The sequence below is a fragment of the Streptomyces tremellae genome (assembly GCF_039540215.1).
Lineage (GTDB): Bacteria > Actinomycetota > Actinomycetes > Streptomycetales > Streptomycetaceae > Streptomyces > Streptomyces tremellae.
Genome location: NZ_BAABEP010000001.1, coordinates 286,242 through 343,388, shown reverse-complemented (window position 1 = coordinate 343,388; position 57,147 = coordinate 286,242). Strand labels below are relative to the sequence as shown.

General features: G+C 73.1%; 49 protein-coding genes (2 of these 49 running past the window's edge). 33 read left to right on the top strand and 16 right to left on the bottom strand.

Going from position 1 to position 57,147, the window contains the following annotated elements; genetic code table 11:
* The 4 genes from ABEA77_RS01510 to ABEA77_RS01495 all read left to right on the top strand — a co-directional run.
* Positions 1–765 carry the 3' portion of a carbohydrate ABC transporter permease gene (locus ABEA77_RS01510; RefSeq protein WP_345640061.1) on the top strand. The gene continues 198 nt to the left of window position 1, outside the view, so the window shows 765 of its 963 coding nt (coding positions 199–963); its start codon lies beyond the left edge, outside the window; the stop codon is at positions 763–765.
* Positions 766–778: 13 nt separating this feature from the next.
* On the top strand, positions 779–1,738 hold the full coding sequence (locus tag ABEA77_RS01505) for a carbohydrate ABC transporter permease (protein WP_345640059.1): 960 nt from the start codon (positions 779–781) through the stop codon (positions 1,736–1,738).
* Positions 1,739–1,957: 219 nt separating this feature from the next.
* A complete protein-coding gene (locus ABEA77_RS01500; protein ID WP_345640058.1) occupies positions 1,958–3,568 on the top strand; it encodes a glycoside hydrolase family 13 protein in 1,611 nt (536 codons plus the stop codon).
* A gap of 115 nt (positions 3,569–3,683) precedes the next feature.
* On the top strand, positions 3,684–5,456 hold the full coding sequence (locus ABEA77_RS01495; RefSeq protein ID WP_345640056.1) for a glycosyl hydrolase family 28-related protein: 1,773 nt from the start codon (positions 3,684–3,686) through the stop codon (positions 5,454–5,456).
* A gap of 34 nt (positions 5,457–5,490) precedes the next feature.
* Here ABEA77_RS01495 and ABEA77_RS01490 read toward each other — a convergent pair whose 3' ends face one another.
* On the bottom strand, positions 5,491–6,744 hold the full coding sequence (locus ABEA77_RS01490; RefSeq protein WP_345640055.1) for a citrate synthase: 1,254 nt from the start codon (positions 6,742–6,744) through the stop codon (positions 5,491–5,493).
* Positions 6,745–6,841: 97 nt separating this feature from the next.
* Here ABEA77_RS01490 and ABEA77_RS01485 point away from each other — a divergent pair, with 97 nt between their 5' ends.
* Both ABEA77_RS01485 and ABEA77_RS01480 read left to right on the top strand, forming a co-directional pair.
* A complete protein-coding gene (locus tag ABEA77_RS01485) occupies positions 6,842–7,999 on the top strand; it encodes a citrate/2-methylcitrate synthase (RefSeq protein ID WP_345640054.1) in 1,158 nt (385 codons plus the stop codon).
* 159 nt (positions 8,000–8,158) lie between these two features.
* Positions 8,159–9,232, top strand: coding sequence for a CobW family GTP-binding protein (locus ABEA77_RS01480; protein WP_425588183.1), 1,074 nt, complete (start codon positions 8,159–8,161; stop codon positions 9,230–9,232).
* Between the two features lie 157 nt (positions 9,233–9,389).
* Here ABEA77_RS01480 and ABEA77_RS01475 read toward each other — a convergent pair whose 3' ends face one another.
* Positions 9,390–11,843 (bottom strand): DNA gyrase/topoisomerase IV subunit A, encoded by a 2,454-nt coding sequence (locus ABEA77_RS01475; RefSeq protein ID WP_345640052.1) that lies wholly within the window; start codon positions 11,841–11,843, stop codon positions 9,390–9,392.
* A gap of 372 nt (positions 11,844–12,215) precedes the next feature.
* Between ABEA77_RS01475 and ABEA77_RS01470 the strand changes: the two genes are divergently transcribed.
* A complete protein-coding gene (locus ABEA77_RS01470) occupies positions 12,216–13,577 on the top strand; it encodes a M16 family metallopeptidase (RefSeq protein ID WP_345640051.1) in 1,362 nt (453 codons plus the stop codon).
* Between the two features lie 17 nt (positions 13,578–13,594).
* Entirely contained in the window at positions 13,595–14,956 is a 1,362-nt protein-coding gene (locus ABEA77_RS01465) for a M16 family metallopeptidase (RefSeq protein WP_345640201.1), read from the top strand.
* A gap of 91 nt (positions 14,957–15,047) precedes the next feature.
* On the opposite strand, the gene ABEA77_RS01460 is transcribed toward ABEA77_RS01465, so the two are convergent.
* Positions 15,048–15,329 carry an HPr family phosphocarrier protein gene (locus tag ABEA77_RS01460; RefSeq protein WP_345640049.1) on the bottom strand — a complete coding sequence of 94 codons (282 nt, stop codon included), beginning with the start codon at positions 15,327–15,329 and terminating at the stop codon, positions 15,048–15,050.
* 92 nt (positions 15,330–15,421) lie between these two features.
* Between ABEA77_RS01460 and ABEA77_RS01455 the strand changes: the two genes are divergently transcribed.
* From ABEA77_RS01455 to ABEA77_RS01430, 6 genes are all read left to right on the top strand, one after another.
* Positions 15,422–18,274: a bifunctional acetate--CoA ligase family protein/GNAT family N-acetyltransferase gene (locus ABEA77_RS01455; protein ID WP_345640048.1), complete on the top strand. Its 2,853-nt coding sequence runs from the start codon at positions 15,422–15,424 to the stop codon at positions 18,272–18,274.
* A 69-nt stretch (positions 18,275–18,343) separates the two neighbouring features.
* Positions 18,344–18,940 carry a DUF5998 family protein gene (locus ABEA77_RS01450; protein WP_345640046.1) on the top strand — a complete coding sequence of 199 codons (597 nt, stop codon included), beginning with the start codon at positions 18,344–18,346 and terminating at the stop codon, positions 18,938–18,940.
* Positions 18,937–20,151, top strand: a complete 1,215-nt coding sequence (locus ABEA77_RS01445) for an alkaline phosphatase family protein (protein ID WP_345640044.1) — start codon at positions 18,937–18,939, stop codon at positions 20,149–20,151. The genes ABEA77_RS01450 and ABEA77_RS01445 overlap by 4 nt, the downstream gene beginning before the upstream one ends.
* 81 nt (positions 20,152–20,232) lie before the next feature.
* The gene (locus ABEA77_RS01440; protein ID WP_345640043.1) at positions 20,233–20,883 is read left to right on the top strand and encodes a thymidine kinase; all 651 of its coding nucleotides are present in this window, start codon (positions 20,233–20,235) and stop codon (positions 20,881–20,883) included.
* A 155-nt stretch (positions 20,884–21,038) separates the two neighbouring features.
* Complete coding sequence (locus tag ABEA77_RS01435; protein ID WP_345640042.1) at positions 21,039–21,608, top strand: NADPH-dependent FMN reductase; 570 nt, start codon at positions 21,039–21,041, stop codon at positions 21,606–21,608.
* Between the two features lie 39 nt (positions 21,609–21,647).
* Positions 21,648–22,484: a sulfurtransferase gene (locus ABEA77_RS01430; protein WP_345640040.1), complete on the top strand. Its 837-nt coding sequence runs from the start codon at positions 21,648–21,650 to the stop codon at positions 22,482–22,484.
* Between the two features lie 251 nt (positions 22,485–22,735).
* On the opposite strand, the gene sepH is transcribed toward ABEA77_RS01430, so the two are convergent.
* Positions 22,736–23,842: a septation protein SepH gene (gene sepH / locus ABEA77_RS01425; RefSeq protein ID WP_345640039.1), complete on the bottom strand. Its 1,107-nt coding sequence runs from the start codon at positions 23,840–23,842 to the stop codon at positions 22,736–22,738.
* A gap of 457 nt (positions 23,843–24,299) precedes the next feature.
* On the opposite strand from sepH, the gene ABEA77_RS01420 reads away from it, so the two are divergent.
* Complete coding sequence (locus ABEA77_RS01420) at positions 24,300–25,184, top strand: hypothetical protein (protein WP_345640037.1); 885 nt, start codon at positions 24,300–24,302, stop codon at positions 25,182–25,184.
* 113 nt (positions 25,185–25,297) lie between these two features.
* Here the strand turns inward: ABEA77_RS01420 and ABEA77_RS01415 are convergent, their stop codons facing one another.
* Positions 25,298–26,647: a D-arabinono-1,4-lactone oxidase gene (locus ABEA77_RS01415; protein ID WP_345640035.1), complete on the bottom strand. Its 1,350-nt coding sequence runs from the start codon at positions 26,645–26,647 to the stop codon at positions 25,298–25,300.
* Positions 26,604–27,920: an MFS transporter gene (locus tag ABEA77_RS01410; RefSeq protein ID WP_345640033.1), complete on the bottom strand. Its 1,317-nt coding sequence runs from the start codon at positions 27,918–27,920 to the stop codon at positions 26,604–26,606. Before ABEA77_RS01410 ends, ABEA77_RS01415 begins: the two co-directional genes overlap by 44 nt.
* A 142-nt stretch (positions 27,921–28,062) precedes the next feature.
* Between ABEA77_RS01410 and ABEA77_RS01405 the strand changes: the two genes are divergently transcribed.
* Together ABEA77_RS01405 and ABEA77_RS01400 are read left to right on the top strand one after the other, a co-directional pair.
* Complete coding sequence (locus ABEA77_RS01405) at positions 28,063–29,190, top strand: ferrochelatase (RefSeq protein ID WP_345640032.1); 1,128 nt, start codon at positions 28,063–28,065, stop codon at positions 29,188–29,190.
* Between the two features lie 11 nt (positions 29,191–29,201).
* Positions 29,202–30,035, top strand: a complete 834-nt coding sequence (locus tag ABEA77_RS01400) for an inositol monophosphatase family protein (RefSeq protein WP_345640031.1) — start codon at positions 29,202–29,204, stop codon at positions 30,033–30,035.
* A 98-nt stretch (positions 30,036–30,133) separates the two neighbouring features.
* Here the strand turns inward: ABEA77_RS01400 and ABEA77_RS01395 are convergent, their stop codons facing one another.
* Positions 30,134–30,307, bottom strand: a complete 174-nt coding sequence (locus ABEA77_RS01395; RefSeq protein ID WP_345640028.1) for a hypothetical protein — start codon at positions 30,305–30,307, stop codon at positions 30,134–30,136.
* 392 nt (positions 30,308–30,699) lie between these two features.
* Here ABEA77_RS01395 and ABEA77_RS01390 point away from each other — a divergent pair, with 392 nt between their 5' ends.
* The 4 genes from ABEA77_RS01390 to ABEA77_RS01375 all read left to right on the top strand — a co-directional run bounded on the left by ABEA77_RS01390 (position 30,700) and on the right by ABEA77_RS01375 (position 34,351).
* The gene (locus tag ABEA77_RS01390) at positions 30,700–31,353 is read left to right on the top strand and encodes a response regulator transcription factor (RefSeq protein WP_345640027.1); all 654 of its coding nucleotides are present in this window, start codon (positions 30,700–30,702) and stop codon (positions 31,351–31,353) included.
* Between the two features lie 5 nt (positions 31,354–31,358).
* Complete coding sequence (locus tag ABEA77_RS01385) at positions 31,359–32,594, top strand: sensor histidine kinase (protein WP_345640025.1); 1,236 nt, start codon at positions 31,359–31,361, stop codon at positions 32,592–32,594.
* A gap of 406 nt (positions 32,595–33,000) precedes the next feature.
* Positions 33,001–33,297, top strand: coding sequence for a DUF4193 domain-containing protein (locus ABEA77_RS01380; RefSeq protein ID WP_030350183.1), 297 nt, complete (start codon positions 33,001–33,003; stop codon positions 33,295–33,297).
* Positions 33,298–33,307: 10 nt separating this feature from the next.
* Entirely contained in the window at positions 33,308–34,351 is a 1,044-nt protein-coding gene (locus tag ABEA77_RS01375; protein ID WP_345640023.1) for a hypothetical protein, read from the top strand.
* Between the two features lie 64 nt (positions 34,352–34,415).
* On the opposite strand, the gene ABEA77_RS01370 is transcribed toward ABEA77_RS01375, so the two are convergent.
* Positions 34,416–34,874, bottom strand: coding sequence for a DUF3093 domain-containing protein (locus ABEA77_RS01370; protein ID WP_345640021.1), 459 nt, complete (start codon positions 34,872–34,874; stop codon positions 34,416–34,418).
* Positions 34,875–34,947: 73 nt separating this feature from the next.
* Here ABEA77_RS01370 and dut point away from each other — a divergent pair, with 73 nt between their 5' ends.
* The 10 genes from dut to ABEA77_RS01320 all read left to right on the top strand — a co-directional run bounded on the left by dut (position 34,948) and on the right by ABEA77_RS01320 (position 45,958).
* On the top strand, positions 34,948–35,460 hold the full coding sequence (gene dut / locus ABEA77_RS01365) for a dUTP diphosphatase (RefSeq protein WP_345640199.1): 513 nt from the start codon (positions 34,948–34,950) through the stop codon (positions 35,458–35,460).
* Between the two features lies 1 nt (position 35,461).
* Positions 35,462–36,268, top strand: coding sequence for a DUF3710 domain-containing protein (locus ABEA77_RS01360; protein WP_345640019.1), 807 nt, complete (start codon positions 35,462–35,464; stop codon positions 36,266–36,268).
* Between the two features lie 309 nt (positions 36,269–36,577).
* Entirely contained in the window at positions 36,578–36,667 is a 90-nt protein-coding gene (kdpF, locus tag ABEA77_RS01355) for a K(+)-transporting ATPase subunit F (RefSeq protein ID WP_345640017.1), read from the top strand.
* Positions 36,668–36,669: 2 nt separating this feature from the next.
* The gene (gene kdpA / locus ABEA77_RS01350; RefSeq protein WP_345640015.1) at positions 36,670–38,394 is read left to right on the top strand and encodes a potassium-transporting ATPase subunit KdpA; all 1,725 of its coding nucleotides are present in this window, start codon (positions 36,670–36,672) and stop codon (positions 38,392–38,394) included.
* A 32-nt stretch (positions 38,395–38,426) separates the two neighbouring features.
* The gene (gene kdpB, locus ABEA77_RS01345) at positions 38,427–40,529 is read left to right on the top strand and encodes a potassium-transporting ATPase subunit KdpB (protein ID WP_345640013.1); all 2,103 of its coding nucleotides are present in this window, start codon (positions 38,427–38,429) and stop codon (positions 40,527–40,529) included.
* A 5-nt stretch (positions 40,530–40,534) separates the two neighbouring features.
* The gene (locus tag ABEA77_RS01340; RefSeq protein ID WP_345640011.1) at positions 40,535–41,236 is read left to right on the top strand and encodes a potassium-transporting ATPase subunit C; all 702 of its coding nucleotides are present in this window, start codon (positions 40,535–40,537) and stop codon (positions 41,234–41,236) included.
* A 200-nt stretch (positions 41,237–41,436) separates the two neighbouring features.
* Positions 41,437–43,980 (top strand): DUF4118 domain-containing protein, encoded by a 2,544-nt coding sequence (locus tag ABEA77_RS01335; protein ID WP_345640009.1) that lies wholly within the window; start codon positions 41,437–41,439, stop codon positions 43,978–43,980.
* A 26-nt stretch (positions 43,981–44,006) separates the two neighbouring features.
* On the top strand, positions 44,007–44,729 hold the full coding sequence (locus ABEA77_RS01330) for a response regulator (RefSeq protein ID WP_345640008.1): 723 nt from the start codon (positions 44,007–44,009) through the stop codon (positions 44,727–44,729).
* 47 nt (positions 44,730–44,776) lie between these two features.
* Positions 44,777–45,163 (top strand): OB-fold nucleic acid binding domain-containing protein, encoded by a 387-nt coding sequence (locus tag ABEA77_RS01325; RefSeq protein WP_329455203.1) that lies wholly within the window; start codon positions 44,777–44,779, stop codon positions 45,161–45,163.
* Between the two features lie 3 nt (positions 45,164–45,166).
* The gene (locus tag ABEA77_RS01320; protein WP_345640004.1) at positions 45,167–45,958 is read left to right on the top strand and encodes a DUF3159 domain-containing protein; all 792 of its coding nucleotides are present in this window, start codon (positions 45,167–45,169) and stop codon (positions 45,956–45,958) included.
* 178 nt (positions 45,959–46,136) lie between these two features.
* On the opposite strand, the gene ABEA77_RS01315 is transcribed toward ABEA77_RS01320, so the two are convergent.
* Positions 46,137–46,805, bottom strand: a complete 669-nt coding sequence (locus ABEA77_RS01315) for a potassium channel family protein (protein WP_345640002.1) — start codon at positions 46,803–46,805, stop codon at positions 46,137–46,139.
* Positions 46,805–47,473, bottom strand: a complete 669-nt coding sequence (locus tag ABEA77_RS01310; RefSeq protein ID WP_345640001.1) for a potassium channel family protein — start codon at positions 47,471–47,473, stop codon at positions 46,805–46,807. Before ABEA77_RS01310 ends, ABEA77_RS01315 begins: the two co-directional genes overlap by 1 nt.
* A gap of 456 nt (positions 47,474–47,929) precedes the next feature.
* On the opposite strand from ABEA77_RS01310, the gene ABEA77_RS01305 reads away from it, so the two are divergent.
* On the top strand, positions 47,930–50,014 hold the full coding sequence (locus tag ABEA77_RS01305; RefSeq protein ID WP_345639999.1) for an APC family permease: 2,085 nt from the start codon (positions 47,930–47,932) through the stop codon (positions 50,012–50,014).
* Positions 50,015–50,245: 231 nt separating this feature from the next.
* Here ABEA77_RS01305 and rpmB read toward each other — a convergent pair whose 3' ends face one another.
* Positions 50,246–50,470, bottom strand: coding sequence for a 50S ribosomal protein L28 (gene rpmB / locus ABEA77_RS01300; protein WP_030902726.1), 225 nt, complete (start codon positions 50,468–50,470; stop codon positions 50,246–50,248).
* Positions 50,471–51,142: 672 nt separating this feature from the next.
* On the opposite strand from rpmB, the gene ABEA77_RS01295 reads away from it, so the two are divergent.
* Positions 51,143–52,477: a class I SAM-dependent RNA methyltransferase gene (locus ABEA77_RS01295; RefSeq protein WP_345639993.1), complete on the top strand. Its 1,335-nt coding sequence runs from the start codon at positions 51,143–51,145 to the stop codon at positions 52,475–52,477.
* Between the two features lie 1,291 nt (positions 52,478–53,768).
* Here ABEA77_RS01295 and ABEA77_RS01290 read toward each other — a convergent pair.
* From ABEA77_RS01290 to ABEA77_RS01270, 5 genes are all read right to left on the bottom strand, one after another.
* The gene (locus ABEA77_RS01290; RefSeq protein WP_345639991.1) at positions 53,769–54,632 is read right to left on the bottom strand and encodes an SCO6745 family protein; all 864 of its coding nucleotides are present in this window, start codon (positions 54,630–54,632) and stop codon (positions 53,769–53,771) included.
* A 40-nt stretch (positions 54,633–54,672) separates the two neighbouring features.
* A complete protein-coding gene (locus tag ABEA77_RS01285; RefSeq protein ID WP_345639989.1) occupies positions 54,673–55,212 on the bottom strand; it encodes an NADPH-dependent FMN reductase in 540 nt (179 codons plus the stop codon).
* Positions 55,209–56,075, bottom strand: a complete 867-nt coding sequence (locus ABEA77_RS01280; RefSeq protein ID WP_345640198.1) for a thioesterase II family protein — start codon at positions 56,073–56,075, stop codon at positions 55,209–55,211. The genes ABEA77_RS01285 and ABEA77_RS01280 overlap by 4 nt, the downstream gene beginning before the upstream one ends.
* Positions 56,076–56,082: 7 nt before the next feature.
* Positions 56,083–56,685, bottom strand: a complete 603-nt coding sequence (locus ABEA77_RS01275) for an NADPH-dependent FMN reductase (RefSeq protein ID WP_345639987.1) — start codon at positions 56,683–56,685, stop codon at positions 56,083–56,085.
* A 79-nt stretch (positions 56,686–56,764) separates the two neighbouring features.
* Positions 56,765–57,147, bottom strand: the 3' end of a protein-coding gene (locus ABEA77_RS01270; RefSeq protein ID WP_345639986.1) for an MFS transporter. The gene runs 1,207 nt beyond the window's last position; the window shows 383 of its 1,590 coding nt (coding positions 1,208–1,590); the start codon falls outside the window, past its right edge; it ends in the stop codon at positions 56,765–56,767.

Here is a 57,147-nt window from a genome sequence, read left to right as displayed (position 1 = left end):
GTCATCTCCTTCCAGCGGTACATCCCCGGCTCCCCGCCGCAGTGGGTCGGCACCCGCAACTTCACCCAGGTCCTGCACGACCCCGAGTTCGCCGCGGCGTGGCGCAACACCTTCTACTTCACGGTGATCGCGCTGCTGGTCGGCTTCCTCGTCCCGTTCGTCACCGCCCTCGTGCTCAACGAACTGCGGCACGCCAGGGCGTTCTTCCGGGTCGTGGTCTACCTGCCGGTGATGATTCCGCCGGTGGTCAGCGCCCTGCTGTGGAAATGGTTCTACGACCCGGGCGCTGGTCTCGCCAACGAGGCGCTGCGCTTCGCGCACCTGCCGACCTCGAACTGGACCAACGGCACCTCCACCGCCCTGGTCTCCCTGGTCCTCGTCTCGACCTGGGCCAACATGGGCGGCACCGTCCTCATCTACCTCGCGGCCCTCCAGGGCATCCCCGGTGAGCTGTACGAGGCGGCCGAGCTGGACGGCGCGTCCATCCTGCAGCGCGTGCGGCACGTGACGATCCCGCAGACCCGCTTCATCATGCTGATGCTCATGCTGCTGCAGATCATCGCGACGATGCAGGTGTTCACCGAGCCGTACGTGATCACCGGCGGCGGGCCGCAGGACGCCACCGTCACGGTGCTGTACCTGATCTACAAGTACGCCTTCCAGTACAACAACTTCGGCGGGGCGTGCGCCCTCAGTGTCATGCTGCTGGTGCTGCTCGGCCTCTTCTCCGCCCTCTACCTGCGGCTCACCCGCACCGACGACTGAGGAGCGCGCCGCCATGACCACCACCATCGCGCCCCCCGAGCCGCTGGCGCCCACGGTCCCCGCGCGCGGGGCGGACCGCCGGGGCAGCGCGGGGCCCGGCGCCCGCACCCTGGTCTCACCGCTGGCCCTCGCCAGCCGGCGGGGCAGGGCTGTCTACTGGAGCGTCTTCGGGCTCGTCCTGCTCCTGTTCGCGCTCGCCTTCCTCTTCCCGGTGTACTGGATGGCCACCGGCGCGCTGAAGTCGCCCGACGAACTCAACCGCAACCCGCCCACACTGGCGCCCAAGCAGTGGCACTTCGGCAACTACGGCGAGGCGTGGAACCTGATGCAGCTGCCCGACCACCTGTGGAACACGGTGGTGCAGGCGGCCGGCGCCTGGGTGCTCCAACTGGTCTTCTGCACCGCGGCCGCGTACGCGCTGTCCAAGCTGAAGCCGGTCTTCGGCAAGGTGATCCTCGGCGCGATCCTCGCCACCCTCATGGTGCCGGCGCAGGCGCTCGTCGTACCGAAGTACCTGACCGTCGCCGACCTGCCGCTCCTGCACACCAGCCTCCTCGACAACCCGGCCGGAATCTGGCTGCCCGCCGTCGCCAACGCCTTCAACCTGTACCTGCTCAAGCGGTTCTTCGACCAGATACCCCGCGACGTGCTGGAGGCGGCCGAGATCGACGGCGCGGGCAAGCTGCGCCAGCTCTGGTCGGTCCTGCTGCCGATGTCCCGGCCCGTGCTCGGCGTCGTGTCGATCTTCGCGCTCGTGGCGGTCTGGCAGGACTTCCTGTGGCCGCTGATGGTGTTCTCCGCGGCCCCCGACCACCAGCCCATCAGCGTGGCGCTCGTCCAGCTCTCCCAGGACGTGCCGCAGACGGACCTGATCGGCGCGATGGTCATCGCCAGCGTGCCGATGGTCGTCATGTTCCTCGTCTTCCAGCGCCACATCATCGCCGGGATCAGCGCGGGCAGCACCAAGGGCTAAGCGGCGCAGGCCGCGTGACACCTCCCGGCCCGTGGCTGCGCGTGCCGCACGGGGACCCGCCGCTGCCGTCCGCCACCCGTGCCCCGGCCCTGCCGTACGACCCGCGCACCGCCGCCCGACGACGTCCCCGCCGCGGCGGTGCGCGGCCCGCGAACCACCGACGCCTCGTCACGGACGGCACCGCCGTGCGGGCGACGCACACGCCCGAAAGGATCACGCATGAAAGGCAGCCCACTGGAGCCCGCCGACCGGAACTGGTGGCGCAGCGCCGCGATCTACCAGGTCTACGTGCGGAGCTTCGCCGACGGTGACGGCGACGGGACGGGCGATCTCGCCGGCGTCCGCGCCAGGCTGCCGTACCTGGTCGAACTGGGCGTCGACGCCCTGTGGTTCACCCCCTGGTACCTGTCGCCGCTGGCCGACGGCGGCTACGACGTCGCCGACTACCGCACCATCGACCCGCAGTTCGGCACACTCGCCGAGGCCGAGAAGCTGATCGCCGAGGCCCGGGAGCTGGGCATCAGGACGATCGTCGACATCGTCCCCAACCACGTCTCCGACCAGCACCCGTGGTTCCGGGCCGCCGTCGCCGCCGGGCCCGGCAGCCCCGAGCGCGAGCTGTTCCACTTCCGCGCCGGCCGTGGCAGGTCGGGTGAGATCCCGCCCAACGACTGGGTCGGCGAGTTCGGCGGCACGCCCTGGACCCGGCTGCCCGACGGCGAGTGGTACCTCCACCTCTTCGCGCCCGAGCAGCCCGATCTCAACTGGGACCACCCGGCCGTGCGCACCGAGCACGAGGACGTGCTGCGCTTCTGGTTCGACCGCGGCGTCGCGGGCGTACGGATCGACTCCGCGGTGCTGCCCGCCAAGGACCCCGCCCTGCCCGACTTCACGCCGGGCACCGACCCGCACCCGTACGTCGACCGGGACGACCTGCACGACATCTACCGCTCCTGGCGCGCCGTCGCCGACCAGTACGACGGCGTCTTCGTCGGCGAAGTGTGGCTGCCCGACACCGAGCGGTTCGTGCGGTACCTGCGCCCCGACGAACTGCACACCGCCTTCAACCTGAGCTTCCTCGCGTGCCCCTGGGACGCGGAGCGGCTGCGCACCTCCATCGACGAGACGCTCGCCGAGCACGCGCCGGTGGGCGCGCCCGCCACCTGGGTGCTGTGCAACCACGACGTGACGCGCACGGTCACCCGCTACGGCCGCGCCGACGACACCGGCTTCGCCTTCGAGCGCAAGCGCTTCGGCACCCCGACCGACCTGGAGCTCGGCACCCGCAGGGCGCGCGCTGCCGCGCTCCTCTCGCTCGCCCTGCCCGGGACGGTCTACCTCTACCAGGGCGAGGAACTCGGCCTGCCGGAGGCGGAGATCCCGCGCGAACTCATCCAGGACCCGATGCACAGCAGGTCGGGCGGGACCGACCCGGGCCGCGACGGCTGCCGCGTGCCGCTGCCGTGGGCGGCGGACGCGCCGTACGCCGGGTTCGGCTCGACGGTCGAGCCGTGGCTGCCGCAGCCCCCGGGCTGGGCGGCCTACGCGGCGGACCTGCAGGCCGCGGACCCGGACTCCATGCTCTCCCTCTACCGCGCCGCGCTCGCACTGCGCCGGGCCAGACCCGGCTTCCGCTCGGCCGGCCTCACCTGGCTCGACGCGGCGCCCGGCGTGCTGGCCTTCGAGCGCGGCGAGGGGCTGCGCTGCGTGGTCAACCTCTCCGCGGCCCCCGTACGGCTGCCCGCGCACGGCGCGGTGCTGCTGGCGAGCGGGCCGCTCACCGAAGGCGGCCGGCTGCCCGTCGACACGGCGGTCTGGCTGAGCGCCTGACGCCGTCCCCCGCACTCCGCGGTCCGCCCGGGTGGCACCGGCTGGTGCCACCCGGGGCCGCGGGCCGGAGGCCGACCGCCTCCGGGTCCTTTCCCCCACGGAAGGTACGTATCCCATGCGTGTGACCGCACGACAGCACCCCCAGCGCAGGTATGTCAGGAACACGTCAGTGGCGGCCGCCACGGCCGTGGCGCTCGCCGCCACCTGCCTGGCACTCGCCGCCCCGGCGGCGACGGCCACCGCCCCCGCCGCTCCCCACGCGGCGGCCGCGGGCGCCACCCTGCCCTTCACCTCTGTCGAGGCGGAGAGCGCCACCACCGACGGCCGGACCATCGGCCCCGACTACACCCAGGGCACCGTCGCCTCCGAGGCGTCGGGCCGCCGGGCCGTCGAGCTCGCGGCGGGCCAGAGCGTCGAGTTCACGCTGCCCCGCGCCGCCAACGCCGTCAACGTCTCCTACAGCGTGCCCGACGGGCAGACCGGCACCCTCGCCGTCTACGCGGGCGGCCAGGACACCGGCAAGAAGATCGCCCTCACCTCGAAGTACTCCTACATCGACACAAGCAGCATCGCAGGCTCGAAGACGCACCACTTCTTCGACGACGCGCGGACGCTGCTCGGCCGCGACCTCGCGGCGGGCGACACGGTCAAGCTGGTCGCGGACTCCGCCGTCACCGTGGACGTCGCCGACTTCGAGCAGGTCGCGCCCGCCGCGGACGCGCCCGCGGGCGCCGTCTCCGTCGCCGACCACGGCGCCGACCCCACCGGGGCCGCCGACTCCACCCAGGCGTTCAGGGACGCGATCGCCGCGGCCGAGGGCGGCACGGTGTGGATACCGCCGGGCGACTACCGGGTGGACGGCCCGCTGCCGGTCGACGACGTCACCCTGCTCGGCGCGGGCGACTGGTACTCGGTGGTGCACAGTTCGCACTTCATCGACCAGGGCTCCCCGGCGACGGGCCGCGTCGGGCTGAAGAACTTCGCCGTCTTCGGCGAGGTCACCGAGCGCAACGACAGCAGCCCGGACAACTTCGTCAACGGCTCGCTCGGCCCCGGATCCACCGTCTCCGGCATGTGGGTGCAGCACGAGAAGGTCGGCCTCTGGCTCACCGGCGACAACGACGGCCTCGTCGTCGAGGGCAACCGGATACTCGACACCACGGCCGACGGCCTCAACCTCAACGGCAGCGCGCACGACGTCCGGGTCAGCGACAACTTCCTGCGCAACCAGGGCGACGACTCGCTCGCCATGTGGTCGCTCAACGCCCCCGACACCGGCAGCACGTTCAGCTCCAACACCATCTCGCAGCCCAACCTCGCCAACGGCATCGCGATCTACGGCGGCACCGACATCACCGTCAAGGACAACCTCGTCCAGGACACCAACGCGCTCGGCAGCGGCATCGCGATCTCCAACCAGAAGTTCGCCGACCCGTTCTTCCCGCTCGCCGGCACCATCACCGTCTCCGGCAACACCCTGGTGCGCACCGGCGCGATCAACCCCAACTGGGGCCACCCCATGGGGGCGTTGAGGGTCGACGCCTACGACAGCGACATCGGCGCCACGGTGGACATCACCGACACCACCTTCACCGACAGCCCCTACAGCGCCTTCGAGTTCGTCTCCGGGGGCGGCACCGGCAAGCAGGTGAAGAACGTCGCCGTGGACGGCGCCACCGTCGACGGCGCGGGCACCGTCGTCGTGCAGGCCGAGACCCCGGGATCGGCCTCCGTCAGCGACGTACGCGCCACCGGCGTCGGCGCGGCCGGCGTCTACAACTGCCCCTTCCCGCAGGGCAGCGGCACGTTCACGCTCAACCAAGGCTCCGGCAACTCCGGCTGGGACACGACGTGGGACGACTGCTCGGCCTGGCCGCAGCCGAAGTAGCGCCCGCGCCGGGCGTCCGCCCCGGCCCGCCGCCTCAGGGCAGCGGCCGGGGCGGACGCGGCCCCGTGTAGTGCCCGCTCGGCCGCATCCGCAGCGGCGGCTCGCCGTACTCCTCAAGCGCGTGCGCGATCCACCCCGCCGTCCTGGCCACCGCGAACACCGTCTCGCCCGCCTCCGGCGCCATCCCCGCGGCCACCGTCAGCGCGCCGAGAGCCAGGTCCACATTGGCGCCCGACGGGTCCTGCCGCGCCGCCACCGCCGCCACCTCGCGCGCCGCCGCCACCGCGGGCGCGGCCTCCGGCACCGCGGCGAGCGCCTCGAACAGGGCCGTCGCGCGCGGGTCCTGGCGCGGATACAGCCGGTGGCCGAGCCCCGGCACGCCCCGCCCGGCCCGCAGATGGTCCGCCACCACGGCCGCCGCGCCGCCCCGGTCGAGCACCTCGGTCAGCATCCGGTGCACAGGACCGCTCGCCGCGCCGTGCAGCGGCCCGTCCATCGCGCCGAGCCCCGCGGAGACCACCGCGTACGGATGGGCGCGGGCGGACGCCGCCACCCGCACGGCCAGCGTGGAGGCCGCGAGGTCGTGGTCGATCAGCAGGGTGAGCGCCGTGTCCAGCGCGCGCAGCGCGGGCGTGTTCGGTGGCCTGGGCGTCAGCCGGGACCACAGCCGGGCCGCCAGCGGCCCGTCCTCGGCGCCGCCGGTCCCCGCCGCCAGGGGCAGCGCGTCCACCAGCGTCGGGATCAGCGAGCGCGCCGTGCCGAGCACCGCCTCCCGCGACAGGTCGAAGCGGAGCGGGTCCGCGGCCGCCGCCGCGACCGCCGCGACCCGCAGCCGGTCCGTGCTCGCGCTGTACGGCGGCAGCGCCCCGACCGCGCGCCGCGCGGCGGCCAGCGGGCCGGCGGGCGCGGGGAGGCGCAGCCCCGCCCGCAGCGTGCCCGTCCAGAGCCACTCCGCGACTTCCTCGTACGGATGGCGGCGGGCCAGTTCCACGGCGTCCACCCCGCGGTACCAGTAGTGGTCAGCCTCGATGAGCGTGATGCCGGTGCTCACCCGCAGGCTCGCGTCCTGGTCGGCGGACGGCTCGCGGCGGCCCCTGCGCACCAGCGCGTCGACCTCCCTCGGGTCGAAGGTGCTGCCCCGGCCCGCCGGGTCGCGGCGGCTGGTGAGCTGGCCGCGGCTGACATAGGCGTACACGGTCTCGGGCTTCACCCCGAGCCGCCGCGCGGCCTCCCGGGTGGTCAGCCGCGCGCCGCCGGCCGCGGGCCCCTCGCCCGTCGTCTCCGTCATGAGATCACCGTACACAGACTCTCGTACGTTGATCGGATCAAGGTTGACGCCGATGCATCAACCATGGACAGTCGAGTCAAGCCGAGGAGGAGAGACCATGCAGGACAGCAGGCCGCAGCCGGCCACCGTCGACGTGCCCCGGGGGCTCGCGGGCGTCGTCGTCACCGAGACCGCGCTCGGGGACGTGCGCGGCGGCGAGGGCTTCTACCACTACCGCCAGTACTCGGCGATCGAGCTGGCGCGCCGCCGCGGCTTCGAGGACGTGTGGCACCTGATGTTCCACGGGGAGCTGCCCGACGCCGAGAGGTCGGCCGCCTTCGCCGCCCGGGTCGCCGCGCTGCGCCGCCTCCCCGACGCGGTGCGCGACGCCCTGCCGGCCATCGCCCGCGCGGGCGGAGGACCGCTCACCGGGCTGCGCACGGCGCTCTCCCTCTACGGCTCCGCCGCCGGCCTGCGCCCCCTGTACGACACCGACCCCGCGCGCCGCGCCGAGGACGCGCTCGCCGCCTGCGCAGCCGTTCCCGCCATCCTGGCCTCGCTGCACCGGCTCGGCCGCGGCCTCGCCCCCGTCGCACCCCGTGAGGACCTCGGCCACGCGGCCGACTACCTGCACATGCTGACCGGCCGTGAGCCGGAGCCCGCGCGCGTACGGGCCGTCGAGCAGTACCTCGTCGCCACGATCGACCACGGCTTCAACCCGTCGACCTTCACCGCCCGGGTCGTCGCCGCCACCGGCGCGGACCTCGCCGCCTGCCTCACCGGGGCGGTCGGCGCGTTCTCCGGGCCGCTGCACGGCGGCGCGCCCGCCCGCGCCCTCGACGCGCTCGACGTGATCGGCTCCGTCGACCGGATCGACCCGTGGATCAGGGAGCGGGTCCTCGCGGGCGAGCGGATCATGGGCTTCGGTCACGCCGTCTACCGCACCGAGGACCCGCGCTCCCGGCTGCTGCGCGACATCGCGCGGCAGCACGGCGGCCCGCTCGCCGACTTCGCCGTCCAGGTGGAGGAGCGCGTGGAGGCGATCCTCGCCGAGCTCAAGCCGGGCCGCGAACTCCACACCAACGTCGAGTTCTACGCGGGCGTCGTGATGGAGCAGTGCAGACTGCCGCGGGCCATGTTCACGCCGACCTTCGCCGTGGCGCGGGTGGTCGGCTGGAGCGCCAACGTCCTGGAGCAGGCCGGCGACACGAAGGTCATCCGCCCGGCGGCCCGCTATGCGGGCCCGCCGCCCCCGCAGCCGGTCCCCGCGCCGTGACGGGCGGCGCCGACGCGGACGGCGGCCGGCCTCCGACTACGATCGGGGCCCGTGACCACGCCTGATCCGCAGCCCGATCCCGCCGAGTCCGATCCCGTCGCGTCCGGAACGGCCGAGCCCGGCCCCGTCGTGTCCGGAACGGCCGCCGGACCCGGCGGCCTGCGGCCCGTGCGGGAAGGGCCCGTGCCGGTCATCCTCCTCACGGGGTTCCTCGGGGCGGGCAAGACCACCGTCCTCAACCACCTGCTCCGGGAGAGCCGCGGCACCAGGATCGGCGTCGTCGTCAACGACTTCGGCGCCATCGAGATCGACGCGATGACCGTCGCGGGCCAGGTCGGCTCCTCCCTGGTCTCCCTCGGCAACGGCTGCCTGTGCTGCGCGGTCGACGCGAGCGAGCTCGACGCCTACCTGGAGCGGCTCACCGACCCCGCGCTCGGCATCGACGTCGTCGTCATCGAGGCGAGCGGCCTCGCCGAGCCCCGCGAACTGGTGCGGATGCTGCTCGCCTCCGACAACCCGCGCGTACGGTACGGCGGCCTCGTCGAGGTGGTGGACGCGGCCGAGTTCGAGGCGGTGCGCGAGCGCCACCCGGGCCTCGGGGGCCAACTCGCCGTCGCGGACCTGGTGGTGCTGAACAAGGCGGACCTGGCGGGGGAGGAGGGACTCGCCGCGGTCCACGCCGCCGTGGCGGAGGCGGCTCCCGGCGTGCCCGCCGTCGCCGTGACCCACGGCCGCCTCGCCCCCGACCTGCTGCTCGACCGCCAGCCGCGGGGCGAGACGTTCGGCCAGCTGTCGTTCGAGGACCTCCTCGCGCCCGAGGACCACGGCGCCCATCTGCACGCCGCCTACGACAGCGCCGAGTTCACCGCGCGGCGGCCGATGGACCCGCGCGGGCTGATGGCGTTCCTCGACGACAGGCCCGAGGGCCTCTACCGCATCAAGGGCTATGTGGACTTCGGCGCCGCGGACCCTGGCAACCGGTACGGCGTGCACGCGGTCGGCCGTTTCCTGCGCTTCACCCCCGAGCCCTGGCCGCCCGGCGCCGAGCGCCTGACCCAGCTCGTCCTGATCGGCATGGGCATCGACAAGGACGCCCTGACCTCGGCCCTCACCGCGTGCGAGACACGGGACGGCGCCCCGGCGCCCACGGAGTCGGCGTCGGGCGCGATCGCGCCCGACGCCGAACCTGCCATGTGGGGCGTCCTGCGCTACGTGGCGACCCCCGAAGCCTGACGGCGCGCCCGGACCGCCCGCGCCCCCGGGGCATGGCCTGAGAGCGCCGCCGCACGCGGGCCGGCAGGCCGCAGGCCCAGCAGCCGCGCGCCACGGCGTCCCCGACACGGCGTCAGGCCGCCCGCCCGGCCCGTGGGGCCGGACGGGCGGCGCCGCCTCAGTGTGCCGGGCCCGCGAGCGCCGCGACCTCGTGGGTCAGCGGCGTGCCCGAGCCGTCGCGGCGCGGGTCGGGCTCGGGCAGGGCGGCGGCGGAGCCGTCCGCCGTCGCGGCCCGCACCGGGCTCGCGCCCGCCCACGCGAGGACCAGCGTGTCCTCGCCCTTCAGGAACCGCTGGCAGCGCACACCGCCCGTGGCGCGGCCCTTGCGCGGGTACTGGTCGAACGGCGTGAGCTTCGCAGTGCGCGCCGAGTCGTCCAGCGTGCCGTGGGAGCCCGCGACCGTGAACACCACCGCGTCCGCGGCCGGGTCGACCGCGGTGAACGAGAGGACCCGCGCCCCCTCGGTCAGCTTGATGCCCGTCATGCCACCGGCCGGCCGCCCCTGCGGCCGCACCTGCGCCGCCGGATACCGCAGCAGCTGGGCGTCGGACGAGATGAAGACCAGGTCCTCCTCGCCGGTGCGCAGCTCGGCCGCGCCGACGATCCGGTCGCCCTCCCTCAGCGTGATGACTTCCAACTCGTCCTTGTTGGACGGGTAGTCGGGCACCACCCGCTTCACCACGCCCTGGAGCGTGCCGATCGCGAGGCCCGGCGACGACTCGTCGAGCGTGGTCAGGCAGACCACCGACTCGTCGGCGTCGAGCGTGAGGAACTCCGCGACGGGCGCCCCGCCGGAGAGATTCGGCGCACCGGACATCTCGGGCAGCTGCGGCAGGTCGACCACCGCCACCCGCAGCAGCCGCCCCGACGAGGTGACCGCGCCGACCTCGCCGCGCGCGGTCGCAGGGACCGCGGAGACGATCACGTCGTGCTTGACGCGCTTGCCGTCGCCCGCGGGCAGCGGCCCGTCGTCGGCCGTGCGGGCCAGCAGCCCCGTCGACGACAGCAGCACCCGGCACGGGTCGTCCGCGACCTGGAGCGGCACCGGCACCGCCGCGACCGAGGCGCCGCCCTCGATCAGCACCGTACGGCGCGGGGTGCCGAACTTCTTCGCCACCGCGGCCAGCTCCGCCGAGACGACCTTCCGCAGCTCCGCGTCGGAGTCGAGGATCCGGGTCAGCTCCTCGATCTCGGCGTTGAGCCGGTCCCGCTCGCTCTCCAGCTCGATCCGGTCGAAGCGGGTCAGCCGGCGCAGCGGCGTGTCGAGGATGTACTGCGTCTGCACGTCGGAGAGCGAGAAGTGCTCCATCAGGCGCTCCTTCGCCTGCGCGGAGTTGTCGCTGAGGCGAATCAGCCGGATGACCTCGTCGATGTCGAGCAGCGCCACCAGCAGTCCCTCGACCAGGTGCAGCCGGTCGCGCCGCTTCGTGCGGCGGAACTCGCTGCGCCTGCGCACCACCGAGAACCGGTGGTCGAGGTAGACCTCAAGCAGCTCCTTGAGGCCGAGCGTCAGCGGCTGGCCGTCCACCAGCGCGACGTTGTTGATGCCGAAGGACTCCTCCATCGGCGTCAGCTTGTAGAGCTGTTCGAGCAGCGCCTCGGGCACGAAGCCGTTCTTGACCTCGATGACGAGCCGCAGCCCGTGCTCCCGGTCCGTGAGGTCCTTGACGTCGGCGATCCCCTGGAGCTTCTTCGCCGACACCAGGTCCTTGATCTTGGCGATGACCTTCTCGGGGCCGACGGTGAACGGCAGTTCCGTGACGACGAGGCCCTTGCGGCGCGGGGTCACGTCCTCCACCGAGACCGTCGCCCTGATCTTGAACGAGCCGCGGCCCGTCGCGTACGCGTCCTGCACGCCCGAAAGCCCGACGATCCGGCCGCCCGTCGGCAGGTCGGGGCCCGGCACGAACCGCATCAGGGTCTCAAGGTCCGCGCCCGGGTGCTTGATCAGGTGCCGGGCGGCTTGCACGACCTCGCCCAGGTTGTGCGGCGGCATGTTCGTCGCCATGCCGACCGCGATCCCCGAAGCGCCGTTGACCAGGAGGTTCGGATAGGCGGCCGGCAGCGTGAGCGGCTCGCGCTCCTGTCCGTCGTAGTTCGCCTCGAAATCGACGGTGTCCTCGTCGATCGACTCCGTCATCAGCGAGGTCGCGTCGGCCATCCGGCACTCGGTGTACCGCATCGCGGCCGGCGGGTCGTCATTGCCCAGGGAGCCGAAGTTGCCGTGCCCGTCGACCAGCGGCAGCCGCATCGAGAAGGGCTGCGCCATGCGCACCAGCGCGTCGTAGATCGAGGCGTCGCCGTGCGGGTGCAGCTTGCCCATGACCTCGCCGACGACCCGGGCGCACTTCACATAGCCGCGGTCAGGGCGGAGGTTCATCTCGTTCATCTGGTACACGATCCGGCGGTGCACCGGCTTCAGCCCGTCCCGCGCGTCCGGCAGGGCGCGCGAGTAGATCACCGAATACGCGTACTCGAGGTAGGAGGCCTGCATTTCATCGACCACGTCGATGTCGAGGATGCGCTCCTCGAAATCTTCGGGCGGCGGGGTCTTCGTGCTGCGGCGGGCCATCGCTGCTGCGGCTCCTTCACAGAGACAGTGCGGCGCGTACGACGACGCGCGCGCCGGGTTCGGCGACAACTTCTGGGGCTGACACGGACCATTGTGGACCGCGCCACGGACAACGCCGGAATCGACCCGGGCCGGTCCCCGCGCGTCGGAGCGTACGCGCGACGCGGCGCGGTGCCGTACGCGCGTGCCAGCCCGGGGCCGCGGAGACCGTCGCCGGGCCGTACGCGGACGCCCGCACCTGCCGTAGCGGCGCCCGCGCGGACCGCCGTAGCAGACCCGTCGAAGCCTCTCGCGGGCCCGGCGGCCGACGGCGGGCTTGCCTACAGTGGCAGGCTGGCACCAGCACAGTTCACCGCGAGCGAAGGGACGTACATGCCCATGGGTCACACGGCCACCGAACAGGCCGGTTCAGGCGGCCTGACAGCTACCGAGCACCGTCTGGACAACGGTCTGCGCGTGGTGCTCTCCGAGGACCACCTCACTCCGGTCGCCGCGGTCTGCCTGTGGTACGACGTCGGCTCACGCCACGAAGTCAAGGGCCGTACGGGACTCGCCCACCTCTTCGAGCACCTGATGTTCCAGGGCTCCGCGCAGGTGAAGGGCAACGGCCACTTCGAACTGGTGCAGGGCGCGGGCGGCTCCCTCAACGGCACCACCAGCTTCGAGCGCACCAACTACTTCGAGACGATGCCCGCGCACCAGCTGGAGCTCGCCCTGTGGCTGGAGGCCGACCGGATGGGCTCCCTGCTGGCCGCCCTCGACGAGGAGTCGATGGAGAACCAGCGCGACGTCGTCAAGAACGAGCGCCGCCAGCGCTACGACAACGTCCCCTACGGCACCGCCTTCGAGCGCCTCACCGCGCTCGTCTACCCCGAGGGCCACCCGTACCACCACACGCCCATCGGCTCCATGGCCGACCTGGACGCGGCCACGCTTGAGGACGCCCGCGCGTTCTTCCGCACCAACTACGCGCCCAACAACGCAGTGCTGTCCGTCGTCGGCGACATCGACCCGGAGCAGACCCTCGCCTGGATCGAGAAGTACTTCGGCTCGATCCCCTCGCACGACGGCAAGCAGCCGCCGCGCGACGGCTCGCTGCCCGACATCATCGGCCGCGAACTGCGCGAGGAGATCCGGGAGGAGGTCCCCGCGCGCGCGTTGATGGCCGCCTACCGGCTGCCGCACGACGGCACCCGGGAGGCCGACGCGGCGGACCTCGCGCTGACCGTCCTCGGCAGCGGCGAGTCGTCCCGCCTGCACAACCGCCTGGTGCGGCGCGACCGCACCGCCGTCGCCGCGGGCTTCGGCCTGCTGCGGCTCGCCGGGGCGCCCTCGCTCGGCTGGCTCGACGTCAAGACGTCCGCCGGGGTCGAGATCCCGCAGATCGAGGCCGCCGTCGACGAGGAGCTCGCGCGCCTCGCCGAGGAGGGCCCCACGGACGAGGAGATGGAGCGCGCCCAGGCCCAGCTGGAGCGCGAGTGGCTCGACCGGCTCGGTACCGTCGCCGACCGTGCCGACGAACTGTGCAGGTACGCCGTCCTGTTCGGCGACCCGCAGCTCGCGCTGACCGCGGTGCAGCGCGTCCTCGACATCACCGCGGACGAGGTCAAGGCGGTCGCCGCGGCCCGGCTGCGGCCCGACAACCGGGCCGTCCTGGTGTACGAGCCGCTGCCGGCGGAGGAGGCCGCGGACGGCGCGGCGCAGAGCGACGAGCAGGAAGGGGCGGCCGAGTGAGCGGCGCCGACGTCACCATGGAGTTCCACCCGCGGCCCGTGCCGGGCGAGCCCAAGCCGTGGGCGTTCCCCGCGCCCGAGCGCGGCGCCCTGCCCAACGGCCTCACGGTGCTGCGCTGCCACCGCCCTGGACAGCAGGTCGTCGCCGTCGAGGTCTGCCTCGACGCGCCGCTCGACGCGGAGCCCGAGGGGCTCGACGGCGTCGCCACGATCATGGCGCGCGCCCTGTCCGAGGGCACCGACAAGCTCAGCGCCGAGGACTTCGCGGCCGAGCTGGAGCGCTGCGGCGCCACCCTCGACGCCCACGCGGACCACCCCGGCGTCCGGGTCTCCCTCGAAGTGCCCGTGCGCCGCCTGCCGAAGGCGCTCGGACTGGTCGCGGACGCGCTGCGGGCGCCGGCCTTCGCGCCGGGCGAGATCGAGCGGCTGGTGCGCAACCGGCTCGACGAGATCCCGCACGAGACCGCGAACCCCGGCCGCCGCGCCGCCAAGCAGCTCTCCAAGGAGCTGTTCCCCGCGTCGCTGCGCATGTCGCGGCCCCGCCAGGGCACCGAGGAGACCGTCGCGCGCATCGACGCCGCCGGTGTCCGCGCCTTCTACGAGGCGCATGTGCGCCCAGCGACGGCCACCGCAGTCGTGGTCGGCGACCTGACAGGGGTCGACCTGGACCAGGTGCTCGCCGACACGCTCGGCGCCTGGGCCGGCGGCCCGGGCTCGCCGCGCCCCGTGCCGGCGATCACCGCGGACGACACCGGCCGCGTGGTGATCGTGGACCGGCCGGGCGCCGTGCAGACACAGCTGCTCCTCGGCCGGGTCGGCCCCGACCGGCACGACCGGGTGTGGCCCGCGCAGGTGCTCGGCACGTACTGCCTCGGCGGCACGCTCACCTCGCGGCTCGACCGGGTGCTGCGCGAGGAGAAGGGCTACACGTACGGCGTGCGGGCCTTCGGCCAGGTGCTGCGCTCCGCCGCCGACGGCACGGGCGCCTCGCTCCTCGCGATCAGCGGGTCCGTGGACACCGAGTCGACGGGGCCCGCGCTCGACGACCTGTGGAAGGTGCTGCGCACCCTGGCGGCCGAGGGCCTGACGGACGCCGAGCGCGACGTCGCCGTGCAGAACCTCGTGGGGGTCGCCCCGCTCAAGTACGAGACGGCGGCGTCCGTCGCCGGCACCCTCGCCGACCAGGTCGAGCAGCACCTGCCCGACGACTTCCAGGCGCAGATGTACGCGCGCCTCGCGGAGACCGGCACGGTCGAGGCGACGGCGGCCGCGGTGGCGGCCTTCCCCGTCGACCGCCTGGTCACGGTGCTCGTCGGCGACGCGGCCCGCATCAAGGAGCCGGTGGAGGCGCTGGGCATCGGCCCCGTGTCGGTGGTCTAGCGCCCCGGCCGCGGCAGACGGCACCCGGGCCCGGCGCGCATGCGCCGGGCCCGGGTCCTGCCGCGGTGCCGGGGCCGGGGGCCCCGGGTGTTCAGACGGTCTCGGGCAGCTCGTCGAGGCCCTCGGAGACCAGCTTCGCCAGCCGGTCGAGCGCGGTGTCCGCACCCTCGGCGTCCGAGGCGAGGACGATCTCCTCGCCGCCCTGGGCACCCAGGCCGAGCACCGCGAGCATCGACGCGGCGTTGACGGGGGAGCCGTCGGCCTTGGCGATGGTCACGGGCACGCCGGAGGCGGTCGCGGCGCGGACGAAGATGGAGGCGGGGCGGGCGTGCAAGCCCTCGGCCCAACCGACGTTGACACGGCGCTCAGCCATGGTGTTGCCCTTCGGATCTGCCAGAGGTTGTCTAGACCAGTATCGCACCTGCCGCCGAGGCCACCGGAGGTGCCCCGCCGTAGGCTTTCGTCATGGAGATGCCCTCCGAGACGGCCTACCCGGCGCACTGGGAAGCGGACGTGGTCCTGCGCGACGGCGGCACCGCCAGGATCAGGCCCATGACGCCCGCCGACGCGGGCCGCCTGGTGAGCTTCTACGAGCACGTCTCGGACGAGTCGAAGTACTACCGCTTCTTCGCGCCCTACCCGCGCCTGTCCGACAAGGACGTCCACCGTTTCACCCACCACGACTACGTCGACCGGGTGGGGCTCGCGATGACCGTCGGCGGCGAGATCATCGCGACCGTCCGCTACGACCGCGTCGGCGCCGACGGGCGCGCGGCCTCCGGGGCCGCGGCCGACGAGGCCGAGGTCGCGTTCCTCGTCCAGGACACCCACCAGGGGCGCGGCGTCGCCTCCGCGCTCCTCGAACACATCGCGGCCGTCGCGCGCGAGCGGGGCATCAGGCGCTTCGCCGCCGAGGTCCTGCCGCAGAACGGCAAGATGATCAAGGTGTTCATGGACGCCGGGTTCACCCAGCGCCGCAGCTTCGAGGACGGCGCGGTCCGGCTGACGCTCGACCTGGAGCCCACGGAGCGTTCCCTCGCCGTGCAGCGCGGCCGTGAGCAGCGCGCGGAGGCGCGCTCGGTGCAGCGCCTCCTCGCGCCGGGCGCCGTCGCCGTCGTCGGGGCGGGCCGCGAGGTGGGCGGCGTCGGCCGCAGCGTCCTGCGCAATCTGCTCGCGGGCGGCTACCGAGGCCGCATGTACGCGGTCAACGCGGCCTTCCCGCCCGGCACCACAGAGATCGACGGGGTGCCCGCGGCGCGCGCCGTCGCCGAGCTGCCTGGTCCTGTCGACCTCGCGGTCGTCGCGGTGCCGGCCGAGCGGGTGCCCGAGGTCGTCACGGACTGCGGGGAGCACGGCGTGCAGGGCCTTGTCGTGCTGTCGGCGGGCTACGCGGAGAGCGGCGCAGAGGGCCGGGCGCGCCAGCGCGACCTGGTGCGCAGGGCGCGCACGTACGGCATGCGGATCATCGGCCCGAACGCCTTCGGCATCGTCAACACGGCCGACGGCGTGCGGCTCAACGCGTCGCTCGCGCCGACCCCGCCCGCGCGCGGCCGGATCGGCCTCTTCACCCAGTCGGGCGCGATCGGCATCGCGCTGCTCTCCGGGCTGCACCGGCGCGGCGCCGGCCTCTCCTCGTTCATCTCGGCGGGCAACCGCGCGGACGTGTCAGGCAACGACTTCCTCCAGTACGGCTTCGAGGACCCGGACACCGACGTCGTCCTCATGTACCTCGAATCCATCGGCAACCCGCGCAAGTTCACCCGCCTCGCCCGGCGCACCGCGGCCGCCAAGCCCGTCGTGGTCGTCAAGGGCGCCCGGCACAGCGGCTCCATGCCGCAGGGCCACGCGGTACCCGTGACCCGCATCCCGGACGCGACGGTCTCCGCGCTGCTGCGCCAGGCCGGCGTGCTGCGCGCCGACACCGTCACGGAACTCGTCGACGCCGGGCTCCTGCTCGCGGGCCAGCCGCTGCCCGCGGGACCGCGCGTGGCGATCGTCGGCAACTCCGAGTCGCTCGGCCTGCTCACCTACGACGCCTGCCTCACGGAGGGGCTGCGCCCGCTGCCGCCGAGCGACCTGACCACCTCCGCGACGGCCGAGGACTACCGCGCGGGCCTTGCGGCGGCGCTGCACGACCCGGAGTGCGACGCGGTCGTCGTCACCGCGATCCCGCGCGTCGGCACCGAGTCGCCCACGGCGGGCGGCGCGCTCGCCGCGGCCCTGCGCGAGGCGGCCGCCGCCTCCCCTGCGAAGCCCGTCGCGGTCGTGTACGTCGAGATCGGCGGCCTCGCCGAGGCGCTCTCCGCCGCGGCCGGCACCGCACCGGCCCCGCCGCGGGCCCCCGCGGGCCCCTCCGAAGCGCCGGGAGACGCGGCCTCCCACGTCGCGGCCGGGGACCGCGCGCCGCACGCGGGGCCGCCCCCGGAGCCCGCGCCCGTGCCGAAGGAGCCGAGGATCCCCGCCTACCCGGCCGCCGAGCGCGCCGCGCGTGCGCTGTCCGTCGCCGCCGAGTACGCGCGCTGGCGGCGCGAGGCGGCCGAGCCCGGGCGTGTGCCGGAGTACGACGACATCGACGCGGCGGCGGCCGGGGCGCTGGTCGCCCGGGTGCTCGCGGGACCGGGCGCCCCGCAGGGCACCGCGCTCGCCGACGCGGACTGCCGCGCGCTCCTCGGCCACTACGGCATCCGCGTGCTCGGCACCAGGCCCGCGCCGGACGCCGACGAGGCCGTGCGGGCCGCGCGCGAGGTGGGGTACCCGGTCGCGCTGAAGACCACCGCGCCCCATCTGCGCCACCGCGCCGACCTCGGCGGGGTACGGCTCGGGCTCGGCGACGAGGCCCAGCTGCGTGCCGCGTACCGCGACCTGACGGCCGCGCTCGGCGCGCCCGCGGAACTGCGGCCCGTCGTCCAGGCGATGGCGCCGCGCGGCGTCGACACCGTGGTACGCGCCACCCTCGACCCGGCCGCGGGCGCCGTGCTGTCCTTCGGCCTCGCGGGCGCGCCCTCCGAACTCCTCGGCGACCTCGGGCACCGGCTGATCCCCACCACCGACCGGGAGGCCGCCGAGCTGATCAGGTCCATCAGGACCGCGCCGCTGCTGTTCGGCTGGCGCGGTGCCGACCCGGTCGACACCCAAGCGCTCACCGAACTGCTGCTGCGGGTCTCGCGCCTCGTGGACGACCATCCCGAGATCGTGTCGCTCACCCTCGATCCCGTCGTGGTGGCGACCGGCGGTCTGACCGTGCTGGACGCGCACACCCGGCTCGCGCCGCCGCCCGCGCTCGACGACCTCGGGCCGAGGCGGCTGCCCGAGTACTGAGCGCGGGGGCCCTCCCCGGCCGCCGCGCGGGTGCCGGGGCGGCCGGGCCGCCCCCGTAGGATGGGGGCCATGGCGAAGACCGGCACGACGACCCAGGGGCTGCGCACGGCGATCGAGCGCAGCGGCTACTACCCCGCCCTCGTGGCCGAGGCGGTGGAGGCCGCCGTCGGCGGCGAGCGGATCGCGTCGTATCTGGTGCACCAGGAGACCACGTTCGACGCGAACGAGGTGCGCCGCCATGTCACGGTCCTGGTCCTGACGGAGCGCCGGTTCATCGTCAGCCACACCGACGAGCAGGCCGCCGACTCCGGTTCGCCGACGCCGTACGCCACCACGTCGACCGAGTCGGTCAAGCGCGACCGCATCTCGTCCGTCGTCGTCAGCCGGGTCGTCGCCAACCCGGAGTCGTACACGCCGGGCACCCTGCCCCGCGAGGTCGTCCTCACCATCGGCTGGGGCGCCGTCTCGCGCATCGACCTGGAGCCCGCGGCCTGCGGCGACCCCGACTGCGAGGCCGACCACGGCTACACGGGCAACTCCACCGCCGACGACCTGAGCCTCAGGGTCAGCGAGGCGGGCGACGGCATCGAGGCCGTCAAGGAGACCCTCGCCTTCGCGCAGGCGCTCTCCGAGGCCACCGCGGGCCCGGCGGCCGGCCGCGCATGACCGACGGCATCGAATGGCCCGCCCCCGCCGCGGCGGCCGAGCCCGAGCAACTCGACCCGGCCACCGCGCCGCTGCCCGCCTACGGCTCGGGCTCCCTCGCCGACCTGCTGCCGACGCTCGCCGCCGGCCAGGGCGTACCCGGCTGCACGGCCGCCATCGGGGAACTCGCGCCCGCCGACCGCAACTGCGTCTTCCTCGTCGACGGCCTCGGCTGGGAGCAGATCAGGGCGCACCCCGGCGAGGCGCCGTTCCTCACCTCACTCCTCGGCACGTCGCGCGGCGGCACGGGCCGCCCCCTCACCGCGGGCTTCCCCTCCACCACGGCGACCTCCCTCGCCTCCGTCGGCACGGGCACGGTGCCCGGCGCCCACGGCCTGCTCGGCTACACGGTGCGGGACCCCGCCAAGGACGTGCTCATGAACCAGCTGCGGTGGAAGCCGTGGACCGACCCGCACGCCTGGCAGCCCCACCCCACCGTCTTCGCCGCCGCGCACGCGGCGGGCGTGCACACGGCGCAGGTCTCGGCGCCGTCCTTCGAGTCCACCCCGCTGACGAAGGTCGCGCTGAGCGGCGGCACCTACCGGGGGAAGCTCGCGGGCGAGGACCGGATGGACGCCGCGGCCGAGGAACTCGCCGCGGGCGACCGCTCGCTCGTGTACACGTACTACAGCGAGGTCGACAGCAACGGCCACCGCTTCGGCGTCGACTCCGACGCCTGGCGCGGCCAGCTGGCCTACGTGGACCGGCTCGCCCAGCGGCTCGCCGAGTCACTGCCCCCGCGCTCCGCGCTGTACGTCACCGCCGACCACGGCATGATCGACATCCCGTTCGACGAGGAGTCGCGCATCGACTTCGACGAGGACTGGGCGCTGCGCGCCGGGGTCGCGCTCCTCGGCGGCGAGGGCCGCGCGCGCCACGTCTACGCGGTGCCCGGCGCGGCGGCCGACGTGTTCGCCGTCTGGCGCGACGTCCTCGGCGACCGGTTCTGGGTGGCGGGCAGGGACGAGGCCGTCGCCGCCGGCTGGTTCGGCCCGCCGGGCTCCGTGGACGAGCGCACGTACGGGCGGATCGGCGACGTCGTCGCGGCGGCCTGCGCCGATGTCGTCGTCACGGCGTCGGAGCGCGAGCCGCGCGAGTCGGTCATGGCCGGCATGCACGGCTCGATGACGCCCGTCGAACAGCTCGTACCGCTCCTCGAAGTCCGCACTTAGCCCGCCCCGTGCCCGGCGGGCCGCGGGCGTGCGCGAGATCCCCGCCCGCCCGCCCCGATTCCGAAAGGTTGCCGCTCTCCCATGCCTGAACTGGTGTTCTTCTCCGGAACGATGGACTGCGGAAAGAGCACGCTGGCGCTCCAGATCGGGCACAACAGGTCCGCGCGCGGCCTCCAGGGCGTCATGTTCACCCGGGACGACCGGGCGGGGGAGGGCAAGCTCTCCTCCCGGCTCGGCCTGGTGACGGACGCGGTCGAGGCGGCCGAGGGGCTCGACCTGTACGCGTTCCTGGTGGAGATGATGTCCGGCGGTGGCCGGGCCGACTACGTGATCGTGGACGAGGCGCAGTTCCTCGCGCCCGAGCAGATCGACCAGCTGGCCCGGGTCGTGGACGACCTGGGGCTCGACGTGTTCGCGTTCGGCATCACTACGGACTTCCGCACCCGGCTGTTCCCCGGCTCGCAGCGGCTGATCGAGCTGGCGGACCGGATCGAGCAGCTCCAGGTGGAGGCGCTGTGCTGGTGCGGCGCCCGCGCCACCCACAACGCCCGCACGGTGGACGGGGAGATGGTGGTCGAGGGCGCGCAGGTCGTGGTCGGCGACGTGAACCGCCCGGCCATGGAGACCGGTTACGAGGTCCTCTGCCGCCGCCACCACCGCAGGCGCATGACCGCGGCGACGGCGCGCGCGGCCGCGCTCTCCCCGGACGTCCTGCCCGTCAACCCGGCCTGAGCCGGGCACGTGGCGTCCGTCACGCGGGACCCGGGTTCTCGGGTGGCACCTCGGGTACGTACACTAGTTGAACTCGCAACAACTGGAGTCGCGTCAACCGTCCGCGACCGCGGCGCGGCCGCTACCGCGCACGCGTACGCACCCGAGGAGCACGTATGCCGAAGCTGGGGATCATCGTCGCGAGCACCCGCCCGGGAAGGGTGGGCCTGCCCGTGGCCCAGTGGGTGGAGAAGGAGGCCGGCACGCACGCGGGCTTCGACGAGGTCGACCTGATCGACCTCGCGGAGGTCGGCCTGCCGTTCATGGACGAGCCGAACCATCCGAGGCTCGGCCAGTACACCCACCAGCACACCCGCGACTGGAGCGCCCGCGTCGCCGCCTGCGACGCGTTCGTCTTCGTCATGCCCGAGTACAACTCCGGCTTCAACGCCGAGCTCAAGAACGCCATCGACTTCCTGCACCGCGAGTGGCTCTACAAGCCCGTGGGCCTCGCCACCTACGGTGGCGTCTCCGCCGGCACCCGCGCCGCCCAGATGATCAAGCAGGTCGTCACCACGCTGAAGATGACGCCGGTCTTCGAGGCCGTCTCCATCCCGTTCGTCCAGCAGTTCCTCGACGAGGAGGCCGTCTTCACGCCCAACGAACTCCTCGAGGGCGCCGTCAAGACCATGCTCGACGAACTGGTGCGTACCGAGGCCGCGCTGCGCCCGCTGCGCGCGGCCTGACGTTCGCAGTGCCCGCCGCCGGTGCGTGATGATGGCCGTATGACAGTCATCATCAGCGCCCAGGAACTGAGCGACGCCCTGGCGGGGGACCACCCGCCCGTCCTGCTGGACATCCGCTGGCGGTTGACCGCGCCGGGCGGGCCGCCCTTCGACGGACGCGGGGCCTTCGCGGCCGGGCACCTGCCGGGCGCGGCCTTCGTCGACCTCGATCAGGAGCTGGCGGGCCCGCCCGGCGACCGGGGCCGCCATCCGCTGCCGGAAACGGCCGCGTTCGGGGCCGCGATGCGCCGCGCGGGGGTACGCTCCGACACCCCCGTGGTCACCTACGACGACGGGCAGGGCTGGGCCGCGGCCCGCGCCTGGTGGCTGCTGCGGTGGTGCGGCCACCCGGACGTGCGAGTGCTCGACGGCGGCCTCGCCGCCTGGGGCGACCGCCCGCTCAGCACCGGGGAAACGGCCCCCGCCGAGGGCGACTTCCGGCCCGAGCCCGGCGCGCTCGCCCTCCTCGACGCGGACGGTGCCGCCGCCCTCGCCGAGGACGGCCTGCTGCTCGACGCGCGGGCCGGGGAGCGCTACCGCGGCGAGGTCGAGCCCGTCGACCGCGTCGGCGGCCACATCCCGGGCGCCGTCTCCGCGCCGACCAGCGAGAACGTGGCGGCGGACGGCACGTTCCGTCCCGCAGCCGAACTGGCCGCGCGCTTCGCGGCCCTGGGCGCGGACACGGCGCCCGCAGTCGGCGTGTACTGCGGCTCAGGCGTCTCCGCTGCCCACGAGGTGCTCGCCCTCGAACTCGCGGGCATCCCGGCCGCGCTCTACGCCGGCTCCTGGTCCGAGTGGTCCCGCGACGAGACCCGCCCGGTAGCCACCGGCGCCTGACTGCGACCGCCGAGGCCGCCCAGATCAACAGGTACATGTCGCCCATCACGCTGACGGCCGCAGTCGGGACAACGGGCGCCCTCCGGCCCCGGCGCCCCCGGCCCGGGGCCGCGGCCGCAGCGACGGGCGGCGTCCGCCCCGGCGGCCAGGGCCGCACCCACGGGGTCGGGCGGGCCGCCACGGCGGGCGGGAAAACGGGGAGGGGCCCGGCCGTACGGCCGGGCCCCTCCCCGCGCGGCGTCCCCCGGGGGCTACTCCTTCTTCTTGCGGCGTGTGCCGAAGACGATCTCGTCCCAGCTCGGGACCGCGGCCCGGCGGCCCGGCCGTACGCCGTCGGCCTCCGCCTGACGGTCCGTCGTGCCCGTCAGGCGCTCGCGGTGACCCGCGACGGACCGGGGCATCAGCACGTCCGCGTACGCGGAACCGGCCGACGCGGCGGGCGCCACCGGCTCCTCCTCCTCGGACTCCTCCGCGATCTCGGAGGCCGCGGGCTCCGAGGGGCCCGTGCGGTCCGGGACCACCAGGTCGCCGCGGAAGCTCGGCACCGCCTCCAGCAGGCTCGTCAGCGAGTCGCGCTCGCGGCCGTCGGCGCCCTCCGTCCCGTCGCCGTCTTCGTCGTACCGCTCGCCGGTGACCGCGGGGCGCTCGGGCGCCCGGTCGAGGGCGCGTTCGAGTGAGCGCTCCTGGCGCTCCCTGGGGAGCCGGGCGATCCTCGGCACGAACGGGAAGCTCGGCTCCTGCGACATGACCGTGTCGTCCGTGTCGCCGATCAGCGCGCGCGCCTCGTCGTCCACGGCCTGCACCAGCCGCCGCGGCGGGTCGTACGTCCAGCTCGCCGAGTGCGGCTCGCCCGCGACCCGGTAGACGAGCAGCACTTCCCAGGTGCCGTCGTCACGCCGCCAGGAGTCCCACTGCACGGTGTCCTTCTCGGCGCCGCGCAGCAGCAGCCGCTCCTGCACCGCCTCGCCGAGCTGCGGCCCCGCGTTCTCCCCGGGGCGGCGTACGGGCGTCTTGCGCGCGCGCTCCGCCATGAAGGCGCGCTCCGCGAGCACGGGCCCCTCGAAGCGGCGCACCCGGTCGACAGGGATGCCCGCGAGCTGCGCGACCTCCTCGGCCGACGCGCCCGCTCGTATCCGCGCCTGGATGTCACGGGGGCGGAGGTGGCTCTCCACCTCGATCTCGATCTGGCCGAGACGCGCACGGTCGTTGCGGACGGCGGCACGCAGCCGCTCATCGATGGGAAGGGTGTATTCCGTGCTGTCGGCAGCCTTGAGCACCAGTCGTGTGCCGTCGTTCGAGACGGCCACGACACGCAGTTCGGGCATGGGAACCTCCCGGGTGGTGCCTGCCGACGTCACGTGCGTCGCTGCTTCCGCTGGTCGAGTGTGGCCTGCCCGGGTGCAGCCTGCCACAACCTTGCCGTGTTGCCCGGCGTGTCGGGCAGGGCCCCCGGATCGCCGTTATGCCACGGTTACCTGTTTGCGACGCAGAGTGACGTACCTGGTCACTCTGTGCAGCAGGCGTCCGTGCGGTGCAACGGCCCCGCCGGATCGAGTGCCACGTGCGGCCCCCTTCCGAAGGTCCCGGACGCCTGGTGGGGGCGTCCGGCCCCAGGGCTCGCAACAGTACTCCATTCGGGGCCACCGGGGAGGAGAGACGCGCCGCCCGGGTTCCGCGGAGCCCGCGGGGACACGTGTTCCGCACCCCGCCCCGAGGGTGTTGCCCTTCACACAATCCGCCGGAGCGGAACCTCTCGCTTCGCCCATCAGTCCCCATCTGGTGCAAGCTGGGACAGTCGTCGAGCAGGGGTTGGAGATGGATCAGAAGCTGGAGAGCGGGGCGAAACGCCACGACGGCGGGACGCACCCGGGGGAGGAAGGGGCGGAACGCAGGGCCGGGCGCCTCGATCTGAGCGTTCCCCAGGTCGCGGGCAGCGCCGTCGCCGCCGTCGCCGCCGCGGTCCTCGCCTCCCAGCTCGACGTGTACGGCACGATCATCGGCGCGGGCGTGGTCAGCGTGATCGCGACCTGTGGCGGATCGATTTTCCACTACCTCTTCCGGCGTACCGGCGAGCGCATCAAGGACGTCGCGGAGCAGGCCCGCCCGAGGGGCCGTCAGGTTCCGGCGCAGGCCACGAGCGCGGACGGCCACCACGCCCTGCCCGACACGCTCGACGTGCTCGGCGCCGACTACGGCGAGGCCACCACCCACGGCACCCGGCGCCGCGGCTGGAAGCGGCCGGTGCTCGGCGCCGTCGTCGTCTTCCTCCTCGCCATGGTCTGCATCACCGGCTACGAACTGGCCGCGGGCCACGACCTCAGCGGCAACGCCCGCACGACCATCGGCTCCGTGGTGAGCGGCGGGGGCGGCAGCGGCGGCCACACCCCGTCGCCCGCCACCCCGTCCACAGGGGATTCCGGGAAGCCGCAGAAGTCCGCGGGCGGCGGGCAGGACGGCTCCACCGGGCCCGGCGGGGGCGCGAGCACCTCGCCGAGCCCCGGCGGCGGCCGGAGCCAGGGCGACGGCCGCGCGAGCACGAGCCCCGGCGGCCGCACCCCGTCGCCCGGCACGACGCCCTCGGGCGGCACCGGGCAGAGCCCCACCGTGCCCACCCCCTCGCCGAGCACGGGGGACGGCGGCGACGGCGCGAGCGCGCCCGGCGAGGCCCCCGACGGTGCGGGCGCGCCCGCCGCGGGCTGAACCGGCGGCTCGCCCGGCTCGCTCGGAGCGGCGAGCCGGGCGGAAAGCCCCGGGCGTGGCGAACGGGGCGCAAAGGTACGTGTGTTCTCCGGGGGAGCCGGGTGCCCCGCGGCTCACCCGCCCAGCACGCGGCGCAGGTAGTCGTTGCCGAAGACCCGGTCGGGGTCGAGCCGGTCCCGCACCGCGGTGAACTCACCGAACCGCGGATAGACCCCCGCCAGGTACTCCGCGTCCCGCGAGTGCAGCTTCCCCCAGTGCGGCCGGCCGCCGTGCGCGACCATGATCCGCTCCACCGCGCCGAAGTACGCCTGGTGCGGCGTGCCCCGGTAGAGGTGGACGGCGATGTACGCGCTGTCCCGGCCCGACGCCGTCGACAGCGCGATGTCGTCGGCGGGGGCCGTCCGCACCTCCACGGGGAAGCTCACCCGCAGCGGCGAGCGGTCCACCGCCGCCTTCACCTCGCGCAGCGCCGCGGGCGCCGCCTCCCGGGGCACCGCGTACTCCATCTCCACGAAGCGCACCCGCCGCGGCGACGTGAACACCTTGTAGGGGATGTCCGTGTACGTACGGGCCGACAGCGCCCGGCTCGACACCCGGGCGATCGCCGGGATCGCCGCGGGCGCGGCCCGGCCGACCGAGCAGGCGACCTTGAACGCCCCGTTGGACAGCACCTCGTCGTCGAGCCAGCCCCGCAGCAGACCGGGCGGCGCGGCGGGACCCGCGCTGCGGTTGTTCCGCTTGGTGTTGCAGTTCGAGGTGTGCGGGAACCAGTAGAACTCGAAGTGCTCGTTCCCGGCGACGTGCTCCTCGAACTCGGCGAGCACCCGGTCGAGGCCCATCGGCTCCTCGCGCGCCGTCAGCAGGAAGACCGGCTCGACGGCGAAGGTCACCGACGTCAGCACGCCGAGCGCGCCGAGCCCGACCCGCGCGGCGGCGAACACGTCGGGGTTCTCCTCCCGCGAGCAGCGCAGCAGCGACCCGTCGGCCGTGACCAGTTCGAGCGCCGTGATCTGCGCCGCGATCGACGCGGACGCCCGGCCGGTGCCGTGCGTGCCGGTCGAGACGGCGCCCGCCACCGTCTGCGCCATGATGTCGCCCATGTTCGTGAGCGAGAGCCCCGCGCGGGCGAGCGCCGCGTTCAGCGCGCGCAGCGGGGTGCCCGCGGCGACGGTGACCGTGCCCGCGGCGCGGTCGAGCGCGAGGATGCCGGTGAGCCGGTCCGGGCGTATCAGCACGCCGTCGGTGGCCGCGGCCGCCGTGAAGGAGTGGCCCGTGCCGGCCGCCTTCACCTTCAGCCCGTCCGCGACCGCCTCGCGCACCGCGTGCGCGACCTCCGACGCGGTGGCGGGGGCGGCGGTGCGGGCGGGGCGCGCCGTGACATTGCCCGCCCAGTTGCGCCAGAGCCCCGGGGCGCCAGGGTCACGCCACCGGAGCCGCGGCCTCCTGGCCGTCCTGGCACTCACCGCCGCTGCCGGTCCCCCCGGCCTGTTCGCGCTGTTCTCCGAGGTGCTGCGGGACTCCATCGGCCTCACGCCCTTTCCGCCGGGACACGGTGGCCGGCCTGCTCAGCCGGCGGTGGCCGAGCAGTGCCACCACGGCCGCGGCCGCCCCCGCCGCACCGGGCACCGCGTACCCCGCGCGCGCCCCCGCGGCGTCGACCACCCAGCCGGCGGCCGACGAGCCGAGTGCGACGCCGACGGAGAGCCCGGTACTCGTCCAGGTCATGCCCTCGGTCAGCGCGCTGCGCGGTACGTGCGCCTCTACGAGGCCCATCGTCGACACCATGGTCGGTGCCACCGCGAGCCCCGCGACGAACAGCGCCACGGCCAGGAGCGGCAGGCTCCCGGCCAGTTGGAGGGGGATCATACTCACGGCCATCGCGAGGACACCCACGAGCCAGCGCCGCGCCACCGGGCCGGAGAGCCGCACCAGGCCGAACAGCGCGCCTGCGAGGCACGAGCCCAGCGCGTACGCGGCGAGGACCAGGCTGGCGCTGCCCTTGTGCCCCAGCTCGTCCGCGTAGGCCACGGTGACCACGTCCACCGCGCCGAAGACGGCACCCGTCGCCACGAAGGTGGCCACGAGCACCTGGAGCCCGGTCGAGCGCAGCGCGGAGCGCCCGCCGTGCCCTGCGGGCGGGTGCGCAGCGGGCTCCGTCGGGCGCTGGGCGCACAGCCAGGCCACCCCGGCCAGCAGGAACACCCCAGCGACCAGCGGGCCGGCCTCGGGGAACCACGACGTCGACAGGCCGATGGAGAGGATCGGGCCGACGATGAAGCAGACTTCGTCGACCATCGACTCCCAGGAGTAGGCCGCGTGCAGTCGCCGGTCCCCGCCGCGGTGCAGCGCCGCCCAGCGGGCCCGCACCATCGCGCCCACGCTCGGCACGCACCCCGTGCAGGCGGCGAAGAGGAACAGCGTCCAGTCGGGCGCGCCCCGGGCGGCGCACGCCAGCAGCCCGGCCAGCGCCACCGCGGAGAGCAGCGCGGCGGGCCTGAGCGTGCGCCGCTGCCCGTACCGGTCGACGAGCCGGGAGACCTGCGGCCCGAGCAGCGCCACCGACATCGCCATCGTCGCCGACAGCGCGCCCGCGAGCCGGTAGCGCCCCGTCAGCTGCGAGACCATCGTCACCACGCCGATGCCGGTCATCGAGAGCGGCATCCTGCCGAGCAGCCCCGCCGCGCTGAACTTCCAGGCGCCGGGGGCGGCGAAGATCTCGCGGTAGGGACTGGCCACGGCACTCTCCGGCGCTGCTGTGGTGGGGAAACGGGGTGGGGGACAAGGGCGCGGCGGTAAGGGACCGTACGCGCCCGTACAGGTTACGAGCTCCGCGGTGCCGGTTGTGACGCGATATGCGCGCGGTGGGAGGATCGGAGCCATGCCCGAGCACCCAGACACAGCCCCCTATGACGCCCTTCTGCTGCTGTCCTTCGGTGGCCCCGAAGGACCGGACGACGTCATCCCGTTCCTGGAGAACGTGACGCGCGGACGCGGTATCCCGCGTGAGCGGCTCAAGAAGGTGGGGCAGCACTACTACCTGTTCGGCGGCGTGAGCCCGATCAACGAGCAGAACCGGGTGCTCCTCGACGCCCTGCGCAAGGACTTCGCGGAACACGGCGTCGACCTGCCGGTGCACTGGGGCAACCGGAACTGGGCGCCGTACCTCACGGACACCCTGCGGCGCATGGTCCTCGACGGCCACCGCAGGATCGCGGTCCTCGCCACCAGCGCCTACGCCTCCTACTCGGGCTGCCGCCAGTACCGCGAGAACCTCGCGGACGCCCTCGCGACCCTGGCGGCCGAGGGGCTCGCACTGCCGCGGGTGGACAAGCTGCGGCACTACTTCAACCACCCGGGGTTCGTGCGGCCCGTCATCGACGGCGTCCTCGCCTCGCTCGCCGACCTGCCGGGGGAGGTGCGCGACGGCGCCCACCTCGCCTTCACCACGCACTCCATCCCGATCGGCGCCGCCGACACCTCGGGGCCGGCGCCGGGCCACGGCCACGGCGGCGCCTACGTCGCCCAGCACCTCGACGTGGCGCGCGTGGTCGCCGCCGCCGTCACCGAGGAGACCGGCGTCGAGCACCCGTGGGAACTCGTCTACCAGTCCCGCAGCGGAGCCCCCGGCACGCCCTGGCTCGAACCGGACATCTGCGACCACCTGGAGTCCCTGCACGGCGCGGGAGCCCCCGCCGTCGTCATGGTGCCCATCGGCTTCGTCTCCGACCACATGGAGGTCCTCTACGACCTCGACACCGAGGCCACCGCCAAGGCCGCGGAACTCGGGCTCCCCGCCCGCCGCTCGCCCACCGTCGGCGCCGACCCGCGCTTCGCCGCCGCCGTGCGCGACCTCCTCGTCGAGCGCGCCGCGACCGAGCGGGGCGAACCGCGCGAGCGGTGCGCGCTCGGCGCGCTCGGTCCCGGCCACGACCTGTGTCCGATCGGGTGCTGCCCGGCGCGCGCCCCCAGGCCCGCCGCCGCGGGCGCCGACAGCCCGTACGCCTGAAGGAGCCCCGCGTGAGTGACGCACCGCACGACCCGTACACCGACCCCGATCCCGAGCTGACCGCGCGGCTCCTCGCCCTCGCCCTCGAAGCGGCCGAGGCGGCGGGCGCCCTGCTGCGCGACGGCAGGCCCGACGACCTCGCCGTCGCCGCCACCAAGTCGAGCCCCGTCGACGTGGTGACCGAGATGGACATCGCGGCCGAGAAGCTGATCACGTCCTTCCTCGCGCGCCACCGCCCCGACGACGGGATCCTCGGCGAGGAGGGTGCGAGCACCGAGGGCACATCGGGCGTCCGCTGGGTGGTCGACCCGCTCGACGGCACCGTCAACTACCTCTACGGGCTGCCCACCTGGGCCGTGTCGATCGCCGCGCAGCGCGACGGCGAGACCGTCGTCGGCGTCGTCGCCGCGCCCATGCGCCGCGAGACCTACCGCGCGGTGCGCGGCGGCGGCGCCTGGGCGGGGGAGCGGCGCCTCGCCGTCCGCCCCTCGCCCGCCCTGGACCAGGCCCTGGTGTCGACCGGCTTCAACTACGTCACCACCGTCCGCACCCACCAGGCGGCCGTGGCGCAGCGGCTGATCCCGAGGCTGCGGGACATCAGGCGGGCCGGCTCCGCGGCGATCGACCTGTGCGACGTGGCCGGGGGCCGCCTCGACGGCTACTACGAGCGCGGGCTGCACCCCTGGGACTACGCGGCGGGCGACCTGATCGCCCGCGAGGCCGGCGCCCTCACCGGGGGCAGGCCGGGGGAGCGGCCGCACGACGGGCTCACCGTGGCGGCCTCGCCCGGCGTCTTCGGCCCCCTCCAGGCCCTGCTCGACGAGTACGGCGCCTGGCACGACTGAGCTGCCGCGCCTCTCCGCACGCGCAGGGGCCCCGGTGCCGATCCCCTCGGCACCGGGGCCCCTGCGGTCCGCCATGGCGGCGGCGGGCGCTCCGCGGCTCACACGCCGGCCGCGCCCACCTCGACGCCGTGTTCCGCGGCGAGCCGGCGCAGATCCTCCAGCTCCTCCTGCTCGACGTCGGCGAGGAAGTCGTCGCCTTCCTCGCGTGCCCTGGTCAGATCGGTCTCGGTCGTCCTTATGCGCTGCAGCAGTCCTGCGGTGAATGCGTCCATTGCGCCCCCTCGTCGTGGGTCAGTGGCACGGGGGTGTGCCGACGTGGTGGTCGGGTGGCACGGAAGTGCCGACGGCGGGTGATCACGATCCCTCTGCCTACTGGAAAACAGAACGCGGAAGGAACGGCCGCGCTCGGGAGTGATCTCGGGTGTGAAGGGCTCATCCCCATGCCGGGCGGGCAGGAAACCTCAACTTCTCCGGTCTTCCCGGCTATTCCCGCCGGATCTTCGCCCCGCCGCCCCGCCGGGCGGCAGCCGCGGGCGCCCGCGCGCGGCGTCCGTCGGCGTCTTACCGCCGGTTTACGCGCGAAAAGGGCAGGATGGGGGCGCAAGCGGCATGGTGACGCCTGCCCCGGTGAGGGGCGCGGGGTCTCGGAGGAAGGATCACGGACGTGCGTGTACTCGTCGTCGAGGACGAGCAGCTGCTCGCCGATGCGGTGGCGACCGGACTGCGCCGGGAGGCCATGGCGGTCGACGTCGTGTACGACGGGGCCGCCGCCCTCGAACGCGTCGAGGTCAACGACTACGACGTGGTCGTCCTCGACCGCGACCTCCCCCTGGTGCACGGGGACGACGTCTGCCGCAGGATCGTCGAGCTCGGCATCCCCACCCGCGTCCTCATGCTGACCGCCGCAGGGGACGTCAGCGACCGCGTCGAGGGCCTTGAGCTGGGCGCGGACGACTACCTGCCGAAGCCGTTCGCCTTCACCGAGCTGACCGCCAGGGTCCGCGCGCTCGGCCGCAGGACCACCGCGGCGCTGCCGCCCGTGCTCGAACGCTCGGGAATCAGGCTCGACCCCAACAGGCGCGAGGTCTTCCGCGACGGCGCGGAGATCCAGCTCGCGCCCAAGGAGTTCGCGGTACTCGAAGTGCTCATGCGCAGCGAGGGCGCCGTCGTCTCCGCGGAGCAGCTGCTGGAGAAGGCGTGGGACGAGAACACCGACCCGTTCACGAACGTCGTGCGGGTGACGGTGATGACGCTGCGCCGCAAGCTCGGCGAGCCGCCCGTGATCGTGACGGTGCCCGGCTCCGGCTACCGGATCTGACGGCCGTGGCCTCGCACCCGACGCCCCCCGAGGCGCCGCCGAAGCCGACCTGGGACCCGCGCTGGCCCGCTGAGCAGGTCGTGCCGTGGCTGCGCCCCACGATCCGGATACGGCTGACGCTGCTGTACGGCGGCATGTTCCTGATCGCCGGCATCCTGCTGCTCTCGATCATCTACCTGCTGGCCGCGCAGGCGTTGAACGTCGGCAGCGACCTGCCGTTCCAGATCGTCTCCGGCACCATCACCAGCAAGGTCTGCAACTTCGGCGGTCTCACCACCGCCGACCAGTTCAACAGCGCCATGAACCAGTGCGTGAACCACGAGCGCGCGCAGGCCCTCGACGACCTGCTCACCCGCTCGCTGTTCGCGCTGGTCGGCCTCACGGTCATCGCGTTCGCCTTCGGGTACGCGATGGCAGGACGGGTCCTGTCGCCCCTCGGCCGGATCACCCGCACGGCGCGCCGCGTCGTCGGCTCCGACCTCTCCCGGCGCATCGAGCTCGACGGTCCCGACGACGAGTTCAAGGAGCTCGCCGACACCTTCGACGAGATGCTGGAGCGCCTTGAGCGCGCCTTCTCCTCGCAGCAGCGGTTCGTGGCCAACGCCTCCCACGAGCTGCGGACACCGCTCGCGATCAACAGGACACTCCTCGAAGTGCACCTCTCGGATCCGGGGGCGCCGGTGGAGCTCCAGCAGCTCGGCCGGACGCTGCTCGCCACCAACGAGCGCAGCGAGCAGCTCGTCGAGGGGCTGCTGCTCCTGGCCCGCAGCGAGAACGAGCTGGTGGAGCGGAAACCGGTCGATCTGGCCGAGGTCGCCACGCGCGCCGTCGACCAGGCGTCCGCCGAGGCCGAGCAGAAGGGCGTCGAGCTGCGCGCGCACTGCGCACCCGCCGTCGTGCAGGGCAACGGTGTGCTGCTGGAGCGGATCGCGCTCAACCTGGTGCAGAACGCCGTCCGGTACAACGTGGCGGAGGACGGCTGGGTCGAGGTCCGTACGGACGTCCAGCAGGGTCAGGCGGTCCTGGAGGTCTCCAACACGGGACCCGTCGTGCCCGCCTACGAGGTGGACAACCTGTTCGAGCCGTTCCGGCGGCTGCGGACGGAGCGCACCGGCAGCGACAAGGGCGTCGGCCTGGGGCTTTCCATCGCACGCTCGGTCGCCAGGGCGCACGGAGGGCGCATCGTGGCAGATCCGCGCGAGGGAGGCGGACTCGTGATGCGTGTCACGTTGCCCATGTGACCCCGTGCCTCAGGTGCCGCAGGAGCCCCGACTTTGTTCGCTTTGCGCGGAATTTTCGCCATGGTGCGGGATCGGTCTCCTGTGCGAGGGATCACAGGAATGTTTTCGCATTCATCTACGTTCAGTGATCAAACATCTGTCGGAAGGCCGGTAACGTCCGGGTTTCCGAGGGGTGAGATCACGGGAAGTACACGGGGTGGTGCCTGCGTCGCACGACCTCATGACCGTGTACGGTCCCCTTCGCCACCCGGAGCCGATCATCCGTGAGCAGCGCTTTTGGGTGTCGATTGAGTAACAGACCTTGATGTGAGGCAAAATCTCCGCCTCAGGTCGGGCACAAGTCCGGCCTCTCACGCGTTACGTGCGCTGGAGACACCACAGACACCCACAGGGGGAGAGCACTGAGATGGCTACCGACTACGACACCCCACGCAAGACCGACGACGACGTCGACCAGGACAGCCTGGAGGAGCTGAAGGCCCGGCGGAACGACAAGTCGACCTCCGCGGTCGACGTCGACGAGTTCGAGCAGGCCGAAGGGCTCGAACTGCCCGGCGCCGACCTCTCCAACGAGGAGCTCTCGGTCCGCGTCCTGCCTCGCCAGGCGGACGAGTTCACGTGCATGAGCTGCTTCCTCGTGCACCACCGCTCGCAGCTGGCCCGGGAGAAGAACGGCCAGCCGATCTGCCGCGACTGCGACTGATCCGGCGATCGTGGCAGGCGACTCCTCTTCTGGGACGTCACGGGACTCCGGGGATCCACGGGATCCACGGGACTCCCGCGATTCGCGGGGATCCCGGAAGACCAGGAAATGGCGCCTCGGGCCGAAGTCCGACCAGGCTTCGACCCCGGCGCACCAGGGCGGCGAGGACACGGCGGCGGGCGCCTTCGAGGCCCCCGAGCGCTCCGGACACTCCGCCGCCCCCCTGCCCCCGGGCAGTGGCGCACAGGACGACGAGCAGGGCCCGACGGCCTCGCTCGAAGCCGGGCACCAGGGCCCCGGCGGTCCTGCCGACCCGGACGGCGCGGAGGAGCCTCCCAGGGCGAGGGGGCGCTTCGACACCGTGCGGCGGGGCGTACGCAAGGGCGGGGCGGGCGCGAAGGCCGGCCTCGGATTCGTCGCCGACCGCATCCTCGACATCGCGCCGCGCATCCCGGTGCGCGACCTGGAGACCCTGCGCAGGCACTTCCCGGGGCTCGGTCCCGAGGAGATCGCCGACAAGCTCGTGGCGGGCGCCGCCGCGAGCAGCGCCACGGTCGGCGCGGGCGTGGGAGCCGCGGCGATGCTGCCCGTACCCCCGGCCCTTCCGGCCGAGCTGGCCGCCGAGATCACCGCCGTGGCCGCCATCGAGATCAAGCTCATCGCCGAGCTGCACGAGGTCTACGGCCGCCGGCCGCCCGGCGGCGTCAGAGAGCGCGGCCTCGCCTATGTGACGGCGTGGACCGAGGAGCGCGGCGTGGAGGTCACCCGGCCCGCGACGTTCAGCGGCGCCCTCAGCAACACCGTCAAGCGCGAGCTGCGCCAGCAGATCATGAAGCGCACCGTGCGCAGCCTCCCCAACCTGGTCCCGTTCATGATCGGCGCCGCGGTCGGCGCGATGATGAACCGCAGGGACACCCGGCACGTCGCCGAGCACGTACGCAAGGACCTGCGCAAGAAGCAGGTGGCCTGGGACGACCTGCCCGCGCTCCCGCCGATCGAGCGCCCCGCGCCCGCTGAACTCCCGCCCGAGCTGCCGAGGGACCTGGGCGACTGACCTGGCGCTCTGCATGGTCCAGGCGACCGGGTGACCGGGTGCCTGGTAGGACCGGTCAGGCAGGTCAGACCAGCTGTGCGCCGTCCAGCGCCGCGGCGAGCCCCCGCGGGTCCCGCGTCGACAGGTAGGCGTAGGGCGTCGGGTCGGCCGGGTCCGTGATCTCCACCCGTACCGCCGTGGCGACATAGCTGCGCAGCAGCATGAACGCCCGTGGGTCCGCCTTGTGCAGCCGCCAGGCCCTGGTCTCCTCCGGGTCCAGCACCTCGGGCTCCCCGAGCGCCGACAGCGGGATCTTCGCGTCGCCCGCCACCAGGGAGTCCCCGACCACGCGGATGCGCACCGAGCCGTACGAGCTGACGCAGCCCATCGCGACCGCACCCGCGCCGACCAGGCCCGCGAGCATGGGGATCGGGCCGAGCGGAAGCAGGATCAGCGCCCCGCAGACGCCGAACAGGCCGGCGATGACCCACCAGGACTTGGGCGCGGTGAGACGCTCTTCGTAACGCACGGCGGAAGGCTCCATGGGGGCTAGCTTGGCATGCCGGCCTGTGGGACCCCTCGCGCGGGTAAGGTCTGCGCATGTGAGCCACACCCCACTGAGAACCCCCGTTGACGTCCTCATCCGCCGCGTCGATGCCGAGGTGCCGATCCCCGCGTACGGGCACCCGGGCGACGCGGGAGCGGACCTGGTGACCACCGAGGCCGCCGAGCTGGCGCCCGGCGAGCGCGCGGTACTGCCGACCGGCGTGTCCATCGCCCTGCCCGACGGGTACGCGGCCTTCGTGCACCCGCGTTCGGGCCTCGCCGCCCGGTGCGGAGTGGCTCTCGTGAATGCCCCCGGGACGGTGGATGCCGGGTACCGTGGAGAGATCAAGGTGATCGTGGTCAATCTGGACCCGCGCGAGAGCGTGCGGTTCGAGCGGTTCGACCGGATTGCCCAACTGGTGGTCCAGCAGGTCGAGAAGGTCCGCTTCCACGAGGTGGCGGAACTGCCCGGTTCCGCTCGGGCCGAGGGGGGCTTCGGGTCCACCGGTGGTCATGCCGCCACGGACGGTGCACAGGGTGGGAATCGATACGCTTCGGTCGTATCCGACCGGGAAGGACAGTGACGTGTTCGGACGTCGCAAGAAGAATGGTTCCGCACAGGACGCGACGGACGCGGCCGGCGAGGACGCGACGCTCCTCGACGGCACTGACGCCGGCGAAGACGTGACGGTCCAGGAGCGGGGACAGGACCCGTCGGAGGACGGCGGCGGCCGCCGCGCGAACCTCCCTCCTGCGCCCCGCCCCGACGGCCCCTGGGACATCTCCGAGGTCTCCAAGCCCGATGACGGCAGGGTCGACCTCGGCGGCATGTTCGTGCCCGGGGTCGAGGGCATGGAGCTGCGCGTCGAGGTCGCGGGCGACGCGATCGTCGCCGCCACGGTCGTGCTGCGCGACAGTGCCGTGCAGCTCCAGGCGTTCGCCGCGCCCAAGCGCGAGGGCATCTGGGGCGAGGTCCGCGAGGAGATCGCCACGGGCATCACCCAGCAGGGCGGCATCATCGACGAGGTCGAGGGCCCGCTCGGCTGGGAGCTGCGGGCCCAGGTGCCCGTGCAGCTGCCGGACGGCACGGGCGGGGTGCAGATGGTGCGCTTCGTCGGCGTCGACGGCCCGCGCTGGTTCCTGCGCGGCGTGATCTCCGGCCAGGGCGCGGTCCAGCCGGAGGCGGCCGGCCTGCTCGAACAGGTCTTCCGCGACACCGTCGTCGTCCGCGGCGAGGGCCCGATGGCCCCCCGCGACCCGATCGTGCTCAAGCTGCCGAACGACGCGCAGATGGTCCCCGAGGGCGTGCAGCAGGAGGAGCAGGAGGGCTCCCGTTTCTCCGGCGGCATGGGCCAGCTCCAGCGCGGGCCCGAGATCACCGAGGTGCGCTGAGCAGCCCAGCCTGGCACCGCAGCGCCGACGCCACGGGCCGTACTCCTTCCACGGAGTGCGGCCCGTCGCCATGTCCGCGGGCCGCCGCGGGTCACGGGGCGGGGCGTACGGACCGCGTCAAAGCCGCGGGCCGGGCCGTACGGGACCCGTCAACGCGCGTCACACGCTCCTTAGCGGGGGGTTTCCTCAAAGGCGTCAGGAACTTCCCTCCCGCACCTAGGAGCACACGATGGCCGACGTGGCCTTCGTCCTCACCACGCTCGCCGCCTTCGCACTGGTGGCCGTCGTCGCGAAGGCGGTGGCGAAGCTGTGAGCGCAGAGAACGTCATCGGGCTCGTCGTGGCGGCCGCCCTGCTGGTCTACCTGGTGGTGGCGCTCGTCCTCCCCGAGAGGTTCTGAGCATGGGCCCCGTACCCTCCGCCGTGCTCCAGCTGCTGGCCCTCACCGCCGCACTCGGGCTGACCTACCGGCCGCTCGGCGACTACATGGCAGGCGTCTACCGGTCCACGAAGCACTGGCGGGTCGAGAGGTGGCTCTACAGATGCGTCGGCGCCGACCCCGACACCGGGATGCGCTGGCCCGCCTACCTGCGCGGAGTCCTCGCCTTCTCACTGGTCGGCGTGGTGTTCCTCTATCTGATGCAGCGCCTCCAGGGCGTGCTGCCCGGTTCGCCCGGCTTCGCGTCCGTCAGCCCGGCCCTGGCCTTCAACACCGCAGCGTCGTTCGTCGCCAACACCAACTGGCAGGCGTACGCGGGTGAGCAGACCATGGGCCACCTCGTGCAGACCGGCGGCCTCGCGGTGCAGAACTTCGTGTCGGCGGCCGTCGGCATGGCCGTGGCGATCGCCCTCGTGCGCGGCTTCGCACCTTCCCACGCCCGGCTCCGCTCGCGCGGGGGGACCCCCGTCCGTACCGGCGAGCTCGGCAACTTCTGGGCTGACCTGGTGCGCGGCACCGTCCGCATCCTGCTGCCCCTCGCCCTGGTCGGCGCGGTCCTGCTGGCCGCCACCGGCGTCATCCAGAACGTCGCGGGCGTGCACGACGTCGGCCAGTTCATTGGCGGCCCGCAGCAGTGGGACGGCGGCGCCGTCGCCTCCCAGGAGGCCATCAAGGAGCTGGGCACCAACGGCGGCGGCTACTTCAACGCCAACTCCGCGCACCCCTTCGAGAATCCCAACGGGCTCTCGAACCTCCTGGAGATCTTCCTGATCCTCGTCATCCCCTCCGCCCTGACCCGTACCTTCGGCACGATGGTCGGCTCGGTCAGGCAGGGGTACGCGGTCCTCGGCGCGATGGCCGCGATCTGGCTCGGCTTCACCGCCCTGACGCTGTGGACCGAGTTCCACCACGGCGGCCCGGCCTTCGACCTCGCGGGCGCCTCCATGGAGGGCAAGGAGACCCGGTTCGGCGTCGGCGGCTCCTCGCTGTTCTCGACGGCCACCACCCTCACCTCCACCGGCGCGGTCAACTCCTTCCACTCGTCGTTCACCGGGCTCGGCGGCGGGCTGACCCTGCTGGGGATGATGCTCGGCGAGGTGGCGCCCGGCGGCGTCGGTTCCGGCCTGTACGGCATGCTGGTGCTCGCGGTCATCGCCGTCTTCGTGGCCGGCCTGATGGTCGGCAGGACGCCCGAGTACCTCGGCAAGAAGATCGGCTCGCGCGAGATGAAGTTCGCGGCCGTCTACCTGCTGGTCACGCCCACGCTCGTGCTGGTCCTCACCGCGCTGTCCGTGGCGCTCGCGACCCCGCGGGACTCGGTGCTCAACACGGCGGCGACCGCGGTGTCCGGCTCCCACGCCCACGGCTTCTCCGAGATCCTCTACGCCTTCACCTCGGGCGCCAACAACAACGGCTCCGCCTTCGCGGGCCTCGACGCCGACACCGACTGGTACGACACCACGCTCGGCCTCGCCATGCTGCTCGGCCGCTTCGTGCCGATGGTCTTCGTGCTCGCGCTCGCAGGATCACTCGCCGAGCAGCGGCCCGTACCCGAGACCGCGGGCACCCTGCGCACCCACAAGCCGCTGTTCGCGACCCTCCTCGTCGGCACGACCGTACTCGTCACGGGCCTGACGTACTTCCCCGCCCTGGCGCTCGGCCCGCTCGCGGAAGGGCTCGCGTCATGACCCCGTCCCGTCAGGAACAAGAGGACGCACCCATGTCCACCACCGCCACCCGGGCCCCCGCGCCCCACCAGGAGAAGCCCGCGGGGAGCGGGCGCGTGGGCGGCGGCCTCTTCGCCCCCGCCGCGCTGCTGCGGTCCTTCCCCGAGGCGTGCAGGAAGCTCGACCCGCGGGTGATGGCCAAGTCTCCCGTCATGTTCGTCGTGGAGATCGGGGCCGTACTGACCACGGTCTACGCCTTCGGGACGCCGGGCGACGGGTTCGGCTGGGCGGTCGCCGGCTGGCTGTGGCTGACGGCGGTCTTCGCCAACCTGGCGGAGGCCGTCGCCGAGGGGCGCGGCAAGGCACAGGCCGACACCCTGCGCAGGGCCAAAACCGACACCGTCGCCCGGCGCCTGAGGGACGGAGCGGAGGAGCGCGTGCCCGGCACGGAGCTGGGCGTCGGCGACCTGGTGGTCTGCGAGGCGGGCGACACCGTACCCGGCGACGGCGACGTCGTCGAGGGGGTCGCCTCCGTCGACGAGTCCGCGGTCACCGGCGAGTCCGCCCCCGTCATCCGCGAGTCGGGCGGCGACCGCAGCGCGGTCACCGGCGGCACCAGGGTCCTCTCCGACCGTGTCGTCATCAGGATCACCACCAGGCCGGGCGAGACCTTCATCGACCGGATGATCAAGCTGGTGGAGGGCGCGGCCCGGCAGAAGACGCCCAACGAGATCGCGCTGAACATCCTGCTCGCGTCCCTCACGACCGTCTTCCTGACCGCCGTCGTCACGCTCCAGCCGTTCGCCTCGTACGCTGACGCCCCGCAGAGCGGCATCGTGCTGATCGCCCTGCTCGTCTGCCTGATCCCGACGACCATCGGCGCCCTGCTCTCGGCGATCGGCATCGCGGGCATGGACCGCCTCGTGCAGCGCAACGTGCTCGCCATGTCGGGCCGCGCGGTCGAGGCCGCGGGCGACGTCTCCACCCTGCTGCTCGACAAGACGGGCACCATCACGCTCGGCAACCGCAGGGCGGCGGAGTTCGTGCCCGTGCCCGGCGTGGCCGAGGCGGAGCTGGCGAGCGCCGCGCAGCTCTCGTCGCTCGCCGACGAGACCCCGGAGGGCCGCTCCGTCGCCGCGCTCGCCAAGGAACGGTACGGGCTGGGCGAGCGCGCCGGGGGCGAGCCGGCCGGCGCCGCGTGGGTCGGCTTCACCGCCCAGACCCGGATGTCCGGCGTCGACCTGGCCGAGGACGGCGCCGTCCGCCGGGTGCGCAAGGGCGCCACCGGCTCCGTGGCCGCCTGGGTGCGCGAGCACGGCGGCACCGTCCCCGACGACGCGCAGGCCCTCACCGACCGCATCGCCCAGGCGGGCGGCACCCCGCTGCTCGTCGCGGAGGCGGGCACGGGCGGCGCGCGGGTGCTCGGCGTGATCCACCTCAAGGACGTCGTCAAGGAGGGCATGCGCGAACGCTTCGACGCGCTGCGGCGGATGGGCATAAGGACCGTCATGGTCACCGGCGACAACCCGCTCACGGCCCGGGCCATCGCCGACGAGTCCGGCGTGGACGACGTCCTCGCCGAGGCGACACCCGAGGACAAGATGGCGCTGATCAAACGCGAACAGGCCGGCGGGAAGCTCGTCGCCATGACGGGCGACGGCACCAACGACGCCCCGGCCCTCGCCCAGGCTGACGTCGGCGTCGCCATGAACACCGGCACCTCGGCAGCCAAGGAGGCCGGGAACATGGTGGACCTGGACTCGGACCCGACGAAGCTCATCGAGATCGTCGGGATCGGCAAACAACTGCTCATCACCCGGGGCGCGCTGACGACCTTCTCCCTCGCCAACGACGTGGCCAAGTACTTCGCGATCCTGCCCGCGATGTTCGCCGCGGCCTACCCGGGCCTCGACAAGCTGAACATCATGCGGCTCGACTCGCCGCAGTCCGCGATCATGTCCGCGGTCGTCTTCAACGCGCTGGTCATCGTCGCGCTCGTACCGCTCGCCCTGAAGGGCGTGCGCTACCGGCCGCAGAGCGCCGACCGGATGCTCCGCAGAAACCTGCTGGTCTACGGCCTCGGCGGGCTGGTCGCGCCCTTCGCCGGCATCAAGGTCATCGACCTCCTCCTGTCCACCGTCCCCGGCATCCGGTGATCCCCATGGCACACACCACCACCTCCGCACGCGGCACCGTCCGCCTCCTGTGGGCCGGGCTGCGCGCCCTGCTCGTCCTCAGCCTCGTCACCGGCGTCCTCTACCCCCTCGCCGTCACCGGGATCGCGCAGGCCGCCTTCCCCGGCAAGGCCAACGGCTCCGAGGTCACCGACCACGGCAGGGTCGTCGGCTCCTCCTCCATCGGGCAGACGTACGACCTGCCCCGGAAGAAGGGCCAGAAGGGGCGGCAGACGCCCGGGCCCGACCTGCGCTGGTTCCAGCCGCGTCCCTCCGCCGGCCTGGGCTCCAACCGGGCGAACGGCCTCAACACCCGGTACGACCTGCTGGTCTCCGGCGCCTCCAACCTGGCAGGCGACAACAAGGACCTGATCGCAGCGGTACGGGAGCGCAAGGCCGCCGTGGCCGAGGACAACTCGGTCCCCGGCCACGCCGTCAGGCCCTCCCAGGTGCCCGCGGACGCCGTGCTGTCCTCGGGCTCAGGCCTCGACCCCGACATCTCCCCCCAGTACGCGGACCTCCAGGTCCACCGGGTCGCGGCGGTCGACCACCTGTCCGTCGCCCAGGTCCGCGGACTCGTGGACGAGCACGTCAGGGGCCGCGTCCTCGGCTTCGTCGGGGAGCCCAGGGTCAACGTCCTCCAGCTCAACACCGCCCTGCGGGACCTGATCACGGCCCACGGCCGCTGACCCCGCCCGCGCCCGGCCCCGAGGCGCGCCCCGGGGCCGCGGCAGCCGTCAGAATCGCGTCAAGACGCCCCCCGCGCACCCTTCCCGTACCTTTCCTCCTGGTGGGCGGGGGTAGCGTCGGACCCGTCGGCGCGGCCAGTGCGCCGGACGTACCGGCTCGTACCGGAAGGCGCCGGAAAGCACCGGAAGACAATGGAGCCATGGGACGCGGCAAGCTTCGGATCTACCTCGGCGCCGCACCTGGCGTCGGCAAGACCTACGCGATGCTCTCCGAGGCCCACCGCAGGGCGGAGCGCGGCACGGACGTCGTCGTCGCCTTCGTCGAGCACCACGGCAGGCCCCGCACGGAGGTCCTGCTGCACGGCCTCGACCAGGTGCCGCGCAAGGAGACCGAGTACCGCGGCGCCGTCTTCACCGAGATGGACGTCGACGCCGTGCTGGCCCGCAGGCCCGCCGTGGCCCTGGTGGACGAGCTGCCGCACACCAACGTCCCCGGCTCCCGCAACGCCAAGCGCTGGCAGGACGTCGAGGAACTGCTCAAGGCGGGCATCGACGTCGTCTCCACCGTCAACATCCAGCACCTGGAGTCACTCGGCGACGTGGTGGAGACCATCACGGGCGTCCGCCAGCGCGAGACCGTCCCCGACGAGGTCGTCAGGCGCGCCGACCAGATCGAGCTCGTCGACATGTCGCCCGAGGCGCTGCGCCGCCGCATGGCGCACGGCAACATCTACCAGCCCGACAAGATGGACGCCGCGCTCTCCCACTACTTCAGGCCCGGCAACCTGACCGCGCTGCGCGAGCTCGCCCTGCTCTGGGTCGCCGACCGGGTCGACGAGTACCTCCAGCAGTACCGCGGCGAGCACAACATCCGCTCCACCTGGCAGGCGAGGGAGCGCATCGTCGTCGGCCTGACCGGCGGCCCCGAGGGCCGCACCCTGATCCGCCGCGCCGCCCGGATGGCGGCCAAGGGCTCGGGCAGCGAGATCCTCGGCGTCTACATCGCCCGCAGCGACGGCCTCACCGCCCCCTCGCCCAAGGAGCTGGCCGTCCAGCGGACCCTGCTCGAAGACCTCGGCGGCACCTTCCACCACGTCATAGGCGACGACATCCCCTCCGCGCTGCTCGACTTCGCGCGCGGCGTCAACGCCACCCAGATCGTGCTCGGCTCCAGCCGCCGCAAGACCTGGCAGTACGTGTTCGGGCCGGGCGTCGGCGCCACCGTCGCCCGCGACTCGGGCCCCGACCTCGACGTGCACATCGTCACCCACGACCGGGTCGCCAAGGGCCGCGGCCTGCCCGTTGCCCGCGGCGCGCGCCTCGGCCGCTCCCGGATCATCTGGGGCTGGCTGCTCGCCGTCGTCGCGCCGGTGCTGCTCACCCTGCTGCTGTCGTCGCTCTCCGACCCGCTCGGACTCTCCAACGACGTCCTGCTTTTCCTCTTCATGACGGTGCTCGCCGCCCTCTTCGGCGGCCTGCCGCCCGCGCTCGCCTCCGCTGCCCTCAGCTCGCTGCTGCTGAACTTCTTCTACACGCCGCCCGCCCACACCCTGGACATCGCGGAGCCCAGGAACGTCGTCGCGCTCGTGGTCTTCTTCGCGGTCGCGGTCTCCGTGGCGTCCGTGGTCGACCTGGCGGCCCGCCGCACCCACCAGGCCGCGCGACTGCGCGCCGAGTCGGAGATCCTTTCCTTCCTCGCGAGCAGCGTCCTGCGCGGCGAGACCACCCTGGACGCGCTGCTCGAACGGGTGCGGGAGACCTTCGCCATGGAGTCCGTCGCCCTGCTCGAACGCGCCGGCGACGTCGACCCCTGGACCAGCGCGGGCAGCGTGGGGCCCGAACCCTGCGCCAGGCCCGAGGACGCCGACGTGGACATGCCCGTGGGCGACCACATGGCGCTCGCACTCTCCGGCCGTGTACTGCCCGCCGAGGACCGGCGCGTGCTCGCCGCGTTCGCCGCGCAGGCCGCCGTCGTACTCGACCGCCAGCGCCTGATCGGCGAGGCCGCGCGCGCCCGCGAACTCGCCGAGGGCAACCGCATCCGCACCGCGCTGCTCGCCGCCGTCAGCCACGACCTGCGCACGCCGCTCGCCGGCATCAAGGCAGCCGTCACCTCGCTGCGCTCGCAGGACGTCGAGTGGTCGGGGGAGGACGAGGCGGCGCTGCTCGAAGGAATCGAGGACGGCGCGGACCGGCTCGACCACCTCGTCGGCAACCTCCTCGACATCACCCGCCTCCAGACCGGCACCGTCACCCCGATGATCCGCGTCCTCGACCTCGACGAGGTCGTCCCGATGGCGCTGGTCGGCGTGGAGGAGGGGAGCGTCGGCCTGGACATCCCCGAGACGCTTCCGATGGTCGCCGTCGACGCCGGGCTGCTGGAGCGCGCCGTCGCCAACATCGTCGAGAACGCCGTCAAGTACAGCCCGCCCGAGCGGCCCGTCTCCGTCGCCGCGAGCGCCATCGGCGACCGCGTGGAGCTGCGCGTCGCCGACCGCGGACCCGGCGTCCCCGACGACGCCAAGGACCGCATCTTCGAGCCCTTCCAGCGCCATGGCGACGCGCCGCGCGGCGCGGGCGTCGGCCTCGGCCTCGCCGTGGCCCGCGGCTTCGTGGAGGCCATGGGCGGCACCCTGGCGGCCGAGGACACCCCCGGCGGCGGCCTCACCATGGTCCTCACCCTCAAGGCGGCCGCAGGGGACACCGCGGCACGCCCCGAAGTCCCCGCCGGGGCCGCCTCGTGACCCGGCAGGCAGAAAGGCAGGCAGGCATGCAGCATCCCGCCGGGGGAGAGCCCCGCGCCCCCGTCCGGGTGCTCGTGGTGGACGACGAGCCGCAGATCGTGCGCGCCCTGGTGATCAACCTCAGGGCCCGCAAGTACGAGGTGGACGCGGCGGCCGACGGCACGTCCGCGCTGGAGCTCGCCGCGGCCCGCCACCCCGACGTCGTCGTCCTCGACCTCGGCCTGCCCGACATGGACGGCGTCGAGGTCATCAGGGGGCTGCGCGGCTGGACGCGCGTACCGGTCCTTGTGCTCTCCGCGCGCCACACCTCCGACGAGAAGGTCGAGGCGCTCGACGCGGGCGCCGACGACTACGTCACCAAGCCGTTCGGCATGGACGAGCTGCTGGCCAGGCTGCGTGCCGCGGTCCGCAGGGCGCAGCCGGTCGCGGCGGAGGGCGAGGGCGGGGCCCCCGTCGTGGAGACCGAGGACTTCACCGTCGACCTGGCGGCGAAGAAGGTCCACCGCGAAGGACGCGACGTACGCCTCACCCCCACCGAGTGGCACCTCCTGGAAGTGCTCGTCCGCAACGCGGGCCGCCTCGTCAGCCAGAAGCAGCTCCTCCAGGAGGTCTGGGGCCCGAGCTACGGCACCGAGACGAACTACCTGCGCGTGTACATGGCGCAGCTGCGGCGCAAGCTCGAACAGGACCCGTCCCACCCGCGGCACTTCGTCACCGAACCGGGCATGGGCTACCGCTTCGAACGATGATTCGACCGAGAGGCATGGCGGCCCTCCGGCCCCGGTACGCTCTAGGTATGAGTGCTGAGAAGGCCACCGGCCGGTTTCGCCGGATGCTGGACCGGCTCTCCAGTTCCCAGGAAGACCTTGAGTCCGAGGAGCTGCGGGAGGACGCCCAGGCATCCGGCTGCACCCGCATCGCCGAGTGCGACGACCGCCAGATGGCGCGTGTCACTGGTACGTTGCGGACGGTCACCCTGCGACCCCGCGCGGGCGTGCCCGCGCTGGAGGCGGAGCTGTTCGACGGCACCGCGCTGCTCGACGTGGTGTGGCTCGGCCGGCGCTCCATCGTGGGCATCGAGCCGGGCCGCAGGATGACCGCGTACGGCAGGATCTCGATGAGCCACGGCCGCCGGGTCCTCTTCAACCCCCGATACGAGCTGCGACCGCTCGGACAGGAGTAGTCCGTGACGTCACTGGACAAGCCCGCGGAGCCGGCAGAGCCCTCTGCGAGCGGTTCCTCCGACGACGCGAGGGCGGTCACCGAAGCCGCGCTCTTCGAGGCGTTCGGCGGCCTGCGGGGGATGGTCGAGACCGTCCTGCCCGGCCTGCTGTTCGTCACGATCTACACCATCGACCAGAGCCTGAAGACCTCGGCGATCGCCGCGCTCGCGGTGTCGCTCGTGCTCGTCGTGGTGCGGCTGGTGCGCAGGGACACCGTGAAGCACGCCTTCAGCGGCGTCTTCGGCGTGGCCTTCGGCGTCGTCTTCGCGATGATCACCGGCAACGCCAAGGACTTCTACCTGCCGGGCATGCTCTACACGCTCGGCCTCGCGGTGGCCTACCTCGTCACGACCATGGCGGGCGTCCCGCTGATCGGCCTGATCCTCGGCCCGGTCTTCAAGGAGAACCTCTCCTGGCGCACCCGCAACCCCGGTCGCAAGAAGGCGTACGCCAAGTCCAGTTGGGCCTGGGGGCTGATCCTCCTCGCCAAGTGCGCGATCCTCTTCCCGCTCTACCTGTGGGCCGACACCGCCCAACTCGGCTGGGTGCTGGTGTCGCTCAAGATCCCGCCGTTCCTGCTGGCGGTCTGGCTCACCTGGGTCTTCCTCGCGAAGGCGCCGGCGCCGATCGACGTGTTCGCTGAGCTGGAGGCCGCGGAGGCGGCGGAGAAGGCCCGCAAGGAGGGCGCCGCGCCGGCCGCCGCCCCCGAGGAGCCGGCCCACCAGGGCCCGGCCCGCCACCGCAGGGAGGCATAGCGCCCTCGCCCCGCACGCCGCAGCGCCCCCGCCGCTCACCCGCGCCCGGGGGCGCCGCCGCGCCGGCCGGGGCCCGTACGCAACCTGGCGTGCGCGGGGACGGACGCGCCCCGGCCCGCGCGGGCCGGGGCACCGCGCGGGCCGGGTGGCGGGGAGCAGGGCCCCTGGCAGGCAGGGGCTACGGCTCCCGGTGGACCGAGAGGAGTTCCTCCAGCTGCTCCTCGCGGGCCTGGGCCGCCACGAACAGCAGCTCGTCGCCCGCCTCAAGGGTCTCCTCGGGGCTCGGCGTCAGCACCCGCGTCCCGCGGATGATCGTCACGAGCGAGGTGTCCTCGGGCCAGGTGACGTCCCCGACCTGCGTGCCCGAGATCGCGGACTCCGGCGGCAGCGTCAGCTCCACCAGATTCGCGTCGCCGTGGCTGAACCGCAGCAGCCGCACCAGGTCGCCGACGCTCACGGCCTCCTCGACCAGCGCGGACATCAGACGCGGTGTGGACACCGCCACGTCCACCCCCCACGCCTCGCTGAACAGCCACTCGTTCTTCGGGTTGTTGACCCGGGCCACCACCCGCGGCACGCCGTACTCGGTCTTCGCGAGCAGCGACACCACCAGGTTGACCTTGTCGTCGCCCGTCGCGGCGATGACCACGTTGCACCGCTGGAGCGCCGCCTCGTCGAGCGACGTGATCTCGCACGCGTCGGCGAGCAGCCACTCCGCCATCGGCACCCGCTCGACCGAGATCGCGGTCGGCGCCTTGTCCACGAGCAGCACCTCGTGGCCGTTCTCCAGCAGCTCACCCGCGATGGACCGGCCCACCGCGCCCGCTCCGGCAATCGCGACGCGCATCAGTTGTGCCTTCCGTCCGGGCCCGCGGCGAACGCCGACTCGACCTTCTCCACCTCGTCCGTCCGCATCATCACGTGCACGAGGTCGCCCTCCTGGAGGACCGTGTCCGACGTGGGCAGCATCGCCTCGCCGAGCCGGGTGAGGAACGCGACCCGTACGCCCGTCTCCTCCTGCATCCTGCTGACGCGCTGGCCGATCCAGGTGTCGGGCGTGTGCACCTCGGCGAGCTGCACCCCGCCGCTCGGGTCGCGCCACAGCGGCTCGGCGCCCGCGGGCAGCAGCCGCCGCAGCATCTGGTCGGCGGTCCAGCGGACCGTCGCCACCGTGGGGATCCCGAGGCGCTGGTAGACCTCGGCGCGACGCGGGTCGTAGATCCTGGCCGCGACGTTCTCGACGCCGAACATCTCGCGCGCCACCCGGGCCGCGATGATGTTGGAGTTGTCGCCGCTGCTGACCGCGGCGAACGCCCCGGCCTCCTCGATGCCCGCCTCGCGCAGCGTGTCCTGGTCGAAGCCGACGCCGCTCACCCGGCGGCCGCCGAACCCGGCGCCGAGCCTGCGGAACGCCGTGGGGTCCTGGTCGACCACCGCGACCGAGTGGCCCTGCTCCTCCAGGGTCTGCGCGAGCGCGGCGCCCACCCGCCCGCATCCCATGATCACGATGTGCACGTGACGTACCCCGCACTCCTGGTCGCCGCACCGATCTGCGAAAACACCTTGTCACTCATCCTTGTCGACGTGCCGGGCACCAGGATCCCCGCGTCCGGACCGCGCCGGGCCGTTCCGGGCGGGAGACCCACGGGAGCGCCGTGCGTGACGACCCCGCCGTACGAGCTTATGCGGCGCACCCCGGCCCGCCGCCATCCCCGTACCGGCGCGGACACCCGCCCGCGTACCCGCGCGGTCCCCTCCCACCGCCTTCCACCGCTTCCCCGCGCGTATGCCCCTGGGCCCCGCGGGTACCCGCCGCGGGCCGAACGCGGCGTCGCGGGCCCGACACGGGTGCGACACGCGACACCGCCCGGGTGTGTGTTCGCGGCGGGTCGCGTGCGGTGTGAGCAGGGAAACCGAGGATTCCGGGTGCTGGCTGCGCACTCAGCTGTTCGAACGCATACCATCCTCCCCGTGTCCAAACTGACCGACGTGCCCAAACGGATCCTCATCGGGCGGGCGCTGCGCAGCGACAAGCTCGGGGAGACGCTGCTTCCCAAGCGCATCGCGCTGCCCGTGTTCGCCTCCGATCCGCTCTCCTCGGTGGCGTACGCGCCCGGCGAGGTGCTGATCGTCCTCTCCGTGGCGGGTGTGTCGGCGTACCACTTCTCCCTCTGGATCACGATCGCCGTCGCGATCCTGATGTTCACCGTCGTCGCCTCGTACCGGCAGAACGTGCACGCCTACCCGAGCGGCGGCGGCGACTACGAGGTCGCCACCACCAACCTCGGCGCCAAGGCGGGCCTCACCGTCGCCAGCGCCCTGCTGGTCGACTACGTGATGACCGTCGCCGTCTCCATCTCCTCGGGCGTCGAGAACCTGGGCTCCGCGATCCCGTTCGTGGTCCAGCACAAGGTGATCTGCGCGGTCGTCGTCATCGCCCTGCTGACCGTGATGAACCTGCGGGGCGTGCGCGAGTCGGGGAAACTCTTCGCGATCCCGACGTACGTCTTCGTCGGCGGCGTCTTCGTGATGATCGCCTGGGGCGCCTTCAAGGGGCTCGCGCTCGGCGACGCCATGCGCTCGCCCACGTCCCACCTGCACGTGAAGCCCGAGCACACCGGGCTGGCCGGATTCGCGATGCTGTTCCTGCTGCTGCGGGCGTTCTCCTCGGGCTGTGCGGCGCTGACCGGCGTCGAGGCGATCAGCAACGGCGTACCGGCCTTCCGCAAGCCCAAGAGCAGGAACGCGGCCACCACCCTGGCCCTCATGGGCGGCCTCGCCGTCGTGATGTTCTGCGGCATCATGGCGCTCGCCATCACCACCAGGGTGCGGATGGCGGACAACCCCGCCGTCGACCTGCTGCGCGCCAACGGGCACGCGGTCGGCGGCGGCTTCGTCGTCGACCCGGTCATCACCCAGGTCGCGGCTGCCGTCTTCGGCCAGGGCACGTTCCTCTTCGTGGTGCTCGCGGCGGCGACCGCGCTCGTGCTGTTCCTCGCCGCGAACACCGCGTACAACGGCTTCCCGCTGCTCGGCTCGATCCTCGCGCAGGACCGCTACCTGCCGCGGCAGCTGCACACCCGCGGCGACCGGCTCGCCTTCTCCAACGGCATCATCCTGCTCGCCGGCGCCGCGGCCCTGCTGGTCGTCATCTACGGGGCCGACTCGACGCGGCTGATCCAGCTGTACATCGTCGGCGTGTTCGTCTCCTTCACGCTCAGCCAGACCGGCATGGTCCGGCACTGGAACCGGCACCTGCGCACCGAGCGGAACCCCGCCAAGCGGCGCCACATGATCCGCTCCCGCGCCATCAACGCGTTCGGCGCGGTCCTCACGGGCCTCGTCCTCGTCGTCGTCCTCGCCACCAAGTTCACCCACGGCGCCTGGGTCGCCGTGCTCGGCATGGTGATCTTCTACGGCACGATGACGGCGATCAGGAAGCACTACGACCGGATCGCCGAGGAGCTCGCCGCGCCCGACGGCCCCTCACAGGACACGGTGAAGCCCTCACGGGTGCACTCCATCGTCCTTGTCTCCAAGGTGCACAGGCCCACCCTGCGCGCCCTCGGCTACGCCAAGCTCATGCGCACGGGAACGCTGGAGGCGCTCAGCATCAGCGTCGACCCGGCCGAGACGAAGGCCCTGCGGGAGGAGTGGGAGCGGCGCAACATCAACGTGCCGCTCAAGATCCTCGACTCCCCGTACCGGGAGATCACCCGGCCGATCATCGAGTACGTCCGCTCGCTCCGCGCGGAGAACCCGCGCGACGCGATCAGCATCTTCATCCCCGAGTACGTCGTCGGCCACTGGTACGAGCACCTGCTGCACAACCAGAGCGCGCTGCGCCTCAAGGGTCGGCTGCTGTTCATGCCGGGCGTCATGGTCACGTCCGTCCCGTACCAGCTGGAGTCCTCCGAGCTGGCCAAGCGCCGGGCCCGCAGGCGCGCGGAGTGGAGCGCCCCCGGCTCGGTGCGCCGCGGCCCGGTCGACGTCCGCCGCAGGGAGCCGACCGGCACGGGCACGAGCGGCGGCGGGACACCGGGCCAGAAGGGCTGAGGGAGGGGCGGGGCTGGGCGGACGCACCCGGGAGATCCGGCGGGACTGCCCCGGCGCGGCCCGCCGGTGGACCGGGGACGGTCCCTGGGCAAGCCCGGCGACGGTTCACGGCCGGGAAAAGCGAAACTCCCCCTCGGTCAATTCCCAGGGGGAGTAAGCGCGGTGGTGCCTGGTGCCACTCTCGGACGGACGCTCGAACCGGCCACGCGGACCATCCGGCGCGTCAAGTCGTCAGGCACTCACGGCGCGCGTGGCCTTGCCGGCCTTCAGGCAGGAGGTGCACACGTTCAGCTTCTTGGGGGTGCCGTTGACCACCGTGCGCACCGACTGGATGTTCGGGTTGAAGCGGCGGGGGCTGCGGCCCTTCACGCGGCGCTTGATGGCCTGGCGACCGAGACGCGAGACGGTCCTGCCGAAAACGGGTGCCTTGTCGCAAAAGTCGCAACGCTGAGACATCGGAATTTCTCTCCACGTGTTGGTAGGGGGTGCGATCAGCCGATTACGAGCCAGGCACCAAAAGTTTCGCCAAGGTAGTCTACCCTACCAGAGCCAGAGCCCCTCAATCGCCGGGTCCTCCTGGGGTCCTCCTGCCGGGATCCACCCCATCGTGCCTGGTCAGACGGCTGATATGCGCCGCCCACAGTACGGGCCCCGACCGGGCCGACCCCAGGCTACACGGGCCGGGACGGCCCCGATGACCCGCCCGCCGAATTCCCCCGCGTCTCGTGCGCGGGCAATGAAAAAGGGAATGGCGCACCCGGTGAATGCGGTTTTCCGCAAGGTACTCCGCCGCCTTTCCCGAGCCCGCCTGCGCCTGCGCCCGCGCCGCCGGCGGCGCGGACCGGAGCGCGGAGCGCCCGGCTCCACGACCGGAGCGCCCGGCTCCACGACCGGAGCACGGGGCGCCGGGACGTAAACTGGACCGCTGCCGTGCCTCCGGATCCCCGAGGTCCCCCAGACCCCTGGCATCTCACGGATCCCACGAGCTCCACGGATGCCGCGAATGCTGCGGATGCCGCGGATTCGACGGTATCCGCGGATGCTGCGGATACCGCGGATCTCCCGGGTCCGCGCTCATCCCGCACGGTCCGCCGCCCCTCCCGCCCGACCCCCTGGAGTCACCCCCTCATGCCAACCGAGTCGAACGCCGCCGCCTCACCCGTCGGGGACGAGTACGAGGTCGAGGTGGGCCCGGTGGCGCACGGCGGCCACTGCGTCGCGCGCACCGACGAGGGCCGGGTGCTGTTCGTACGGCACGCGCTGCCCGGCGAGCGGGTCGTCGCGCGGGTCACCGAGGGCGACGCCGACGCGCGCTTCCTGCGGGCCGACGCCGTGGAGATCCTCGACGCCTCCAAGGACCGCGTCGAGGCGCCGTGCCCGTACGCGGGCCCCGGCCGCTGCGGCGGCTGCGACTGGCAGCACGCCAAGCCCGGCGCGCAGCGCCGCCTCAAGGGCGAGGTCGTGGCGGAGCAGCTCCAGCGCCTCGCGGGGCTCACGCCGGAAGGGGCGGGCTGGGACGGGACCGTCGTCCCCGCGCCCGGCGACAAGCTGCCCGCGGGCGAGGTGCCCGCCTGGCGCACCCGCGTCCAGTACGCGATCGACGCCGAAGGCCGGGCAGGCCTGCGCAGGCACCGCTCGCACGACGTCGAGCCCGTCGACCACTGCATGATCGCCGCGCCCGGTGTCGACGAACTGGGTGTGGAGCGCCGCGAGTGGCCGGGCATCGCGACGGTCGAGGCGATCGCCGCGACCGGCTCCGCCGACCGCCAGGTCGTCCTCACCCCCCGTCCAGGAGGGCGCCTCCCCCTGGTCGAACTCGACAAGCCCGTCTCCGTCCTGCGCATCGAGGAGCGCGACGGGGGAGTCCACCGGGTGCACGGCCGTGACTTCGTGCGCGAGCGGGCGGACGGCCGTACGTACCGGGTCGGCGCGGGCGGCTTCTGGCAGGTCCACCCCCAGGCCCCGCAGATGCTGGTGGACGCGGTCATGCAGGGCCTGCTGCCCCGCAAGGGCGACACGGCCCTCGACCTGTACTGCGGCGTCGGTCTCTTCGCCGGCGCCATCGCGGAACGCGTCGGCGACACCGGCGCCGTCCTCGGTATCGAGTCGGGCAAACGCGCGGCGGAGGACGCCGCGCACAACCTGCGCGAAATGCCGCGCGTCCGCATCGAGCACGGCAAGGTCGACCAGGTCCTGCCGCGCACCCGCATCACGGACACCAACCTGATCGTCCTGGACCCGCCCCGCGCGGGCGCGGGCCGCAGGACCGTCGCCCACCTCGCCACCCTCGGTGCCCGCCGTATCGCCTACGTGGCCTGCGACCCGGCGGCCCTGGCCCGCGACCTCGCCTACTTCGAGGAGGGCGGCTACCGACCCCGCACCCTCCGCGTCTTCGACCTCTTCCCTATGACCCACCACGTGGAGTGCGTGGCGATCCTTGAACCTGTCGCAAAGGGCCGCTGACCTGCGGCTTTAGCGGGTGCGCGTGATGTGCGCCATGTGCGTTACGGGCGGTATCTTGACGCTGAAATGAGGCTCTCAGAGGTGTCTTGACGCTCGTTTGACGCTCGTTCTGATGGGTCGTTAGGGATGTTGCGGCGCTGGTCAGCAACTCTATCGCTGCAGTCTCAAGCAAGATCGGTCGGAATTTTGCCACACCAAGCGGTCTTGCTGAGGCCGAGAGTAGGGGCGCAAGTAGGTTCTGCGTCTGCTGGCGGTACAGCAGCTACACCCATGCTGAACAGGCAAAATGGCAGTTGGCGCAGCCTTCGGTCGGGGGCTGGCCCGCAGTTGGTCCGGATCTTGGGCCGGCGGTGCTAGTTCGGGTCGTGTTGCGGCGGCAGTGAGAGGGATTGAGAGCGGGCGGGGTAGGTGGTTGGCTGCGCGGGCCCTGGCTGTCTGGTTTCGAGCGTGGGTGGTGGACCCGCGGGCTGGTCCAAGATCGTGCGGAGTCGGAGGTCGTGCCTTCGCGTCGTCGAGCCGCAGCGGGCTCGCATTCCGCCACAGAGGGCCGGTGTAGCGGCTGAGAAGCAGACCCGTACACCCGAACTCCTAGCGTGACAGAGGCTTGTGAGCGACCTCAGCCGGGACTCAGAACGACGGTTTCCCAGTGCTGTCTACGGGTACTTCGCCGACTGGCAGCAGGACGGCATCTTCGAGCAGCTCACCGGGGTGCTCCGGCATCTGGTCCGGTGTGTGAGGGCCTCGACGTCGAGCCGTCGGACTGCGTGCTCGGCTCTCAGACGATCAAGACCTCGTCGAACGTGCCGCGGGCCGGGGCACGGACGGGGGTAGACGGCCCATCGGGTGCAAGCGGCGACTTGAAGCTTCCCCGTGATCTTGGACACTCGATGGTTATGCCGCGAGGGTGTGTCGGTGCCGTTGGCGGGTCTCGGTGGGGGTGAGGTAGCCGAAGACCTTGTGTCTGCGCAGTCGGCGCCGGTTGTAGAACGTCTCGATGAATCGGAAAGGGTTATTCGGCTTCTGCCCGGCACAGCCGGGGCACCGCTACCGCCCGCGTCGGCGCCGTGCAGCGCCGAATCCGCGCCGGGCGCGGACCGTTGCCGATCGCGAACCCCGGTATGTGGCCGCAGTCCCCCCGGCGGCACCATGACGCACTTCACGGTCCGCCGGGCACGCTCCGGGTGCCCGGGAGGCCGCATCCCGGCCCGCGTTACCGCGGCAACGGCGCGGGGAACAGCCGGGCCGGGCGGCCGGGCCACCGCCCGGCCCACCTGCCCCGCCCGCCCGCGCGTCACAGACGGCCGATGTCCTGAAGGGGAAGGCCGCCGCCCGCGAGGACGGTTCTGCTGAAGGCGCCGGCCAGTTGGGTGAGGCGGGCGGTGCCCGCCGTTCCGAGGTGGCGGTACGGCGCGACATCCAGGCGATCGGTGTCCGCCTCGACGGCGCGGCGCAGGTCGGCGCCCTGCGGGGTCAGGGCGCCGGCGGGGGTGAGCAGCCCGCGCTCGTGAAGGCTCCGGCGTGCGTCGATCCACTCGGCCTCGGCCCAGCCCCGGGTGCGCCGGAGGAAGGCGGGCCGCCAGTTCGTGCCGGTCGCCGTGTGGGTGACGAGCGCTTCCAGCCCGGTGAGCTCCGCAGATACCAGAGTGCTCACGTGGCCGTCCCCGCGGTGTTCCCGGAGCAGGGTCGTCGCGTGCCAGAACGCCAGGTGCGCCGCTGCCGGCACGGGCAGACCGGCATTGGCGCCGTACAGGGGGCGGCCGTGCTGTGTGCATGCTTCGGCCGCCCGGAGCGCGAGTTCCGCGGCTTCGGCCATCTCTCGCGACGCGACAGCCTCCGCTCCGAGCAGGCGGGTCAGACACGCGTCGACGATCTTGAGCCGGGTGTCGAGTATGCGTTCCGGTGTGGCCGTCCGCCACGCAGGGGGCAGGAGCTTCCGGACGAGCCCGGGGTGGAAGGTGTAGAAGACCGCGGTGACCACACCGGCCGTGCAGGGCCCCAGGGGCGCGGCCCGCCCGGCCAGGTAGGACATCGGGCCGCGTTCGAGGCCGAGTCCTGCGTACAGGTCGTCGTGCTCGGGGGCGAAGTAGTAGGCGGCGTGGAGGGGGTGGTGCGCGTTGTAGCAGCGCCTGGCCTCGCGCGCGGTGATGGTCGTCATGTCCCTGAGCCGGGGTAGGGGGCGGGGAGGGTGGCGCTGGTCAGGCGTCCTGCCGTGCCTTTGCCGCACGCGCCATCGCCGCGATCACTTCTTTGAGCTCTGACAGCGTGGTTTCGTCGGTGACGCGGCCGTCGGAGATCTTGGGCCCCGCACACGCGATGGGGAGCGATTCCGGCAGGATCCGCGCCCCCATGACCTCCAGGGTCTCCTTGACCCAGGCTTGGGCCCGGTCGCCGCCGGTCATGGAAGGGGAGGCGGTGACCACGGCGACCGGCTTGTCGACGAGCTCGCCGCCGCCGACCACCCATTCGAGCGCGTTCTTCAGGACACCCGAGGTGCCGTGCGCGTACTCCGGGCTGGCGATGAGCACGGCGTCGGCAGCGGCGAGCCGGGCCCGGAAGTCGAGGACTTCGGCGGGGGGCTGGGTGCTCTCCACGTCCTGGTTGAAGAAGGGCAGGCTCCCGATGCCCTCGTAGACCTCGAGCGCCGCTTCGGGCGGACACAGCCGTGCGGCGGTGCGGACCACCGCGGAGTTGAGGGATGCGTTCCGCAGGCTGCCGGAGAACGCCAGAAAGTTCATGGAGTGTTTCCTGTCTTTCGGTCTGTGCGGTCGGTCGGGCCGGATGTGCCGGCGAGTGACGGTCCCGCGGGCGTGGGGATCGCGGCGGACACCGCTTCGACGATGCGGGTGATGACGGAGCGGTGGTGGTCGCGGAGGTAGAAATGGCCGCCGCGGTACATGTGAGGGCCGTGGAAGCGGCGGGAGTACCTGTCCCAGGCGAGGAGCCGGTCATGGCCCACCACGGCGTCGTCGGCGCCCCCGAAGGCGGAGAGCGCGACCGGCAGGCGGAGGGCGGGGAGGGCCGGACGCCAGGTGTCGACCAGCGCGAAGTCGTTTCGGAAGACCGGCCCGAAGGCGCGCCACATGCCCGGCTGGTCCAGGACGGCGTCCGGCGTGCCGCCCGCCGCCCGCAGCCACTCCCGCAGTTTCACGTCCGTGAACTCATGGCGGCGCGGGCCCGACCCGGCCCTGGGAGCGCGGGGGGCGCCGCAAGAGGAGAGCCCAGCCCATAGCGGCGCCGGCCGCTCCTCCGCCACGAGACGGCACGTCAACTCGTATGCGATCAGAGCACCCATGCTGTGGCCGAAAAAGGCGAAAGGCCGGTCGGTCCACTGCTCCAGCTCCTTGAGGAAGAAATCCACCAGTCCGGCGCTGGTGGCGATCAGCGGCTCACCGAGGAGGCGGCCGCGCCCCGGCGCGTCCAGGAGGCACAGCTCCCAGTCGGGAGGGAAATCTGACTCCCAGCCACGATAGAGGAGATGGGATCCGCCGGCGTGGTGGAACAGGAAAAGCCGCCTGGTGGCGCTGGGTACGGGGCACGGTACCGTGACCGCTCCGGACAGGAGCGGACGCCCCGCCGCGGGACGGCGCGGCGGGGCCACCGGCCGTTCAGACACCGCGGTCTCCGGCCACTGCTCCGGCCGTGCTGAGCGCGCGCAGCGTGGCGAACTCGACCACCTGCGCTCCGACGGTCTCCAACTGCTCCTGCACGCGGGGGTCCTGGCACTGCCCTTCCGGCGAGAAGCCTGATGCCGCCGTGTTCATCGCCACGCCCAGCGGGGTGGGCCAGCCGCGCAGCGCATGGGTCACGTCGCGCAACGCGGAGAGTGTGGACACGGCTCCTTGCCAGCCCTGGGCGACCGAGACGCAGCCGACGGCCCGTCCGCTGAAGTACGGACGGGTGTCCTCGCGCAGTTCCTCGATGTGGTCGAGAGCGTTCTTCACCAACCCGGAGACTCCGCCGTGGTAGGCGGGGCTGGCCAGGATGATCCCGTCGGCGTCGGCGACAGCGGCCAGCAGCCGCCGGGCCTGGGGAGAGGTCTCCGACCCGGCGGCGCCGTAGAGCGGCATCGCCAGTTCGGGGCCCGTGACGACGCGTACGGCAGCACCGCGGCGTGCCGCCTCGGCCAGTGCGACACGCAGAGCCTGTTCGGCCGTCGATCGGGGCCGGTTCGAACCGCCGATGCCGACCACGTTCACGGTCTGCTGCACAGGGTCGTGCCTCCCTCTTTCGTTCCGGTGCTTCGGTGTGTGGGCCGGTCGGCCGGGCGTGGGGCCGGCTCGCGCGGGGTCAGTCCGCGGCCACGGGAGCCTGGGCGCTCTCGTGCAGGTCCCGGCGGCGGATCCATACGAAGGCGATGACCGCGCCCACCGCGGCGACCCATGCGCAGAGCACCATGACGCTGGACAGGGAGTCGACGAACGCGGAGCGGGCCGCCTCGGTGACTGCGGTGAGCTGCCCCGGGGCGACGCTGCCGGAGAGCGTCGTCGTACCACCGGTGGCCACCGCCTGGCCCACGGTGTGCGCGGTGCCGCCCAGGGCGGAGCCGGCCTGGGAGGCGGTGAAGGCGACGACGACCTTGTGGTGGAAGAGGGCGCCGAAGGCCGCCACACCGATGGCGACACCGACCTGCTGGAACGTCTCTCCCATGCCGGAGGCCATACCGGCCTTCT

What these genes read in the sequence shown, in the direction of transcription:
- ABEA77_RS01490 (WP_345640055.1), bottom strand. Translation starts at nt 6,744, where the DNA reads ATGACGGAGACGACGGGCGAGGGGCCCGCGGCCGGCGGCGCGCGGCTG.
- ABEA77_RS01470 (WP_345640051.1), top strand. Translation starts at nt 12,216, where the DNA reads ATGCCCATGGGTCACACGGCCACCGAACAGGCCGGTTCAGGCGGCCTG.
- ABEA77_RS01330 (WP_345640008.1), top strand. Translation starts at nt 44,007, where the DNA reads ATGCAGCATCCCGCCGGGGGAGAGCCCCGCGCCCCCGTCCGGGTGCTC.
- ABEA77_RS01295 (WP_345639993.1), top strand. Translation starts at nt 51,143, where the DNA reads ATGCCAACCGAGTCGAACGCCGCCGCCTCACCCGTCGGGGACGAGTAC.
- ABEA77_RS01445 (WP_345640044.1), top strand. Translation starts at nt 18,937, where the DNA reads ATGACCGACGGCATCGAATGGCCCGCCCCCGCCGCGGCGGCCGAGCCC.
- ABEA77_RS01325 (WP_329455203.1), top strand. Translation starts at nt 44,777, where the DNA reads ATGAGTGCTGAGAAGGCCACCGGCCGGTTTCGCCGGATGCTGGACCGG.
- ABEA77_RS01455 (WP_345640048.1), top strand. Translation starts at nt 15,422, where the DNA reads ATGGAGATGCCCTCCGAGACGGCCTACCCGGCGCACTGGGAAGCGGAC.
- ABEA77_RS01430 (WP_345640040.1), top strand. Translation starts at nt 21,648, where the DNA reads ATGACAGTCATCATCAGCGCCCAGGAACTGAGCGACGCCCTGGCGGGG.
- ABEA77_RS01340 (WP_345640011.1), top strand. Translation starts at nt 40,535, where the DNA reads ATGGCACACACCACCACCTCCGCACGCGGCACCGTCCGCCTCCTGTGG.
- rpmB (WP_030902726.1), bottom strand. Translation starts at nt 50,470, where the DNA reads ATGTCTCAGCGTTGCGACTTTTGCGACAAGGCACCCGTTTTCGGCAGG.
- ABEA77_RS01420 (WP_345640037.1), top strand. Translation starts at nt 24,300, where the DNA reads ATGGATCAGAAGCTGGAGAGCGGGGCGAAACGCCACGACGGCGGGACG.
- ABEA77_RS01335 (WP_345640009.1), top strand. Translation starts at nt 41,437, where the DNA reads ATGGGACGCGGCAAGCTTCGGATCTACCTCGGCGCCGCACCTGGCGTC.
- ABEA77_RS01395 (WP_345640028.1), bottom strand. Translation starts at nt 30,307, where the DNA reads ATGGACGCATTCACCGCAGGACTGCTGCAGCGCATAAGGACGACCGAG.
- ABEA77_RS01505 (WP_345640059.1), top strand. Translation starts at nt 779, where the DNA reads ATGACCACCACCATCGCGCCCCCCGAGCCGCTGGCGCCCACGGTCCCC.
- ABEA77_RS01435 (WP_345640042.1), top strand. Translation starts at nt 21,039, where the DNA reads ATGCCGAAGCTGGGGATCATCGTCGCGAGCACCCGCCCGGGAAGGGTG.
- ABEA77_RS01285 (WP_345639989.1), bottom strand. Translation starts at nt 55,212, where the DNA reads ATGAACTTTCTGGCGTTCTCCGGCAGCCTGCGGAACGCATCCCTCAAC.
- ABEA77_RS01405 (WP_345640032.1), top strand. Translation starts at nt 28,063, where the DNA reads ATGCCCGAGCACCCAGACACAGCCCCCTATGACGCCCTTCTGCTGCTG.
- ABEA77_RS01380 (WP_030350183.1), top strand. Translation starts at nt 33,001, where the DNA reads ATGGCTACCGACTACGACACCCCACGCAAGACCGACGACGACGTCGAC.
- kdpB (WP_345640013.1), top strand. Translation starts at nt 38,427, where the DNA reads ATGTCCACCACCGCCACCCGGGCCCCCGCGCCCCACCAGGAGAAGCCC.
- ABEA77_RS01450 (WP_345640046.1), top strand. Translation starts at nt 18,344, where the DNA reads ATGGCGAAGACCGGCACGACGACCCAGGGGCTGCGCACGGCGATCGAG.
- ABEA77_RS01370 (WP_345640021.1), bottom strand. Translation starts at nt 34,874, where the DNA reads ATGGAGCCTTCCGCCGTGCGTTACGAAGAGCGTCTCACCGCGCCCAAG.
- kdpA (WP_345640015.1), top strand. Translation starts at nt 36,670, where the DNA reads ATGGGCCCCGTACCCTCCGCCGTGCTCCAGCTGCTGGCCCTCACCGCC.
- ABEA77_RS01500 (WP_345640058.1), top strand. Translation starts at nt 1,958, where the DNA reads ATGAAAGGCAGCCCACTGGAGCCCGCCGACCGGAACTGGTGGCGCAGC.
- ABEA77_RS01315 (WP_345640002.1), bottom strand. Translation starts at nt 46,805, where the DNA reads ATGCGCGTCGCGATTGCCGGAGCGGGCGCGGTGGGCCGGTCCATCGCG.
- ABEA77_RS01460 (WP_345640049.1), bottom strand. Translation starts at nt 15,329, where the DNA reads ATGGCTGAGCGCCGTGTCAACGTCGGTTGGGCCGAGGGCTTGCACGCC.
- ABEA77_RS01475 (WP_345640052.1), bottom strand. Translation starts at nt 11,843, where the DNA reads ATGGCCCGCCGCAGCACGAAGACCCCGCCGCCCGAAGATTTCGAGGAG.
- ABEA77_RS01485 (WP_345640054.1), top strand. Translation starts at nt 6,842, where the DNA reads ATGCAGGACAGCAGGCCGCAGCCGGCCACCGTCGACGTGCCCCGGGGG.
- ABEA77_RS01290 (WP_345639991.1), bottom strand. Translation starts at nt 54,632, where the DNA reads ATGACGACCATCACCGCGCGCGAGGCCAGGCGCTGCTACAACGCGCAC.
- ABEA77_RS01495 (WP_345640056.1), top strand. Translation starts at nt 3,684, where the DNA reads ATGCGTGTGACCGCACGACAGCACCCCCAGCGCAGGTATGTCAGGAAC.
- ABEA77_RS01465 (WP_345640201.1), top strand. Translation starts at nt 13,595, where the DNA reads ATGGAGTTCCACCCGCGGCCCGTGCCGGGCGAGCCCAAGCCGTGGGCG.
- ABEA77_RS01440 (WP_345640043.1), top strand. Translation starts at nt 20,233, where the DNA reads ATGCCTGAACTGGTGTTCTTCTCCGGAACGATGGACTGCGGAAAGAGC.